The organism is Stappia sp. G46H5W (assembly GCF_058448995.1).
The window spans coordinates 397,782-453,222 of sequence record NZ_JBZFLL010000004.1; the positions used below are offsets into that span (position 1 = coordinate 397,782).

Here is a 55,441-nt window from a genome sequence, read left to right on the forward strand (position 1 = left end):
CCGTTCTTCTGGTTGACCTCGAAATAGCCGGCACCCTCGTTGTCGCCGGCATTGAAGTCGGTGCTGCGGGGAATGCCCATTTCCGCCGCCGCCGTCTGCACGTCCTCCAGCAGCTGCCATTTCAGCCGCTGGCGCGCGACCTTCCACTCGCCGCCCTCGCGGTGCAGCCGGCCGTCGCCGCCCGGCCGGTCTTCCGAGCGCAGGAAATGCGGCAGCACATCCTGCCAGCTCCAGCCTGTGTTGCCGAGCGCGGCCCAGCCGTCATAGTCGGCGGCCTGTCCGCGCATGGAGATCATGCCGTTGATCGAGCTGCAGCCGCCCAGCACCTTGCCGCGCGGATAGGCGAGCGAGCGGCCGTTCAGCCCGTCCTCGGGCTGGGTGCGCAGCATCCAGTCCGTGCGCGGATTGCCCATGCAGTAGAGATAGCCGACCGGGATGTGGATCCAGGGATAGGTGTCCCGGCCGCCGGCCTCCAGCAGCAGGACGCGGGTGCGCGGGTCTTCGCTCAGGCGGTTGGCGAGCACGCATCCGGCGGTTCCCGCGCCAATGATGATGTAGTCGTAGTCGCCGTCGAGAGTGGACGTCATGAAGGTATCCGAAGGGGCTGTGTTGCAGGCGGTGCGAGGCGGCTCAGTAGAGGGCAATGCCCGGGAAGAGGATCAGGATCGCCACCGCCAGGACCTGCAGGCAGATGAAGGGCACCAGCGAGCGGAAGATCTCGCCGAGCGATATCTCCGGCGGCGTCACGCTCTTGAGATAGAAGGCGGCCGGACCGAAGGGCGGCGTCAGGAACGACACCTGCATGTTCATGGCGAAGAGCACGCCGAACCAGACCGGGTCGTAGCCGAGGCCGATCACGATCGGCACGAAGATCGGCATGGTCAGCAGCGCGATGCCGACCCAGTCCAGGAACATGCCCAGCACGAAGAGGATGCCCATCATCAGCAGGATGATGACGGTGGGCGAGTCCGAGACGCCGGTGATCAGCGAGGAGATGAAGCGGATGCCGCCCATCAGATTGTAGACGCCGACCAGCGCGCTGGCGCCGATGCCGATCCACATGATCATGCCGACGGTCGCCAGCGTGTGCATGGCCGCGTCGAGCAGCATGGAGAAGGAGAACTCGCGCCGCAGGATCGTCGAGACGATGACGCCGGCAACGCCGATGGCCGAGGCCTCCGTCACCGAGGCGATGCCGCCGTAGATCGAGCCGAGCACCACCGAGACGACGAGCACAGGCAGGACGAGGCCGCGCAGCAGCGGCAGCATTTCCGAAAGCGACGGGCGCTCGTCGGGGGGCGGGGGCGCGACCGTGGGATCGGTGTAGGAGCGGAACAGGATGTAGCCGATATAGAGGCCGGCCAGCATGAAGCCCGGCACGAAGGCGGCGGTGAACAGCTCGCCGACCGAGACGTTGGCGGTCAGGCCGTAGATGATCAGCACGATGGAGGGCGGCACCATGGTGCCGAGCGAGCCGCCGGCACAGACGACGCCGATGGCCAGGCGCCGGTCGTAGCCCAGGCGCAGCATCTGCGGCAGCGCGACGAGGCCGAGCAGCACGATCTCGCCGCCGATGATGCCACTCATCGCCGCCAGGATCACCGCGACGAAGACGGTCTGCACCGCCACGCCGCCGCGCAGGCGCCCGCCGACGAGCTTCATGGCGTCGAACAGGTCGCGGGCGATGCCGGAGCGGTCGAGGATCGCCGCCATCAGCACGAACATCGGCACGGAGACGAAGACGAAGGAGGAGACGAAGGAATAGACGCGGCTGGTGATCAGCGGCACGGAGTTGGGGCCGAACCAGCCGATGGCGAAGACCAGCGCCACCAGCAGGGTGACCAGCGCCAGCGGCATGCCGGTCAGCAGCAGCACCACCAGCAGGGCGAACAGCACCACCGTGCCGTATTCGATGCCGAGCGCCTTCAGGTTCAGGCCGAGGTCGAGAAGGTCAAGCATCGGTCTGCCTCTCAGGCCTTGCAAGGCCGCGCAGGTAATTGAAGGTAAGGACCAGGAACTGGAGGCTCATCGTCACGAGGACGACGAACAGGAACACTTTCAGCACCGCCGGGGCGGGCGAGTTCCAGGCGCTGCCGCTGGTTTCCAGCGCGAAGCTGCCGTCGGGGCGGTAGACCGCCTTCCTCGCCATCAGCCAGGCGGCCCAGGCGAAGAACAGGCTGGCCCCGAGACAGGCGAGGGAGATCAGCACGTCGAGCAGGTTGCGCAGGCGCGGGCCTACCAGGTCGTAGATCAGCACCACGCGGATATGGCTGTTGCGGGCCACGCAGTAGAGGCCGCCGAAGATGAAGGTGAGGGCGCTGAGGAAGGTCGTCGTCTCGTGCGCCCAGGTGGTCGGCGAGTTGAAGACGTAGCGCAGGAAGATCTCCAGCACGAGCACCGCCATGGCAATGATGATGCCGACGGCGAAAAGGCGCGCGATCCGGGTGATCGCCCAGCCGAGCCGTCCGGCTTCCGGCAGGTGTTCGAGCCGCCTGGCGGGAGGGCTGGCGATGCCGGCGATGTCGGGACGCGGGTCCGGGGCTTCGGACATGGGGTGCCACTCCGCTCTGGTGCACGGTGCTGTCGGGACGTTGTCTTGCGCATCGCCCGGGCGCGCGGTCGGCGCGCCCGGGTCATGCGGGCCTTGCCTCAGTTCAGCAGGCCCTGGCTCTTCAGGTAGGTCGTCAGCGTATCGTAGACCTTGCGGGCATTGTCCGAGCGGTCGGCGATCTTGGCCCACTGGTCCATGGCGATGGTGCGGAAGCGCGCGCGCTCCTCGGCCGGCCAGTTATGGACGGTGATGTTCGGATCGGCGGAGGCTTCGGCGAAGGTCTTCAGGTCGTTCATCGACAGGATGGCGACGGAGTCCTGCGCGAAGTCGCGGACCGACACGGTGAGGATCGCCTGCAGGTCGGCCGGCAGGGCGTTCCACTTGTCGAGGTTCATCGACACCTCGACCAGCGGCATGGAGTGGAAGCCGGGATAGACCGGGTGCGGGGCGACCTTGTGCAGGCCCTGCTGGTGGTTGGTCGAGAACACGGTGGAGTCCGCGGCATCGATCACGCCCTTGTCGAGCGCGGTGTAGACCTCCGAATAGGGAAGGTTCACCGGCACGGCGCCGGCCGCGGCGAAGACTTCCTGGATCAGGCCTTCGGGCGCGCGGACCTTCAGGCCCTTGAGGTCGTCGACACCGTCGAGCGGACGGGCGGAGACGAAGCCCTCAAGGCCCGTCGTGGTGGCGCCGATGAAGCGCAGGCCATAGGGGTTTTCCAGCTCGTTCATCAGCTCGTGGCCGCCGCCATAGTTGATGAAGCGGAACATCTCGTCGGGCGACGACCAGGCGCCGGTCGGGTTGGCGATCAGGCCGAAGGCCGGGTCCTTGCCGGAGAAGTAGCTGACGTCGGTGATGTGGCCGTCGAGAATGCCGGCGCCGACAGCGTCCTGCGTCTCGTTGTATTCGACGACCGCGCCGACCGGCAGCAGCTCGATCACGAGACGGCCGCCGGACATTTCCTTCACCCGCTCGGTCCAGGCCTGCTGGATGGCGAAGTTCGGGTTGCCGGCCGGGTCGACCGACTGGAACTTGAACTCGAACTCCTGTGCCAGGGCGCCGGTGCCGGCCAGAAGGCCGGTCGCCAGGATGGCGGTTGCAAGCGTCTTTCTCATGGTTTTCCTCCCAGGGCGGACATGTTTGTCATGATCCCATGTCCTTGGATCGTGTCGCGGGTGTTTCCCGCGCAGTCTGCCACGTCAGGCGACGCCGCTCAGCGGTGTCGCGACAGGCGAATTCACCAGGTTGCGCAGCCGTCCCTCGCGCAGGAACTGCATGGCCGTCTCCACCGACAGGCGGCGGGCATCGGCGACGCTTTCCGGGCTGGACCAGGCGGCATGCGGGGTGACGAACAGGCGCTCCCCGACGATGGGGTCGGCACCGTTCGCATAGGCAAGGGCGATGGCGTCCGCGGGCGAGGGCGGCTCGACCGGCAGCACGTCGATGCCGGCGCCGGCGATGGTGCCCTTGCGCAGGGCCTCGAGCAACGCGTCCATGTCGATGATGGCGCCGCGGGCGGTGTTGATCAGCACCGCGTGCGGCTGCATCTGCGCCAGGCGCTCCGCATTGATCATCTTCAGCGTCTGCGGGGTCAGCGGGCAGTGCAGGCTGACCACGTCCGCCTGCGCCAGCAGCTCCTCCAGCCGGTCGCAGCGGTCGACGCCGGCTGCGATCTCCGTGCCGCGCGAGACCAGCGGGTCATAGGCGAGCACGCGCATGCCGAAGGCCTTGGCCCGCAGCGCCGCGGCGATGCCGATGCGGCCCAGTCCGACGACGCCGAAGGTCTTGCCCCTCAGGCGGGCGAGCAGCGGGGCGCGGGCATGGTCGAAGCCCTCCTGCGGCGAGGCCATCAGGTTGCGGTGATAGGAGCCGATGCCGCGGCGCAGGGTCAGCATCAGGGCGATGGCGTGGTCGGCCACCTCGCTGGTGCCGTAGTCGGGGGTGTTGCAGACCGGGATGCCGGCAGCCGCCGCCGCGTCCAGGTCGATATGGTCGAAGCCGACGCCGGCCCGCACGATGATGCGGCAACGCTCCAGCCGGGCGATCATTTCGCGCGTCACCGGCATCTCGTGCCACACCACCATCGCATCGCAGCCGCGCAGCACCGCATCCGGCAGCCGGTCGAAGCTGCGCTCCCGGTGGATGTCCCAGTCGACCTCGTCGCCCGCCGTCGCCCTCTCGATCAGGGCGTCGTCCGGGTATTGGGCGTCGGGGGTCAGCAGGCGAAGGCGGGACATGGGGAACCTCTTGGAGTTCTCGAGACGCGATTGGTTGTTGACGTTTCTATTCTAGAATTCTAGAATTTCATGGAATGTCAAACGGTTTTTATCGCGCTTGAAAAAGTCCGGAAATCAGGTGATCTCAGGCTTGTTCATCCGCGATGGGACTGCGACCGGACCGGGAAGGAGAGAGCTTTGTCACTCACTCAGGAGGCCTGCGAGCGGCTGCGCGATGCCATCGTGTCGGGCAAGTTCGAGTTCGGCGAGCGGCTGTCGGAAGAACAGATCGCCCGGGCCCTGGGCATGAGCAAGGCGCCGGTGCGCGCGGCCTTCATGGATCTGCGCGACATGGGGCTCGTCACCATCGTGCCGCAGGCGGGCACCTATGTGGTCACGCCCTCGCGGCAGGATGTTGCGGAGATGAGCCGCTTTCGCGCGATGCTGGAGCGCGAGGCGCTGCAGGACGCGCTGGCGCGCGACCCGGACGCGCTGGTGCACCGGCTGAACGGGGCTATCGCGCAGATGCAGCACGCCATCGAGGTGGGCGAATGGTGGCTCTACAGCCGGGCCGACAGCGCCTATCACCGGGTCATCCTGCAGATGGCCGGCAACCGCTTCCTGGAAAAGGCCTATGACCTCACCGCCACGGCGCTGGAGGCGCTGCGCGCGCGGCTGCAATCGGGCGAGGGCAATTTCTGGAGCCGGTCCTTCGCCGAACATGTGGAGATGCGCGATCTCATCGTGCGCCGCGAGTTCGATGCGGCCCATGCCCTGCTGCGCGAGCATATCCTGGTGATCAACCGCTCGCTCGCCCTGCCCGAGAACGGGCTGCAGGCGGGGCCGTCCGCGCGGCAGAAGGGCAAGCGGCGTTCGGACGAGGAGTGCCTGGCGGCGCTGTCCGCCCCCGTACTTCCTTAGGTCGGCGCTGCCGCAAGGCAGCTTCGCCGCCGCCCTAGCGCGAGGCAGGCGGCTCCGCGATCGCGTATTTCTCGATCATCGCTTCCAGATAGGCGATCGCCTCGGCGCCCTTGAGGGCGTCGCCCCACAGGCGTTCGGCGATGTCCTCGTGCAGGCTCATCGCCTCGGCGGCGGAGGTGATCAAGGCCACGCCAAGGCGCACATTCGGCTGCTCGCCGAGCCGGAACGGGCTGATCGCCAGCACCGAGCGGTTGGTCTGGCGGAAGATCTGGAAGCTGGTTGCCGGCACCGGGCCGCGCACGATGCCGATCTGGATGCCGATGGGCTGGTCGCGCAGCATCGACAGCAGATACTCGGCCTCGCGCCGCGCCATCAGCCGGCGATGGTCGGTCGTCTCCGGCGACAGGTCGTGCCGGCCGATCAGCCCGTGCAGCAGGAACCGCTCCAGGTCGGCCGAGGAGATCAGGCTGACGATCAGCGGCCGGCGCAGGCGGAAGGCGTCCTTTCGCGCATGCAGGATCTCCAGCAGGCGTTCCACCGCCTCCGCCGCCTCGCCCGAAGGATCCGTGCCTTCGGGAATCGATTCGAGCAGCACCTCCTTGAGGATGTCGTCGTAGCCGTCGGAGGTCAGCAGGTAGGACATCGGGCTGAACAGGCCGATGATCTGCTGGCAGTCGTCCTCCAACTGGCGCATGCGCTCGAAGAAGCCGATGGAGGTGCTGACATATTCCACCCCGACGCCCAGCAGGCTGGGCAGCGACACGCCCAGTTCGTCGGCGATGGAGGTGAGCATCTCGATCTTGCGGATCTCGCCCTTCTCGGCCCGGTAGAGGGCGGCGCGGGAGATGCCGAGCTTTTCCGCCAGGACCTCCGGCGTCAGGCCCTTGCCGAGGCGATGAGCCCTCAGCCTTGCGCCTATGTCGCTGAACCGGATGGGGTCTTCGTCCTGGGTCAAATCGGGGTCCCGTGGGCTTGGGCGCGGGCTGTGCCGGCGCGGTGGCCGGTCGACCGGAGCGGGCCGTTCAATTCCTGGTATGATAATCAGTTCTTGGATGAATTGTCCAATTGTCTCATTTTTGAGATGAGTCGTTGACAGCATCCGGATCGCTCAATACGCTATTCCCTTCCGCGCCTGTATCGCGCCAAGAAACAAAAGCGTATCCAGTGCCTGTTAGCCTTAGAGGTGGAGCCCTATGACACATACTGTTCGTAATCTGGCCGCGACGGCCGTGCTCGCCGTCGCTGGCGTCGCCTTCTCGGCCGGTGCCTTCGCGGCGGATTTCGTCGCCAAGATCGGCCATCTGGAGTCGACCCAGCAGTCCCGCCACGTGCACCTGGAAAAGGTCGCGGCACTGGTCGCCGAGCGCACCAACGGCGCCGTCGAGTTCCAGATCTTCCCGCAGGGCCAGCTCGGCCAGCAGCGCGAGATGACCGAGGGCGTGCAGCTCGGTTCGCTTGAGGCGACCGTCGCTCCGGCTGCCTTCCTCGGCGGCTTCAACCCGGTCGTGTCGATCCTCGACATTCCCTTCCTGCTGCCGGAAGACGATGCCAAGGCCCAGGAGCTGCGCACCGGCCCGTTCGGCAAGGCGCTCTGCGAGTCCTTCCAGAGCCGCGGCGTCGAGTGCCTGATGCTCTGGCCGAACGGCCGTAAGAACTTCTCCTCCAGCAAGCCGCTGGCGAGCATGGAAGACTTCTCCGGCCAGAAGTTCCGCGTGATGGATTCCAGCATCCTGATCGAGCAGTTCAAGGCGGTCGGCGCTTCGGCCATCGCGCTGCCCTTCGGCGAGCTCTACACCTCGCTGCAGACCGGCGTCGTCGATGCCCAGGAGAACCCGCTCGACACCATCCGCGCGATGAAGTTCTACGAGGTGCAGAAGTACCTGGTGCTCTCCAACCACGGCGCGATGGAGGACGTGATCCTCTTCAACCCGACCTTCTGGGCCGGTCTGCCGGAAGAGTACCGCACCATCATCACCGACGCTTTCGCCGAGGTCATCCCGGACCTGATCGCCCACAAGAAGGCCTCCGTCGCCTCCTCGCTGGAAGAGATCAAGGCAGCCGGCGTCGAGGTGCGCGAGCTTTCGGCCGAGGAGAAGGCCGCGTTCCGCGATGCCATGTATCCGGCAGCCCGTAACGCCTACATCCAGGGCGCCGGCGAGGAAGGCCTCGAGCTGGTGAACCTGTACGAGCAGGAATACGCTACGGTTACCAAGTAACCGTTGGCGTTGCCCGCGGGCGCGGCCCGGACCGCGCCCGCAGGCAGGCTCGTTGCCTGCCGATCTTGGGGGGACATCTTTCTGCCTGCCGCAACCGGTGCCCTGAGGCTCCATGGCGGCGCGGGCAGGGCAAGCCCCCTAGCTTTTTTCTGCCGCTGTCCGCGGCGGACACGCGGCCCAGGATGCCGCCCGTTCCTGCCTTCCCGTTCTCCGCTCGCGGCGGGCGAAGGCGATCCGGGCCGTATCGGCCGGCGTCAGTACCGACCTGGTTGTCCGCGCGGTTCGGACCGCGCCCGCAGGTATCGTCCTGATCACCGTCCGGCGGAGGACGGGATGGCCCTTGCGGCGGATGTCTGGAGCAAATCTATGCGCAGTGCTCTTTCGGTCCTGCGCACCGTCGAACGGTGCGCACTCGTCTCGATTTTTCTGACGATGGCGGGGCTCTACTTCGTCAACGTCCTGGTTCGCGCCTCGGGCAGTCCCCTTGCCTCCAGCCTCGGCTGGATCGAGGAGGCGGTCCGCCTGATGAACCTCTATCTGGTCTTCCTCGCGCTCGGCTATGCGCTCGAGATCGGCCGGCACGTCGCCGTCGATACCTGGCGCACGCGCATCGCCGAGGCGACCCACCTGCCGGTCCAGCGCATCATCGATGCCGTCGGCTTCCTCTTCTCGCTCTATCTCGTCTGGCTCGCCTGGAAGATGACGCTGTTCGTCTTCGGGTCCGGCCAGAAAAGCCCGACCCTGGGCCTCAAGATGGGCTGGATCTATGTCGCGCCCCTGGTCGGCTTCGGGCTGCTTGCCCTGCGCTACCTGCTGAGCTTCCTCGGGCTGATCGATCGCACGCCGGCACGGGAGGCCGACGAGGCATGATTCTTCTCTTCCTCATCGTTGCGCTTGCCGTGGTGCTGCTGATCGCGGGCTTCGAGATGTTTCTCGTGCTCGGCGTGCCGGCGCTTCTGGTCAAGCAGTTCTTCTACGGCACCCTGCCGGATCCGGTCGTGGTGCAGAAGATCGTCGGCGGCATCAATCATTCGACGCTGCTCGCCATTCCCTTCTTCATCCTGGCGGCGGAGCTGATGGGCGAGGGCCAGATCGCCCGCCGTCTCACCAGCCTCGTCCAGTCGCTGCTCGGCCATCGCAAGGGCGGCATCGGCTACACCATCGTCGGCGGCTCGATGGCCTTCGGCTCCGTGTCCGGCTCGGCGCCGGCGACGGTGGCGGCGATGGGCCGGCTGGTCTATCCGGAAATGCGCAAGGCCGGCTTCAGCGACAAGTTCTCGCTCGGCCTCATCGCCTCCAGCGCCGAGACGGCGCTGCTGATCCCGCCGTCGATCACCTTCATCATCTACGGCTGGATGACCGGCACCTCGGTCGCGCGCCTGTTCGTCGCCGGCATGGCGGTCGGCCTGGTGCTCGGCCTCGTCTTCGCCATCATGGTCGCCATCGAGGCGCGGCGCGCCGGCGTTGCGGCCGGCGAGCGCACCTCCTGGGGCGAGCGTATGCGCGCCGTGGCGCATTCCGGCTGGGCGCTCGGCATGCCGGCGATCATCCTCGGCGGCATCTATTCGGGCGTCTTCACCCCGACCGAGGCCGCTGCCGTCAGCGTCGTCTACGCCATCTTCGTCGAGATGGTGGTGTTCCGCGAGCTGACCTTGAAGAAGCTGTTCAAGGTGACCGAGCGGGCGGCGGTGTCCACCGCCATCATCTTCATCCTGCTGGCGCTCGGCGGCCTGCTCTCCTACTTCATCACGCTGGCGCAGATCCCCGGGCAGATCCTGGAGTTCCTGGCTGCCGTCGATGCGGGACCGATCGTCTTCCTGCTGGTGGTCAACGTCGTCTTCCTGATCGCGGGCATGTTCATCGATCCGAATTCGGCGCTGCTGATCCTCGTGCCGCCGCTCTACCCGGTGGCGATGGCGATGGGCATCGACCCGGTGCATTTCGGCATGATCGTCACGCTGAACATCTCCGCCGGCATGATCACGCCACCCTTCGGGCTCGATCTGTTCGTGGCGTCCTCGACGCTCGGCAAGCCGGTGATGACGATCATTTCCGGCATCTGGCCCTTCGTGATCGCCAATCTCGTGGCCCTCGGGATCATCACCTACATCCCGTCGATCTCCACCTTCCTGCCCAATCTGGTGTTCGGATGACCAGCGTTCTGACAAGACCCGCGTCCGCCCTCGGCGGACGGCCGCAACCCGTTGTCTTCGAGCGGGACCTCGACGTGCTCTCCAACGATCCGGTCAACGGCGAGTACATGCGCCTTGTCCTGGCCGCCCCGCGCGAGATGCTCGACCTGTGCCGTGCCGGCCAGTTCTTCAACCTGCTGTGCCCGGTGCTCGGCGGCGAGACGCCCTATCTGCGCCGGCCGATGAGCATCTACGGCTTCTATCCCGAGCGCGGCGAGCTGCATTTCCTCTACAAGGTGGCAGGCGCCGGCACCCGGGCGCTGGCCCAGCTGCGCGAGGGCGATGCGCTCAACGTCATGGGTCCGCTCGGCCAGGGCTTCCGCATCGACGACGACTGGCAGCGGCTGGTGCTCGTCGCTCGCGGCGTCGGCCTTGCAACGCTCGCGCCGCTGGCGCTGGAGGCCAACCGCCTCGGCCGCCATCTGACCGCGATCTGCAGCGCCCGCCATCCGGACCTGTTGATGTCCATCGACTATTTCCGCGAGCTGGGGGCCGAGATCGTTCCGGTCACCGACGCGGAAGGCACCTCGTCGCTCGAGCATCTGGAGACGGTGATCGAGGAGCGGATCGCGGATCCCGGCATCGATGCCTTCTACACCTGCGGCTCCAACCGCCTGCTGACCCTGTTGCAGCGCATCGGCAAGCGCCACGGCATTCCGGGCGAGATCGCGCTGGAGCAGCAGATGGCCTGCGGTCTGGGCATGTGCCACTGCTGCGTGCGCCCGTTCCGCAAGGGCGACAAGACCGTGCAGCTGCGCGTGTGCCGCGAAGGTCCCGTCTTCGATATCCAGGAGGCCATGCCATGGTAGACCTGTCCGTCGACATCGCCGGCTTGACGCTGAAGAACCCGATCATGCCGGCTTCGGGCACCTTCTCGGAGGAGCTGGCCGAAGTCTTCGACATCGAGTGCCTCGGCGCCCATGTCACCAAGACGATCACCCGGGGCCTGCGCGACGGCAATCCGACGCCGCGCGTGTGCGAGGTCGGCTCGTCGATGCTCAATTCCATCGGCATCCCGAGCAAGGGCGTCGGCGCGTTCCTCGACAAGGTGGTGCCGTTCTACCAGGCCTACGAGACGCCGCTGGTCGTCTCGATCTCCGGGAACACGGCGGACGAGTTCGCTCGCCTGTGCTCGGAAGTGACGGTGGAGGGCGTTGCCGCCATCGAGGTCAACATCTCCTGTCCGAACATCGAGGAAGACGGCAAGGCCTTCGCCATCCGTCCCTCCTCGACTTACGACGTGATGCAGAAGCTGCGCGCGGCGACGCATCTGCCGCTGTGGGCGAAGCTGACGCCGAACACCGGCGAGACGCCGGAAGTGGCGCGCGCGGCGCAGGAAGGCGGCGCCGACGCGCTGGTCGTCGCCAACACGCTGCTGGCCATGGCCATCGACATCCGCACCCGGCGCCCGAAGCTCGGCAACCTGATGGGCGGCCTGTCGGGCCCCTCGCTGAAGCCCATCGCCCTGCGCATGGCCTATCAGTGCGCCAAGTCGACGACCATTCCGGTGATCGGCTGCGGCGGCATCTCCACCGCCGAGGACGTGATCGAGTTCCTCATCGCCGGTGCCACCGCCGTGCAGGTGGGCACCGCCACCTTCATCAATCCGACCGCGATGGTGACCGTCATCGCCGAGCTGGAGCGCTATCTGGAGCGCGAGAAGCTCTCGTCCGTCCGCGACCTGATCGGCACGCTGATCGACGAGGAGCAGAAGGAGGGCGTCGTGTTCATGGAGGCAGCACCGTGACCGCGCTGAGGAAGTCCGGGGCCTACGACCGCGCCGAGGAGCTGCGCCTTGCCGGCTTCCTCTTCGACGAGATCGCACGCATGTCGCCGGATGTGGAAGGCGTCAGCCGTCCGGCCTTTTCCGACATCGAGACCAGGGCGCTGTCCTTCCTGGAGGACTTCGCCCGCCGCGAGGGGCTGGAGGTCTGGTACGACGCCGGGCTCAACGCCAATTTCTGCCTGCCGGGCGACCGCGATGCGGAGCGCTACACGGTCATCGGTTCGCATGTCGACAGCGTTCCCTTCGGCGGCAATTTCGATGGTCTTGCCGGTGTCGTCGCCGGTCTGCTGTGCCTTGTGCGGGCGCGGCGCGAGGGGGCCAAGTTCGCCTTCCCGGTGCATGTGCTTGCCATGCGCGGCGAGGAAAGCGCCTGGTTCGGCCCGTGCTACATCGGCTCCAAGGCGCTGACCGGCACGCTGTCCGCCTCCGACCTTGCCGCCCGCCACAAGGGCGACGGCCGCACGCTCGATGCCCATATGGAAGCCATCGGCATCGACATGGAGCCGGTGCGCGCCGGAAAGCCGCTGATCGACCTGTCGCGGATCGAGGCTTATCTCGAGGTGCATATCGAGCAGGGGCCGCTGCTGATCGGCAAGGCGGTTCCGGCCGCCGTGGTGTCGGGCATTCGCGGCAACATCCGCTATCGCTCCCTGCGCTGCATCGGCGAGGCCGGCCATTCGGGCGCCGTGCCGCGCGCCTTCCGCCGCGATCCGGTGCTGGCCATGGCCGACCTCCTGGTGCGGCTCGACGAAAGCTGGGCAACGATTCTCGCCAAGGGCGACGATCTGGTGCTGACCAGCGGCATCGTCGGCACCGACCCGGAAAAGCACGCGATGACGCGCATTCCCGACCAGGTGTCCTTCAGTCTCGACATCCGCAGCCAGAGCGCCCGGGTGCTGGACGAGATGCGCGACCTGCTGAAGACGGAGATGGCGCAGATCGAGCGGGACCGGAAAGTGCGGTTCGAGCTCGACGAGGAGTTGCGCGTTGCCCCCGCCCTGTGCGATGCCGGTCTCGTCGCGCGCCTGAGCAAGGCCATGGAGACAGTCGGCCAGGAGCCGTTCGTGATGGCGAGCGGCGGCGGACACGATGCGGCGGTCTTCTCGGCCGCCGGCGTGCCGGCCGGCATGGTCTTCGTGCGCAATCGCAACGGCTCGCACAATCCGCAGGAGGCGATGGAGCTGCCCGATCTCCTTTCCGCCACCGATATCGTCCATCAATATCTTATGGTTGCGCCATGACACAGCTGACGATCCGGACGCCCGACGACTGGCATCTCCACCTGCGCGACGGGGCGATGCTCGCCGGCGTCCTGCCGCACAGCTCCGCCGATTTCGCGCGTGCGATCATCATGCCGAACCTCGTGCCGCCGGTGGTCACCACCGCCCAGGCGGAAGGCTATCGCCAGCGCATTCTCGCCGCCCTGCCCGAGGGGCACGACTTCACGCCCTTGATGGTGCTCTACCTGACCGAGGGCACCGAGGCCGACGATGTCGAGGCGGGCTTTCGCAGCGGTCTCGTCAAGGCGGTGAAGCTCTATCCGGCCGGCGCCACCACCAATTCGCATGGCGGCGTGCGCGACTTCTCCAAGGTCACCGCGGTGCTGGAGCGCATGGCCGAGATCGGCCTGCCGCTTTGCGTGCACGGCGAGGTGACCGATCCCGGCGTCGACATCTTCGACCGCGAGGCGGTGTTCCTGGAAAAGGTGCTCGATCCGCTGCGCCGGCGCATTCCGGGCCTGCGCGTCGTGCTGGAGCATGTGACGACGCGCAACGGCGTCGAGTATGTGCGTTCGCAGGAGAAGGATCTCGCGGCGACGATCACGGTTCACCACCTGATGATCAACCGCAACGCCATCTTCGCCGGCGGCATCCGCCCGCACTACTACTGCCTGCCTGTCGCCAAGCGCGAGGAGCACCGGCTGGCGCTGCGCGAGGCCGCGACCTCGGGCGACGCGCGCTTCTTCCTCGGCACCGATTCGGCTCCGCATGTGGATCCGGCGAAGGAATGCGGCTGCGGCTGCGCCGGCATCTACACCGCGCCGAACGCGATGGCCTGCCTTGCCCATGTCTTCGAGGAGGAGGGCGCGCTCGACAAGCTCGAGGCCTTCGCCTCGCTCAACGGGCCGGCCTTCTACCGCCTGCCGCCGAACGAGGGCCAGCTGGTGCTGGAAAAGCGCGAGGAGCCGGTCCCGGTGCCGGACAAGGTGGTGACGGGCGATGGCACGGTCACGGTTTTCGATCCCATGGTGCCGGTCCGCTGGACGGTCGCGGCCCGCAGGTCGTAAAGGCCGGCAGGAAGCCGGCCACAGTCCTCTTCAAGGGAGAGCGTAATGTTCATTGAGGTTGCCAATGGTCTGAACGAGCACAGCGCGAGCGTGCGGAGCTTCGAGGCGTGCGCGCGCGAGGCTCGTGAGCGTATCGCCGGCGAGCCGGAGCATGCCGTCGCCTGGCTGCTGGTGTCGCGCGCGGCCCAGGCTTTCGTCGATGCCTATGACGACCAGCCGCTGACGCTCGACGTCGCCGGCCAGGCGCTGGAGCAGTTCCGCGATCTGCTGCAAACGCTCGAGACCGCCTATGCGGGCGGCTCCGCCGAGGCCAAGGTCGAGGCGCTGAACAAGATCGCGCTGCGTCTCAACGCCATGTGATCCTGACGGGCCGGCCGCTCGCGCCGGCCCGATCCCTTCCGTTTTTCGGCACTGCGGATCAGGAGCGGCCGTCGGCGGCGGTCGTCGCCCCGGCAGGGACATCCGCATCCTTTGCCGGGTTGCGCTTGCCCTGCTTGCGTTTCTCCGCTGAGCGCAGGACATACTCGCTCGCCAGCAGCGTCGGCAGGCCGAGCGCCAGCGGCACCAGAAAATACACCAGGCGAAACACCAGCAATGCCCCGACGGCTTCCGCGCCGGGCTGCAGATAGAGCACGGTTGCCTCCAGCACGCCCAGCCCGCCCGGCACGTGGCTGATCAGCGAGGCGAGAATGCCGATCACGTAGATCGCCGCCACCTCCAGATAGTTCACTTCCGACGTTGCGGCGAGCAGCTGGTGCAGGCAGGCGGCGACGCAGGCATAGTTGGCGGTGCCCGCCACCACCTGGCCGATGGCCAGCGGCAGCGGCGGCAGCGTCAGCGACCATTTGCGGACCGACAGTTCGCCGCGCACGAAGGCGGAGAGGACGATCCAGGCCAGGGGCAGCGACAGGCAGACGACCGCCATGCCTTTCAGTTCGGGTCCGTTGACGCCCATCAACCCTTCCGCCGTCGAGGGATAGAGCAACAGGGCCAGCCCGCCCATCGTCGCAAGTCCGAGGCCGACGGTGATGCCGCAGAACAGGATCACCTTGGCGACGTCCCCGACGCTGAGACCCCAGCGCGCATAGAAGCGATAGCGGATCGCGCCGCTGGACAGGGCCGCGACCCCGACATTGTGGCCGATCGACAGGGCGGTGAAGGAGGTAAGCGCGGTGCGGTGCCAGGCGAGCGGCTTGCCGGCATAGCGCACGGCCAGCCAGTCGAAAAAGCTGAGGCAGAGATAGGAGGCGGCGGCAAAGGCGAAGGCGCGGGCAAGATGCGCGGCCGGAATGGCGCGCACCGACTCGATGATCTCGTCGAGCGAATATTGGCTGAGCGTGCGGTAGAGCAGATAGGCCGCGATGCCGATCGCCACCACGATCACCAGGCGAAGCAACAATCGGGAGATCGGCATGGGGGCCCTTTCTGACAGGTCTTCTCGGGCGGATCCCTTGCGGCATCCCCGCTTTTCTCTTTCCCTGCGTCGGCAGGGCGCAAACGGGTCCGCCCCGGGCCGGTACAGGGTGTTGAGCTGCGGCCCGGGGCGGTTCGGCATGAGTTGCCGGCCATCCGTCCCGCCGGGCCTGCCGGCGGTGCGGATGGTCCTTCTGGCGCTGCGGGCGGCGCGCGCAAGGCTTGCCGCTCGCGGGCAAGGAGCCGGCAGGCCCATGCCGAAAGTCAGGCGCCGGGGCGCGTTCGCCGGCGGGGGAACACCTCCTCCTGCCGTGTGTCGGGGATCAGGTTCCCGACGGGTCGTTCCCGGCTTGCCGTTGTCCTTGTCACGCCCGTCACCGCCGGGCCGTGCGAAATGCGAACGCCTCTCGGCGGCGTTTGTTCCCTCGATATGTCGCCTCTCGTCCGCTTTTGCCGCGGGCAGGGGAAAAGGTCCGTCCGCTGCCGGGTGCGAGGGGCCGGCGTCATGAGGGCGGAGGGGCCTGCCGCGCGCGGGGCGCACCGGCGGTCCCGCCACCCAGCGCGGCGAGAAAAGCCTCCAGCCAGGCGCGGGAATCCTGCCGCATGACATGGTCGAGCAAGGCCGCGTGCCGGCGGCGGCGTTCCGCCAGCGGCATGGTCAGCGCCTCGTAGAGCTTCCGCGCCATCTCGTCGATGTCGTAGGGGTTGACGATCAGCGCCTCGCGCATCTCCTCCGCCGCGCCGGCAAAGCGCGACAGGACGAGGACGCCGGGGTCTTCCGGGTCTTGCGCGGCCACGTATTCCTTGGCGACCAGGTTCATGCCGTCGCGCAAGGGCGTGACGAAGCCGACCTGGCTGCCGCGCATCAGGGGGGCCAGCTTGGCGCGGTCGACGCTGCGGTGGATGTAGCGGATCGGCGTCCAGTTGAAGTCGGCGAGCCGGCCGTTGATCGAGCCGACCAGCGCCTCCAGTTCGGCACGGATGTCGCCATAGGCGCCCACTTCCTCGCGGGTCGGCGGGGCGACCTGCAGATAGGTCACCGATTTTTCCAGCTCCGGATGCTGGCTCATCAACCGGTCGAACGCCTTCAGCCGCTCCGGCAGGCCCTTGGAATAGTCGAGCCGGTCGACGCCGATGATCTGGCGCCGGCCGAGCACCTTCCGGCGCATCAGGTCGATCTGCACCTCCTCGTCCGCCTGGCGGGTCATGGCGGCGAAGCCCTTGGCATCGATGCCGATGGGGAAGCGGTCGATCACCACCGTGCGGGTGCCGACGCGAAACCGGGTGTCGTCCAGCTGCACGGCGGAGCTGTGCTCGGCGAGATAGGCCTTCAGATTGCCGGCATCCGTATGGGTCTGGAAGCCGATCACGTCGTAGTCGAGCAGCGCCTCGACCAGCTCGCCATGGTGGGGCGCGGCAAAGAGGATGTCGGGCGAGGGGAAGGGGATGTGCAGGAAGAAGCCGATCCGCTGGCGGCAGCCTTCCTTGCGCAGGCACCGGGCGAGCGGGATCAGGTGATAGTCGTGCACCCAGATAAGGTCGTCGTCCTTGAGCAGGGGCGCGAGCTGGCGCGCGAAGGTCTCGTTGACCCGCTGGTAGCCCTCGTAAAAGGCCGGCCGGTAGTCGACGAGGTCCAGCCGGTAGTGGAAGAGCGGCCACAGCACGCTGTTGGCATAGCCGAGATAGTAGTCGGCGACGTCTTCCGGCGACAGCGGCACGGTCACCTGTTCGGCCGGGCCCACCCGCTCCACATGCACCTCGCCGCCGGTCACCCCGTCCGGCGCGCCGTTCCAGCCGAACCAGATGCCTTCGCGCTCCTTCAGCGTCTCGGCGAGCCCGACGGCGAGGCCGCCGGCCTGTCCGGTGTTGCGCAGGTTCGCGACCCGGTTGGAGACGATGACCAGCCGGCCGGCCGGCGCGTCCCTGCCGATGCTCTCCAGCTGCGCGGACGCATCCGGCATGGCGGCCGCGCCTGTTGGCGGCAGCGGGCTATGGCTCCGCAAAGGGGAGGCTGGAGAGTGCGTCAGTGGGGTCATGGAGCGAAGCTTCCTGCTGGAGCTGGCGGATATCCCGTCGCACGACCAACGCCGCCGGAAGCCGTTTTGTTCCGCCCCGACGGCGCAGGGCGGAGGAACCTTGTGCGTCCCCGGCGGGTTGGTAAGGCAGACGGGGCGGCGCGCGCTGCGGATCGGCCCGGTCTTTCGCAATCAGCCTTGAGGAGACGCACCATGGATCCGCTGAAGAAACCCGCCCGTCCGGCAGACGAGGCGCTGCGGGACGAAGCCCCGCAGCTGGAGCAGCAGGACTGGGAAGAGCTGGAAGGCGCAGCGCCCTTCACCGATCGGGTACCGGCGGATGCGAACGGGCGCCCGCTTCCCGAGCTGCCCCCGTCAGAGCCGGATGGCGAACTGCCCGGCGAGGAGGCCGACAACCCCTATCAGCGCAGCGACGAGGCCCTGCCGGACGATGAGGCCGAAGCGGTGATCCGCCGCAATCCCTCGCGGGAAGGCGGGCGTTTCGACGAGGTTTGAGGACGCGAACCGCGGCCGAGATGGAACAACCCGGCCGGTCGCGGCGTTGAGTGGACAGTTCAGCAACGAGGAGACATTCCGTGCATAGCATCATCTATCTCGTCGGCCTCATCGTGGTCGTGCTCGCCATCCTGTCGTTCCTCGGCCTGGGCTGAGGCTCGCCGGCACGTTCCAACCCTTTCGGCGCCCGCTCGCGGCCTGCCGGAAGGGGCGTGGTCGCCGGCAACGGACAACCGTCAAGGAAAGGACACACGATGGAAGAGGACCAGAACAGACGAAACGAGCCGCTCGAAGTGGCACCGGGCGAGGCGCGTCAGGGAACGGGCTCGCCCCGCATCCTGATCCTGCTGGTCGTCTCGCTCGTCCTGGCGCTGATCGCCTGGTGGGGCGTCGACATTTACCGGGAAGCGGCGCTCGCTCCCGATGAGCCCGCCGTCGAAACGACTGGCAGCACGCAATCCCAGCCTTCGTCGCCGGTTCTGCCGGATGAATCACTGAAGCGCGAGCCGGAGGGCGCGACCGAATAGGTCGGGTCCTCGCGGCTTGCGGGATCGGGCCGGTTCGCAAAAGGTCCGTCCCCGTTTCACGTTCGAAACCTAGATCTTCGATCCCCATACGCCGATGATATTGCGAACGTGGCGCACGCCGGCGATCTCCAGTGCGATCTGCGAGCACCGGGCGATCTCCTGCGTGCTGGCCACCGTTCCGGCCAGGGTGACGCCGCCGTGATCGGCGGTCACCACCACATCCGAGGCATCGACCTTGCCGTCGCTCGCCAGTGCCGAGGCGACCTGAACCTCCAGGTTCGCGGCGGCCGTGCGTTCGGAAAGAAACTCGGCAGGTTTTCCGAAGAAGCGTCTGTCCTTGTGAGCCATGTCCGTCTCCTTTGATGCGGGTCTTGCGACCGGGATTGCGTGACGTGGGTCTTGTCGCGGCCGTGGCCTATGACCTGGGGCCTATGAGTTGGGGCCTATGACTTGGACACGTGTTCCGGCTTGCCCTTGCGGGGGGTGGAGGCCAGGTCTTCCAGCTCCTTTTCGCTCATGGACTCCAGCATTTCCCGGGAGGCGCCTTTCAGGTCGCTCTTGTCGGTTTCGCCGCGTTTGGCCGAAAGGGCGGCGCCGGCGGCCTTCTGCTGGGACTTGGATTTCGCGGGCATCGGTTCTCTCCCATTCGGTTCGTCACACCTTCCTCAACGGCCCGCGCGCGCGAATGTTCCCTCTTGCCGCCGGTTTCCGCCCGCCGGCAGGCAAGGTCGCGTTGCATTTTTGCGAAAAGATCCGCGCGAAACGGGAACAAGCCGGGCCTGGTCAGGTTATGCAAGAGGAGGCATTGCCATGACCGACGAACATCCCGATCCCGGCACTCCCCGGCCCGAGCCCGGTGCGCCGTCTTTCCCGCCGCCGCCTTTTCCGCCGCAGCCGGTGCGCGAGCCGGATCCCGACCGGTTGCCGGACGAGGATCCGTTGCCGAACCCGGACGAAGCCGACCAACCGCCCCAGCATGTTCGTCCGGGAAGCTTATCCGGCGCATTGCGCCGAATCGCCGGCGGCTGCATGCTCCATGGCGCGCGTCCGCAAGTGGCGGAGGTGTGGTGTGGTACCTTGAGTGATGCCCGCAGGCAGGAGCGCAGGAGAAACATGACCCTTCCTGACGACGACGAGGACCCCGACGAGATCCCCCGCCCGAGAGCACCGAGCCTCCTTGGCGGCCGCTATTTTGCCGACCTGCTGAAGAACATCGGAAGCGAGCCGGTGCCGGACCGGCTTCTCGATCTCGCGCGTCAGCTGGACGCCGCGCTCGCCCGCCAGCGGGACGAGAAAAAGGATGAGGACACGGGCGGCACCGGCACCGATTGACGGTCGGGCAGGGGAACGATTCACCGCGGCGAGGCGTTTCGGTTTCGATCGCGAGGTGAAACCGATATGCCTGACGTCTATTGCGGACCGGCTCCAGCGCCGCAAACCCTGCTCTTTGCGTGGAATTTCGATTTCATCGCGCTTGCGCTTTGCGCCGCCCTGCTGGGGCTTCATCGCTATGCCGGTTCGCGCGAGGGCCGCCCGGCCCTGATCGCCGGCACCTTTCTTCTGGCGCTGCTGTTCCTGTCGCCGCTCTGCGCGCTCACCGTTTCGCTGTTTTCCGCCCGCGTTGCCCATCACGCCCTGCTGATCGCCGTCGCGGCGCCGCTGCTGGCGCTCGCCTTTCGCATGGTGCGGTTTCCCGCGCCCGCCCTGCCGCTCAGCGCTCTCGTTGCCGTCAACGCGCTGCTTCTGTGGTTCTGGCATGTGCCGCAGGTCTACGAGGTCGCAATCGTCGGGACGTTGCCCTACTGGACCATGCAGCTCAGCCTGCTTGGCGCGGCCTTCGCCCTGTGGCGCGCGGTGCTCGCGCCCGCTGCCCATCCCGGCTCGGCGATCTTCGCCCTGCTCGCGACCATGGTGCAGATGGGCATGCTCGGCGCGCTGCTCACCTTCGCCCGCGCCCCGCTCTATGCGGCGCATTTCGGCACCACGCAGCCTTTCGGCCTGTCGCCGCTTGCCGACCAGCAGCTGGCCGGCCTGATCATGTGGGTGCCCGCCTCGCTCCCCTATCTCGTGGCGGCGCTGCTGCTGCTCTCGGTGCAGCTGGCGCCCGCATCGCGGCGTGTGCGCTGATGCTCTGGGTCAAGGGGCTGCACATCGCCGCCATCGCCATCTGGGTTGCCGGGCTGGTCTGCCTGCCGGGGCTCTATCTGCGGCGCGAGAGGGTCGGGCACGACGAGGCGTTCCACTCCCTGCATGCGACGGTGCGCTACCTGTATGTGGGGATCATCTCGCCGGCCGCCTTCATTGCCGTGGGCAGCGGCACGGCGCTGATCTTCCTGCAGCAGGCGTTCGACGCCTGGTTCCAGCTCAAGCTCGCCTTCGTCGGCGTCCTGGTGGTGCTGCACATTCTCACCGGGGCGGTCGTCGTCGGCCTGTTCCGCGATGGCGGCGAGTATTCGCTGTTTCGCGGGCTGGTCGCCATCGCCGCCGTCACGGCGACGGCCGCCGCCATCCTGGTGGTGGTGCTGGCAAAGCCCGACCTGGAGGGCCTGCTGCCGCAGGCCCTGTCGGAGCCCGGCGCCCTGAAGCGCCTTGTGGGCGAGCTCAATCCTTTTCGGAGATGATGAGGCCGATGCCGTGATCGAACACGAGTTTGCCGCCATGCCAGCCTGCCAGGCCGGTGAAGACGCTGGCCAGCACCGACAGCATCAGGCCGTGCGGCAGCACCGCGTCCGGATCGGTCAGCCGCAGGCCCCAGTTGGTGCCGGCGGTGGCGATCAGCATCATCGCGGCAACGGCGTGGGTCCAGCTGGCCGCGCGGATGCGGATGCCGGGAACGAGCAGCAGCTCGGCCGTGCCGACCAGCCCCGCGCCGAGGCCGGCCAGGAAGGCGAAGCCCGAGGACCACAGGCCGGCGCGCAGCCAGAACGGATCGCCCGACCACCAGTAGAAGACGTCGCAGCCGAGCGTGGCGATCACCAGCGCGATGGGAAAATGCACGCTCATGGCATGCAGCGGATGTCCGGCGACGGCAACGGCGGAGGCGACCGGCTCGCTGGCGACCTCCTCGATGACGGGGCTGTCGGTGTCGTACATTTCATTCATCGTGGTCCTTCCTTTGGCAGGGAAAGCGCTCGCGGGGGCGTTTTGTTCCGCATGGGCGCGCTTGTCGGCGCCGGCCTTGCCCTTGCCGCCTGCACCGGACCGCTGTCGGCGCTGCAGCCCGAAGGGCCGGCGGCGCGCGGCATCGGGACCTTGTGGTGGGTCATGCTGTTTGCCGGAACGGCGATTTTTCTCGCCGTCGCCGCGGTTCTGACGCTGGCCTTCGTCCGCCCCGCCTGGCTGCGCCGTTTCGGCGAGACGCGGCTGATCCTGTGGGGCGGGCTGGTCGTTCCCCTCGTCATCCTGGCCGGCCTGGTGACGGCGGCCTTCGCGCTGGGCGAACAGGTGCTGGTGGTTCGCCAGGGCGAGGCGCTGCGCATCGAGGCGACGGCCCGCCAGTGGAGCTGGCGCTTTCGCTATCCCGGCGGGCACGAGACCCACGATCTTCTGCACCTGCCGGCGGGGCGGGATGTCGACGTGGCCTTGACCAGCGAGGATGTCATCCACTCGTTCTGGGTGCCGCGTCTGGGCGGCAAGCTCGATGCCATTCCTGGCCATGTCAACGTCATCCGCCTGAGGGCGGACCGGCCCGGCACCTATGGCGGGGTCTGCGCCGAATATTGCGGCATCGGCCATGCACCGATGCGCTTTTCCGTCGAGGCGCATGAGGAAGACGCCTTCGCGCGTCTCGTCGGCCTTCGGGAGGGCGCGGCGACAGGCGCCGTACCAGACGGGGAGGGCGCACGATGAGCGGGAACGCACCGCCGCAGGAGCAGGCCCCCAACCCGATCCGCCTGCACCGGGAGCTCGCCGCCCTGTGGGACACGCCGGCCGGCTGGCAGCAGCTCGGGGCGGTCAATCATTCCATCCTCGGCAAGCGCTTCATCCTTGCCGCCTTCTTCTTCTTCGCGGTCGGCGGGCTGCTGGCCATGCTGATCCGGGTGCAGCTCGCCACCTCGAGCACGGCCTTCGTCGGGCCGGAGGTCTACGGCCAGCTCTTCACCATGCACGGCACGGTGATGATGTTCCTGTTCGCGATCCCGATGTTCGAGGGTTTTGCGATCTACCTGTTGCCAAAGCTCCTGGGCGCGCGCGATCTCGCCTTCCCGCGGCTCACCGCCTACGGCTTCTGGTGCTACATCTTCGGCGCCTCGATCCTGCTTTGCGCCATGGTGGCCGGCGTTGCACCGGACAGCGGCTGGTTCATGTACACGCCGCTGTCCTCCTCCACCTACACGCCCGGCATCAATGCCGATGTCTGGCTGCTCGGCATCACCTTCGTGGAGATCTCGGCCCTGTCGGCGGCCATCGAGATCACCGTCTCGGTGCTGAAGCTGCGCGCGCCGGGCATGAGCCTTGCCCGCATGCCGATCATGGCCTGGTATCTGCTGATCACCGCCCTGATGATGCTGTTCGGCTTCCCGCCGCTGATCCTCGGCTCGGTCCTGCTGGAGCTGGAGCGCGCCGCCGACCTGCCATTCTTCGATCCCACCAGGGGCGGGGACTCGCTGCTGTGGCAGCACCTGTTCTGGCTGTTCGGCCATCCGGAGGTCTACATCATCTTCCTGCCGGCAGCCGGGGCGATCTCGATGATGATCCCGACCTTCGCCCGGCACGAGCTGGTCGGCTACCGGGCGGTCATCGTCGCAGTGATCGCGATGGCCTTCCTGTCCTTCGGCCTGTGGGTCCACCACATGTTCACCGTCGGCATTCCGCATCTGGCGCTGGCGTTCTTCTCCGCCGCCAGCGGGCTGGTGGCGATCCCCACGGCGGTGCAGATCTTCGCCTGGATCGCGACGCTCGCGGCCGGGCGGCCACGCTTCGACGTGCCGATGCTCTATCTCGGCGGCTTCTTCTTCGTCTTCGTCATCGGCGGGCTGACCGGGGTCATGCTGGCGATGGTGCCGTTCAACTGGCAGGCGCACGACACGCATTTCGTCGTCGCGCATCTGCACTACGTTCTGGTCGGAGGCTTCGTCTTCCCGATGATGGCGGCCGCCTATTACTGGCTGCCGCATTTCACCGGGCGCCTTGCCGAGCACCGGCTGTCGAAGCCGGCCTTCTGGGCGATCTTCATCGGCTTCAACCTCACCTTCTTCCACATGCACCTGACGGGGCTGCGCGGCATGCCGCGCCGGGTCGACACCTACCCGGTCGAGGCGCGGCTCGACTGGCTCAACCTTCTGTCCTCTGTCGGCTCCTTCGTGATGACCATCGGCTTTGCGCTCTTCGTCATCGACCTCGTCGTGCATCTGCGCTTCGGGCGCAGGTTCCGGCGCAATCCCTGGGGCGCGCGGACGATGGAATGGGCGATCCCGACGCCGCCGACCTCCTATGGCTTCGCCTCGCTGCCGCACATCACCGAGCGCGGCGACCGGCTGGCGCCCGAGCAGGAGGGGGCACGGCTTGCCGGCGGGCGCGGCTATCTCGGCTTCACCCGCAACGGCTGGATGGAGACGCTCGGCGTCGATATGGTCACCGGCCGGCCGGAGCAGCTCATCATCCTGCCGCGCCAGACCTTCCTGCCGCTGTGGAGCGGGCTCCTCACCGCCGCCGTCGTCCTGTGCCTGCTCGCCAAGGTCTACTGGCTGGCGCTCTTCGCCTTCCTTGCGGTCGTCGTCTCGCTGCTGGCCTGGACCTCCGCCACCGGCGCGCGGCAGGACACGGGGCCGCTTCCCATCGGCAACGGCACCTCCGCCCGCCCGCATTGGGAGAGCGAGGGCGCGCCGTCCTGGTGGGCGATGGTGCTCGCCTGCGCCGCCGAGGCGACGCTGTTTTCCTCGCTGCTGTTCGGCGGGCTTTTCCTGTGGCTGGTCGCCCCGCAATGGCCGCCGGCCCGCCCGGCGCTGCCCGATCCCGCGCTTGCCGCCGCCTGCCTCGCCCTCCTGGCGCTCGCCGCCTTCGCTGGCCGAGGCAGTCTTGCCGCGCTGCTCGGCGAGCGCTCGCCCGCCCCGCGGCTTGCCCTGTGCTTGGCGGCTCATGGCGGGGCGGCGCTTTTGTTCGCGCTGATGGCAGCAAGCGTGCCGACACCGACGGCCCATGCGCACAACGCCACCGCGCTGGTGCTGCTGGCCCTGTGCGGCCTTCGCGCGGGCTTCGGCGCGCTGCTCGCCGCTTATGGCCTCTGGCGTTGGCGGGCCGGCTTCCTGTCGGCGGCGCGCAGCCTCGATCTTCGCATCGGCCGGGTCTGGCACGACTATGCGGCCGCGACCGGCATCCTCGGCCTTGGCGCTGCCTTCGCCTTCGCCTGGCTGGCGGCAACCGGAGGGGCGGGCTGATGAAACGCACCTCGCCGCTTCTTCTGGGCGCCGGCTTCACGGTATGGGCGCTCGCCTTCGTGGCGCTCTATGCCATGCTGTCGGTCGGCTGCCGCTTCGGCTGGGACACGGTCGTGCTCGACATGGCCGGCGGAATGTCGCTGCAGCGCCTGCAGCTGATCGCGATCTTCCTGGTGCACCTTGCGGCGGGAGCTGCGGTGATCGCGGCGCTGCGGCGGCGGAGGGGGAGCGGGTTCCTCTACCCCATCGCCTATTTCGCGGCGATCGCCGCGCTCGGTGCCAGCGTCTTTTCCTTCGCCGGCGTCTTCTTCCTGACCACCTGCCTGTAGGGCGCCGGGCGGACCCGCGCATGGAACATGTCGGGCGCTCGGCCGTTGTGTGATGATGGGCGGCGCGCGCCTCTTGCGGGCTGCGCTGCCGTCATCGCCAAATGCAGGAGATCCAGGGATGAAAACTGTCATGATCGCCGCCGGCCTCGTCGCCATCGCCGCCTTGCCGGCGGCTGCGCAGGGCCAGGAGCGGCAGGAGGCGACCGCCACCTTCATCGGCCAGGACGGCAAGGAGGCGGGCCGCGCGACCCTCACCGGCACCTCGGCCGGCGTGCTCATCGATGTCGAGGTGAGCGGCTTGCCCGCCGGCCAGTGGGTCGCTTTCCATGTGCACGAGACCGGCACATGCGATGCTGCTGGCGGCCACAAGTCGGCCGGCGGCCATTTCAATCCGGGCGGTGCCGAGCACGGCTATCTTTCGGAAAACGGACCCCATGCCGGCGACATGCCCAACCAGTGGGTGGATGCGGACGGCACGCTGCGGGCGCAGGTGTTCAACGCCATGGTGACGCTCGACGGCGACCAGGCCATTCGCGGCAAGGCGCTGATGATCCATGGCGGCAAGGACGACTATTCCAGCCAGCCCACCGGCGATGCCGGCGACCGCCGCGCCTGCGCGGTCATCGAGTAAGCCGCCTGAGCTTTCGCGCATGCGTTCCGGCGGCGGTTTTCCGCCGCCGAGAGCGCTCCTCCCGTCCTGCGGGCGGGGCCGGGAGGGAACGATTTTCCCTCTGACGACTTATCCAGCCAGGGACAAGGCCGAGCGGGCGATCGCGTGATCGCCGCACAGACGGCCGCAGCACGCGGGGGCGCATGCGCGCTCCTGCTCGAATTGGCGGACGGACGCGGCGCATCCTGCGCCCCCTCTTCGCCGAAGACCCACGGCAGGCAGCAGCAACTGGATGACCAGCACAGACACCTTTTCCGACGCTTCTTCCATCATCGACACCGACCGCAACGCCTGGCGGGTGGCGCGGGCGGATCGTCTCGCCTTTCTCGTCGACGCGGATGCCTACTACCGCCAGGTCGAGACGGCCTTGCGGCAGGCGCGCCGGTCCATCTGGATCGTCGGCTGGGATTTCGATCCCGACATCCTCCTGCAGCCGCAGAACGAAGATGCGATGACCCTCGGCGATCTGCTGCGCTCGCGGGTCGAGGAAACGCCGGATCTCGACGTGCGCATCCTCGTGTGGGGCGAGGGGCCGGTCTATTCCAGCGGCCGCATTCCGGTCCTGCAGGACACGGACTGGTGCGAGCACCCGCGCATCGCGCTGCATTACGATTTCGAGCATCCCTTGCGCGCCTCCCATCACCAGAAGCTGGTGGTGATCGACGAGGAGCTCGCCTTCGTCGGCGGCATCGACCTCACCTCGCAGCGCTGGGACACGCCCGACCATCTGGCGGAAAACCCGCTGCGCCGGCGTCCGAACGGCGACCCCTACGGCCCGGTGCACGACATCCAGGTGGCGCTGTCGGGCGAGGGCGCGCGCGTGATTGCGGATGTGGTGCGGCGGCGCTGGGGGCGGGTGGTCTCTGGCGAGCTTCCCGCCGCCGAGGCGCCGGGCGAGTTCTGGCCGAACGAGCTGGAGCCGCACATCACCGGTTGCGACGTGGCCGTCGCCCTTGCCGAGGCGGGCGGCCGCGATCACAAGCGGCGCACCGACCCGATCCAGCTCACGTGCGATGCCATCGATGCGGCGCGCGACAACATCTATATCGAGACCCAGTATCTCGCCTCCACGCGGGTGGTGCGCCATCTGACGGCGCGCCTGCGCGAGGAAGGCGGGCCGGAAGTGGTGATCCTCGTCACCCGCGACACGCGCGGCCTGCTGGAGCAGTGGACGATGGGCTATGGCCGCACGCTGGCGATCCGCCGGCTGATGCGGGCCGACACCTTCAGCCGCCTGCGCATTGCCTATGCGGTCGTTCCCGACGGCAAGGGCGGCGAGCAGGAAGTGCTGATCCACGCCAAGCTGGTGATCGTCGACGACCGCTTCGTGCGGGTCGGCTCGGCCAATCTCAACAACCGCTCGGAAGGCTTCGACAGCGAGTGCGACCTTGCGATCGAGGCACAGGGCGAGGCCTGCCAGCAGGCCATCACGCGGCTGCGCAACACGCTCATGGCCGAACATCTCGACGCGGATCCGGCTGCGGTCGCGCAGGTGGTGGAGCGCACCGGCTCGCTGGCCGCCGTGATCGACGAATTCAACGTCAATGCGCGCGGCCTGCGCTCCTACCGGGTCAACCCGCGCAAGCGCGCCGGCCTGCTGCATCTCGGTTCGGGCATCGTCGATCCAAAGCGCCGCTACTGGCCGCTGCAGCGCTTTCGCGAGGTCGGCAGCTTCGCCGCCTCGCGCCTGACCGGCATGCTGAAGGCGTGGTTCTAGGACCGGGCCCTTGAGACTGCTGTCCTACAACGTCCATGGCTGCGTCGGCGGCGACCGGCGGCTCGACCTTTCGCGCATCGTCGAGGTGATCGCCGAGGCGCGGCCGGACGTGGTCGCCCTGCAGGAGCTCGATGTCGGCCGCTCGCGCAGCGGCGGCGTCGACCAGGCCGAGCAGATCGCGGCCGCGCTGGAGATGACGTCCGTCTTCCACCCCGCCATGCATGTGGCGGAGGAGAAATACGGCGATGCCATCCTCACCGCTCTGCCGATGCAGGTGGTCAAGACCGGGCCGCTGCCGTCGCGGGGCGAGCCGCGCGGCGCGATCTGGTGCCGGATCGAGCACGCGGGCCGTCCGATCAACGTCCTCAACACGCATCTGGGCCTGTGGCGGGGCGAGCGGCTGGCACAGGCGCGCGCGCTGCTGGGGCCCGGCTGGCTCGGCCATCCGGGGTGCCGGGGTGAGGACACGGTGCTGATGGGGGATTTCAACTCGCTGCCGTCCTCGCGCAGCTTCGCGCAGATCGCCGGCGCGCTTCAGCTTGCCCGGCCGAGAACCGACCGGCTTGCCGGGCCGACCTTTCCCGCGCGCTTTCCCTTGCTGCGGCTCGACCACATCTTCCTGTCGAAAGGTCTTCGGTGCCTCGACTGCACGGCCCTGCGCACGCCGCTGGCACGTCTTGCCTCCGACCACCTGCCGCTGCTTGCGACCATCGAGCGAAGCTGAGGGCGGGGCCGGCCGCCGCAAGACGGCAGGCCCCCGCCGCTCACGCCAGATCGCTTTGCGGGGGCACCGGATGCGGGCGGGCGCGCAGGTTGTTGCGCACGCCGACAACGCCGCGAACGGAGCCGGCGCACTCTTCGGCCCGCTGCTTGTCATGGGGGTGGTCGACGAGGCCGCTGAGTGTGACTTCGCCGTCCTTCACGTCGATATCGATGGCGCCGTCCTCCAGATGGGGATCCTCGTCCAGCCGCTCGCGAACGTGCTCGCTGATGCGTGCATCCGGGATCGCGCCTGCCGGCGTCTCCGGTCCGCTCCCGTGCTCGGGTCCTGCCATGTCGTGCTCCTCTCGTGTTCGATCCTTCGATATCTCTCGAACGGCGGGCACGCGCTTTTGTTCCTTTCTGCACAGCTTCGCAAAAATGGCGTTATGGCCAAGTCTGTATTTTGATAGTACGTTTTGCAGCGGATCGGGGGGTAAACGTCTAGCCGGAAAGGGGTGCTGGCTGGAAGGCTGCGCATGGGGGCATGTGTGGATACGAGCGGCACCGGACACGTTTGCGCAAGCTGTCATCGAGACTGCCATTCAGGCCGCCCACGGCGTCCATCACGTCATATTTGACGTTTCTCGCGGCTGCCATCGCCGTGCCTCTGATCGCGGTCGCGACCTTTCTCTTCATTGAGATCGAGGCCAACGAACGCAAGGAGCTGCGCGAGCGGGCGACCACCGATGCGCGCACGCTCGGACGCATCGTCGAGCGCCATCTTACCGACATGACGTCGACGCTCCGGCTGCTTTCCGTGTTTCCGGAGCTGGAGGACGGAGACCTCCAGGGCTTCCAGAACCGGACGCAGCACATCCTGTCGTCGCACGCCATGTATCTCATCCTGATGGACGAGAACGGCCAGCAACTGCTCAACACCCGGGTTCCCTACGGCACGCCGCTCGGCATCACCTCCAATCTGGCCGCGCTGGAGGCGGCCCTCGCCAGCGACAAGATCAGCGTTTCCGACATCTTCTTCGGCAAGACGAGCGGCGAGTGGGTGTTCAACGTCACCATGCCGCTGCCCGAGACCCTGCGCGGTGTCGGTGCCGCGCTGATCCTGACCCAGGGCACCGACCAGGTGCAGGCGGTGCTGTCCCGCGAGGTGATCCCGCCGGGCTGGAGCGCGGCCGTCATCGACCAGAACGACATGGTCATCGCATCCAGCGGCGCCAACGGCCTGCCGATCGCCACTCCGTTTCCCGGCACCCCGCATCGCGGGTTCGGCAGTTTCAGCGGGTCCATGGAGTTCGAGCAGGCCGGCGAGGCGATGGTGAGCGGTTACGCCCGGCTGCCGAACTTCCCCTGGGTGGTGGTCGTGTCGGGGCCTGTCGCCTCGGTTCAGTCGCAGGTCGTGACGTGGAAGCTGCTGCTCTTCGGCAGCATCGCCTTCATCGCCATGAGCATGCTGCTCGCCTATCTCGTTGCCCGCCAGCTCAGCCGCTCCGTGCGGCAGCTCTCGCGGATGGCGGAGCGGATGGGGCGGGGCGAGATCGTCGCGCCGCTGGAAACAAGGGTGAGCGAGGTCAACCAGATCGCGGTTGCCCTGTGCAACGCGTCCTTCGACCGCAGCGAGGCCGAAAACCGCGTGCATCTGCTGCTGCGCGAGCTGGTCCACCGCACCAAGAACGTCCTGACCCTGGTGCAGGCGATCCTGCGCCAGATCGCGCGCCAGTCCGCCACCAAGGAGGAGCTCCAGGAGGCGGCCGACACCAGGCTGCAGGGCCTTGCCCAGTCCGTCGAACTGCTGGCCCAGGAAAACTGGTACGGCGTGTCGATACACAGCCTGATCGACCAGCACCTGTCGACCGTCGGCGTGTCGCCCGACCAGCGGGCGATCGAGGGCGAGGATTTCGTGCTCGGCGTCAGCGCAGTGCAGAATCTCGGCCTGGTGCTGCACGAGCTTGCCACCAACTCGATCAAGTACGGCGCGCTGCAAAGCCCGCTCGGCTGCATCCGCATTTCCTGGGTCAGTGCCGGCGAGCGGCGGGACGAGCCCGGCGTGCTGCTGGAATGGCGCGAGGAAGGCGGCCCGGCCGTCACGCCGCCCGAGCGGAGCGGCTTCGGCTCGGTCATCATCGAGCGCCACGCGGCCGCGGCGTTTTCGGCCAGCGTGACGCTGGAGTATCGTCCGGACGGTCTCTACTGGTCGATGCACGCGCCCTGGTCGGAGCTGCGCAAGGAGGGAAGCTCCAACCCGCTCGACGCGGTTTCCGAGAACCTCACCTACAAGGCAGCGGAATAGCGGGCAACTGACGGCGCGCCCGGTCGGCGGCACAGCCGCGGGCCGGGGCATCGGCGTTTCGGCGGTTTGTCCCCGGCCTCGTGCGCACTTGTCCCCGTGCGGGCGGCGTGCCCGGCTGCTTGTCGGCCTGCGTGCTTTTCTTGCGTTTGTCGCGGCGAACCGAGCGATCCGGCACGCGAGCGGGAGTTGCGACGCGTTTCTCGAATTTCGGCGATTTCGGCGCGGAATTTTGCAAAATCCGTCTCGAAATTTCTCAAGCTTCGGCAAGGGGGACAAGCATCGCCGCGGGTGCGGACGCAAAGGCGCAAGTCCTTGCATCCGCTTTTGTTTTTGGTCTCGATGCCTAGCGGATCAGGGTGACGTTCTTCGCGCCCGCCAGCCAGAGGATCGCCCGCACGATCAACAGGCACCCGATCACGATCGCCATGATGCAGACCGAAAAGGCGGCCGCCTGGTTGACCGCGCCCCGGTCGGACAGCTGCAGGACCGAGACGGCGGCGAGCTGCGTCGATGGCGTCACCAGGAAGATAACTGCCGACAGCGAGACCATCGTCCGCATGAAATAGAACACCCCGACGCCGAGCAGCGTCGGCCACAGAAGCGGCAGCGTCACCTTGCGCAAGGTGGTCAGCGTGCTGCCGCCGAGCGTTGTCGAGGCCTCGTCGAAGACCGGGCCTATCTGCTTGAGACTGGTCGAAGAGATCAGGAAAGCGTGGGCGTGGTTGTAGTAGACGCTGAGGATAACGATCAGCGCGAAGCTGCCATAGAGCACGTTGAGCGGGTTGGCCGGCTCGTTGAAGGTCAGCACGTAGCCGAGGCCCAGCACCATGCCGGGAACGGCCGCCGGCAGGATCGCCAGCAGCGACAGCGGCCCGGTGAGAGGGTTCCGGAACTTCTGCACCACGATGGCGGTCAGGCCGGTGATCGCGACGCCGGCGATGGCGGTGGCGAGCGAGACGCCGACGCTGTTCCACAGCGGCGCCGTGCCGTTCTGGACGTCGAACTCGTAGTGCTTGAGCGTGAAGCTCATGTTGTAGGGCCACAGCCGCACGAAGCTCGCCACCACGACGATGACAAGCACGCTTAGGATCAGCGACACGATCACGTAGGCATAGAGCGAGAAGGCGAGGTCGCGGCCGCGAGAGGGCTTTACTTCCAGGGGCTTGGACTGGGCGGTTACCAGCGCGTGCTGGCGGCTGGAGATGCGCTTCTCGATCAGCTTGGCGAGGATAGCGGGCACCAGGAGGACGATGCCGATCACCGCGCCGAGGCCGAATTGCGCCTGCCCGATCACCTGGTTGTAGACCTCGGTGGCCAGGACGCTGAAGTCGCCGCCGATCACCATCGGGTTGCCGAAATCGGTCATCACCAGGGTGAAGACGACGAAGATCGCCGCCGCGAGGCCAAAGCGCGTCGCCGGCAGCGTTACGTCCCGGAAGATCCGCGCCGGCCCCGCGCCGAGCGTTTCGGCGCTCTCGTAGATGCGGGCATCGGCCACCGCAAGCGCTGCGGACAGGATCAGGTAGGCATAGGGAAAGGCATAGAGCGCGTTGGCGATTGCCGTTCCCCAAAAGCCATAGATATCAATGTCGAAGCCGAGGAAGCGGTTGAATACGCCGTTGCGGCCGAGCAGGAGGATAAGTCCCTGCGCCTGCACCAGCGAGGGGGCGAACAGCGGTGTCAGTACCGCGATCCGCAGGAACGGCTTGAAGGGAATGGCCGCGCGCTGCAGGGCATAAGCGTAGAAATAGGCAAGGCCGACGGCGGCCAGCGTCGCGGTCAGCGACATGGAAATGCTGTTGAGGACCAGCCGCCAGAAGCGTTCGGCCCCGAAGGTCTCGGTGAAATTGCCGATGCCGAAGCCGGTAGGCGTCTCGAAGCCGCGCAGCAGGATGCCGGTCAGCGGCAGCAGCAGGAACAGCAGGATCGGGATCGCCGCGAGAACCGACAGGCCCATGGTGATCGAGCGGTCGCTGGCCCAGCCGGCGGTCCTGCCGACCGACTGCGCGCCGCGTGCGGCCGTCGTGCTCATGACAGCACCCGCAGCGCGTCGGCGGGGAGAGACACGGCCAGTCGGGCTCCTGCTTCCGGGATGGCGGCGGTGCCGTGCAGCTCGGCGACAATGCCGGTTTCCGGCCGATTTTCCGGCTCCAGCTCGACGCGGGTGATGTTTCCTAGGAAGGAGACCGAGCGCACGCTGGCGGGGAGGATATTTGCCCCGCTGGTGCCCGCGTCGGTCAGTGCGACGGCTTCCGGGCGAATGCCGAGGGCGGCGGGCGTTGCGGGACCTTTGCCGCCGTTGGCATGCGTTGCCACTTCCAGCGGGACGCCGCCGAAGCTGAATCCGCCGGCCGTTCCCGGGTCGAGCGGCAGCACGTTCATGCGACCGATGAAGTCGGCGACGAAGGCGGTGGCGGGCTCGCGATAGAGCTGTTGCGGCGTGCCGATCTGCTCGATGTGGCCCTTGCTCATGACGACGATCAGGTCGGCCATGGCCAGCGCCTCTTCCTGGTCGTGGGTGACCATGATGGTGGTGATGCCGAGGCGCTTCTGGACCGCGCGGATCTCGATGCGCAGCTCCTCGCGAACCTTGGCGTCGAGCGCGGACAACGGCTCGTCGAGCAGCAGGGCGGACGGGTCGGGAGCCAGCGCCCGCGCCAGCGCGATGCGCTGCTGCTGGCCGCCGGACATCTGCGAGGGCAATTTCTCGGCCTGGTCGGCAAGATGGACGAGGTCGAGCATTTCCCGGATGCGGGCCTGCATCCGCGCCTTGTCCCAGCCCCGGCATTCCAGCCCGTAGCCGACATTGCGGGCGGCCGTCATGTTGGGAAACAGCGAGTAGGACTGGAAGACCACGCCAAAATTGCGGTTCCTGGCGGGGATTGCGGACAGGTCGGAACCGCCGAGACGGATGCTGCCGCCGTCGGCCTCCTCCAGCCCGGCGATGACGCGCAGCAAGGTGGTCTTGCCGCAGCCCGAGGGGCCGAGGAAACAGACGAAGGAGCCCTGGGCCACCTCCAGCGAGACATGGTCGAGCGCGGTAAGCTTGCCGAAGCGCTTGACGAGATCGTGGATAGAAAGGTCCATGAGGCTTTCCTGCGGGCGTGTGTTCGAAAGGATGACGGCCGGGCAAGGCGCGCGCGGGCCAGGGGCCCGAACCGCCCGAAGGTCGCGGCCGGCACCGTCCCGCAAGGGTCGGCGCCGGCGGCAGCGTGTTACGAGGCCGGGCTCAACCGGCGGTCCAGCGTTTGCGCAAGACCGCCGGAAAGCCGGTCGCAGAGCCGGCCGGGAGCCGGCTCAAGCCGTTCTCAACGCTCGTATTTTTCCTGCCAGGTCTGGACAATCCGGGCGCGCTCCTCGGCTGCGGCCTTGAAGTCGACCGGGAACAGCACCTTCGACACGTCTTCCGGCAGGCCGGCAGAGGTGAAGCGCTCGGGCATCTTGCCGCCCGGCACGGTGACGATGGCCTTCCAGTCGTAATAGACGTTGGCGGCCTGTTCGCTGAGGGTCCAGTCGAGGAAGCGCTTGGCGGCGTCCTTGTTCTTAGAGGCGGCGACAAGGGCGTTGGCTTCCATCTCGTTGCCGGCGCCCTCGGACGGAACGACGAGCGTGATCGGATAGCCTTCCTCGATGTTCTTGACGGCGCGCAGGCCGAACGAGGCGCCGACCGTGTACTCGCCGGCCGACGCGGCGTTGCAGGGCCGCGAGCCCGACTTGATGTACTGGGCGACGTTCTTGTCGAGCTTGTCGAGGAATTCCCAGCCCTTCTCTTCGCCCATCAGCTGCAGCAGCGAGTTGATCTGGATGTAGCCGGTGCCGGAGCTGGCCGGATTGGGCATGACCACCTCGTCCTTGAAGGACGGGTCCGTCAGATCGGCCCAGGAGGTGGGCATCTTCAGGCCCTTGTCCTTCAGCCGCTCGTTGTTGACGCAGAGCGCGGCCATGTAGCCGGTGACGGCGAACCACTTGCCGTCCGCATCGCGGAACCGCTCGGGAACCTGGTCGATGCCGGCCGGCTTGTAGGCTTCCAGACCCTCGAGGATTTCCGGATTGACCATCGAGGTGACGGCAAAGCCCCACAGCACGTCGTGCTGGGGATTGGCCTTCTCGGCGATGATGCGCGCAGCCAGGTCGCCGGTCGACAGGCGCAGCATGTTCACCTCGAGATCGGGAAGCGCCTTCTTCGCCTCCTCGAGGAAGGCCGCGGCCTCGTCCTCCTCATAGGACGTGTAGACCGTGATCGTGTCGGCCATTGCCGTGCCCGACAGCATCATCGCTGCAAGGGCGGCCAGTGCGGACCTCTTTGTCAGGTGCATCTCCGTTCTCCTCTGTTCGAAAGGCAACATTTTTCTTTTTGCGACATTTAACGCTCAAATGGCGCGGCTTCACAACAGTCTAAATACAAGTTTCGAGATTTTTTAGCCGCCGAACGGATTTCCGGCGAGCTTGCGATCACGCAATGTGCAGCCTGACCTCAGATGAGGCAAGGATCTGCTGCAGTGCACCTTGCGGCGCCGCATCGGTCACGAGGTCGGAAACCTCCGTCACCGGTCCCAGATGCACCAGTGCAGTGCGGTAGAACTTGCTGGAATCGCTCGCAAGCAGTGTCGAGCGTGCCTGGCCGATGGCCGCACGCACGATCGACACCTCGTTCTGGTCATCGTCTCCCATGCCGCCATCCTCGGCAATGCCGCTGACGGCGATGATCGCCACGTCGAAGCGGAAGCGGCGAATGAACTCCGCGATGTCCTCGCCCATCACGCTGCCGGCGACGTTCTGGACGAAGCCGCCGGGAACCGCGACGGTGAAGTCCGTCCGGTCGATCAGGGTGACTGCGGCGCGAAGGCCGTAGGTGACGACGCGCAGAGCGGTGCGCTCGCACAGGGCCTCGGCCACCGCCTCGCAGGTCGAGCCCGTGTCGAGGAAAACCGAGGCTCCGTCAGGGACCAGTTCCGCGACCCGGCGGGCAATGCGGCGCTTGGCGCTGGCCCGGTCGACACGGCGCTGCCGGTAGGTGTGGGCGTCGATGGGGCTCGCCAGCGCGACGCCGCCATGATGGCGCCGCACGCGGCCGGTCTGCGCCAGTTCGCCGATGTCGCGGCGGATCGTCTGGGACGTCACGGCGAAGCGCTGGGTCAGTTCCTCGACCGAGGCATAGCCGGATTTCTCCAGGAAGCTCATGACTTCCTGCTGGCGCAGGGTCTTCTTCTTGGGGTTTTCGTCCGTCCGCATCCGCTGTTTCTCTTGCCGCCCCCGGGTCCCTCGGCGATCCCTCGATCGTCCCTCGGTTTCGCTATTTTGTTCGAAATCGAACATTTGTCTCATTGGGAATAGGGGCACGGTCCGGCCGTCAAGGCAAGCCTGGTCAGAACTTCCCATGGTGGAAGAGCCGGGTTGTGTGCCTTGAAGAGCCGGCGTCCTTGTGGCCAAATGCCGCAATCGTGATCACCGTGACCGGTATCGCGGGCGCTGCGGAGGAGCAGCGCGCCGGACCGGGCACAGGAAAGACAATGACACTCTCACGTCTTGCAGTCCGGTCCGCCCCGGGAGGAGGGGGCGGCCGCCCGTGGAAGATCGTTGCCGGATTGGTAGCGCTCGCCCTTGCCCTGCTGCCCCGCCCTCTGGTCGCGCAGGATGCCGGCCCGCCCGCTGCTCTTGCCGGCGGCCCGCCGACCATCGTGCTGACGTCCTATCCCGAGCCGTTCGCGCAGGCGGTGGCAGTCGCCTATTCGCGCGCTCATCCGGGCGAGGAACTGCGCTTCCTGCACAAGTCGACCCACGCGCTCATCGAGCATGTCACGAGCGAGCGCCTGCCGCGCGCCGACGTGGTGTGGACCAGTTCGCCGATCGCCATTGCGGAGCTTGCACGGGCGCGGCTGCTGGCGCGGCCGGAGCGGGCGGGCGAGGCGGCGGCGAGCGAGCCGGAGCCTTCTGCCCCGCGGCTTCATGCCTTCGCCTATTCGCAACTCGGCATCATGTGGCGGCCCGACCTGATGCGCGCCAGGGGGCTGCCTGCGCCCGCCGACCTCGCATCGCTGCTCTCACCGGACTATGCGGGCATGGTCGCCATGTCCGCGCCGGCGCGCTCGGGCACGACGCTGCTCTTCGTCGAACTGGTGCTGCAATCGCTCGGCTGGGACGAAGGCTGGGCCTATCTGCAGCAGCTGGCCGGCAATCTGGCGACGGTGACGGCGCGCTCCTTCGGCGTGCCGGAGGGGCTGGCGCATGGCCGTTTTCCGGTCGGCATCGGCGTCGGGTTCCTTGCCCGCACCCAGCAGACGAACGGCGAGCAACTCGCCTTTCTCGCCGCGCCCGGCGACGTGATGCTGCCGGCCGGCGTTGCCGCGCTCAGCACCGCCCGTCACGCGCAAGGCGCCCGCCGCTTCGTCGCCTTCCTGCAAGGGGAGGCGGGCCAGGCGCTGCTGGCCGATCCGCAGGTGGCGCGCATTCCGCTGGCTGCTGCCCGGCAGGCAACGCCCTTCGAGGACCGGTTCGACTATCTGCTCGCCTCCACCCGGCGCGACGTGGTGGTGGCGCTGTTCGACCAGCTGGTGACCTACCAGCTCGACGAGCACCGGCGGTTCTGGCGACGCTGGCGGGAAGTCGACGCGACGGTTTCGGGAGACGGCGATGCCGCGCGCGAGGCGCGTGCCCTGCTGGGTCAGGCCTATCGCCGGGCGACCGGCGTGCCGGTGCGCGCCTTCATGGCGCATGATCCGGCATTGGTGCGGGTGTTCTCGCCCGGCGGTCCCGAGCGGCTGGAAAACCGCGCCTTTCGCGAGCGGCTGATGGAAAGCTGGCACCGGGAGACGCGCGAGCGGCTGGCCGAGGCCGGGGCATTGGTCGAGCAGGCGCAGCGCCGTATGGCGGCCGCTGTCGCCGTTTCGCCGGCGTCACGGTGACCGCGCTCATGAATGGCGGTGGGCAGGACGGCGGTTCATCGCGGCCGGAGCGGCTGCATTCCTTCATCGGCTTCCGCCTGATCGCGGCGCTGGCGATCATCGCGACGGTCGGCATCGGCACGGCGGCGCTCTCCGTCTACGTCTTTTCCAGCTACGGCGAGACGGTGAGCGATCTCGTCGCCATCGAGAGCGGGCGGCAGGCGGACATCTCGCGCTTCGCCGAGGTGGCGACGGGCATTCGCGCCGACATGCCGCGCCTCGTCTTCGCCCGCAGCACCGAGACCCGGCAGGAAAGCCGCGCGCGGCTCGAGACGGCGGTGGCCAGCCTTGCCGACCTGCTGGAGCGCATCGGCCGCACGCTGACCGACGAGCTGCCGGGCAGTGCGGACCTTGCCGCCGACCTGCCGCAGTCGCTCGCCGCCGACATCGCCCGGATAGATGCGAATGTCGCCCGGCATCTGGAGATCCGCCAGCAGGTGGATGCGCTGGTGGTGCGGCTCAACCGCCTGCACGACGAGGCCCTGCGCGAGATCGAGCCGCTGATCGTCGACACCGACTTCAACATCCGCGTTGCGCTCGACGCGCTGGAGGGCGCGGCACCGGCCGCCGAAGGCGCGGCCCCGCAGACCGAGCTGCTGGAGGGCGAGCTGAGCTTTGCCGAGACGCTGTGGAGCGCGCATGCCCATGTGAACCTGCTGATCGGCAAGCTGTTGCGCGTTGCCCAGGCGCAGGACCGCGACGTGATCGAGCTGCTGCGCCAGGACGTCGGCGAGGCGGTGGCCGGCACCGGCGACATGGTCTCGCTGCTGGCGCAGGCGGCGAGCACGGTGACCCTGCGCCAGGCGCTGGCGGATATCGCAAGGCTCGGCGCGCCGGGGGGCGAGCTGTTCGACCTGAAGCTGAGCGAGGCGGCGCTGGCGGGCGAGAGCGCGGTGATCGTCGACGAGGCGGGCGACAAGCTCGACCGGCTGTCGCGCCTGGTCAGCGGGGCCGTCGCCTCCGCCGGCCGGCGTTCGGTCGAGGCGGCGGCGTCTGCGCGCGATGCGCTGGCGCGGGGCACGGTGCTGCTGCTCGGGCTCGGCGGCTTGCTGGCGGTGGTGGCGCTGGTGGTCGGCTGGCTGACGGTCGGCCGGCAGTTCATTCCGCGCCTGTCCAGCCTGCTGAAATCCATGCGGGCCATCGCGGAAGGCGAGCTCGACGCGCCGGTCAACGTCACCGGGCGGGACGAGATGGGCCAGCTCGCCGATGCGCTGCGCACGCTGCAGGGGCGCAGCCAGCTCGCCCGCCGGCGGCGGCTGGAACTGGTGGAGATCAACGAGCGGCTCACTCACGAGATCGGCGAGCGCCGGCAGGTGGAAGCCAAGCTGCTGGAAACCCAGGAGGAGCTGGTGCAGGCGGGCAAGATGGCGGCGCTCGGCCAGCTGTCGGCGGGCATCGCCCACGAGTTCAACCAGCCGCTCGCCGCCATGCGCTCCTACCTGCACAATGCGCGGCGCTATCTCGACCAGGCCAACACGGGCAAGGTGCAGGAGAAGCTGGAGCAGGTCTCGGGCCTGGTGCTGCGGCTGGCCGACACGTCGAACCACCTCAAGACGCTGGCGCGCCGCCGCACCCGCGAGGCGGCGAGCTGCGATCCGGTGCCCATCGTGCTGCGGGCAGCGGAGCTGTTCCGGATGCAGCCGGGCGCCGCGCGCATTTCCTTCGACCTGCCGCAGGAGGCGGGCGGGCCGATGGTGCGGGCCGATGCCAACCGGCTGGAACAGGTGCTGATCAACCTCATCGGCAATGCGGTCGACGCGGTGGAGGCAACCGAGGCGCCGCGGGTCGCGGTCTGCGTGCGGGCGGCCGGAGAGCGGGTGGAAATCGAGGTCGCGGACAATGGCTGCGGCATTCCCGAAGACGTGCTCGCCAAGGTCTTCGACCCGTTCTTCACCACCAAGGGGCCGGGCCGGGGGCTTGGTCTCGGCCTGTCGATCTCCTACAACATCGTCCGCGATTTCGACGGCAGCCTGCGCTTTGCTCCCGCCGAGGGCGGGGGAACGCGCGCGATCCTGGAATTGCACCGGGCGGACGAAGGGCAGGAGGCAAGGGGCACGGCGGATGGCGGGATCTAGGGACACTGGCGGCACGATCGTGCTGGTCGACGACGATCCGGCGGTGCTCGAGGCCATGCGCGAGACGCTTGTTCTGGAGGGCTACACCGTGCGCGCCCATGGCGAGCCGCTGTCGGCGCTTGCCGGGCTCGACAGCCGCTTTGCCGGCGTCGTGATCTCGGATCTGCGCATGCCCGAAATGGACGGGCTGGAGCTGATGGCGCGGGTGCATGCCATCGATCCGGCGATCCCCTTCATCCTGGTGACCGGCCATGGCGACGTGCCGCGCGCCGTCGAGGCGATGCGCTCCGGCGCCTTCGACTTCCTGGAAAAACCGGCCGACCCCGACTACCTGATCGCGCTCGCCGCCAATGCCCTGCGGCTGCGGGCGCTGGAGCTCGACAACCGGCGCCTGCGCGGCGAACGGGCGGCGGATCGCGAGATCTCCGGCGTCCTGATCGGCATCTCGCGGGCGATGGCGCTGCTGCGCGACGAGGTGCTGGCGGTGGCGGCGGCCGATGTCGACACGCTGATCCACGGCGAGACCGGCACCGGCAAGGAGTTGGTGGCGCGGTGCCTGCACCGCTTCAGCCCGCGCGGCCAGGGTCAGTTCGTCGCGATCAACTGTGGCGCGCTCCCGGAGAACTTGATCGCCAGCGAGCTGTTCGGCCACGAGGCCGGCGCCTTCACCGGCGCCTTGAAGCGGCGGATCGGCCGGTTCGAGCATGCCTCGGGCGGAACGCTGTTTCTCGACGAGATCGAGAGCATGCCGTTGCACCTGCAGACCCAGCTGCTGCGCGCGTTGCAGGAGCGGGCCATCGAGCGGGTCGGCAGCAACGAGCCGGTGCCCATCGACGTCAAGGTGGTGGCGGCGACCAAGGTCGACCTGCGCGAGGCGGCCGATGCGGGCACGTTCCGCGAGGACCTGTTCTATCGCCTCAACATGGCGGAGATCCGCATCCCGCCCTTGCGCGAGCGGGCGGAGGACATTCCCGTTCTCTTCCGCCATTTCGCGGGCGAGGCGGCGGCCGCGCGCCAGCGCGAATGCCCGGCGATCGCGCCGGCGGTGATGGCCGGGCTGATCGGCGAGCGCTGGCGGGGCAATGTGCGCGAGCTGCGCAACCGGGCCGAACGGCTGGCGCTGGGCCTCGGCTCCCGCCAGCCGGCAGGTGGAAGCGGGGCGGCGGCGAGCCTGCCGGAGCGGCTCGACAGGTTCGAGGAAGCGGCGATCCGCGAGGCCATCGAGGCTTCGTCCGGCAACCTGTCGGCGGTCGCCCGCCAGCTCGGCATCCCGCGCAAGAAGCTCTATCTCAGGATGGAAAAGCTCGGCATCGAACTGCCCGAGCGCGGCATCAGCAGGTGAGTCGATTTCGACTCACCTGCTGACACCCAGCTGAGTCATTTCCGGAACAGTCCTGACTGAGGTCCTCGGCGGGCTGATTTTCTATTCGATTGAAATCATTGAATTATCTAATTTCTCGGCCGGATTTCCGGTTCTGGCACGGCATTTGAGAGGGGAAAGGGCACCGGCCGGCAAAGGTCGGATCCATTGGGAGGAATACAAGTGAGCTCTTTTGCCCTGAAAGCAGCCGCGGGGGCGGCCGCTCTGTTCGCGAGCGTGTCCATGACGACGCTCGCGCTCGCCAGCGACAAGCTGACCATCGTCACGTCCTATCCGGCCGACGTCACCGACGTCTACAAGAACGCCTTCGAGCAGGCCAACCCGGGCGTCACCGTCGAGGTGGTCAACAAGAGCACCAGCTCGGGCGTGAAGTTCCTGAAGGAAACCACGTCGAACAATTCCGCCGACATCTTCTGGGCCTCGGCTCCCGACGCGTTCGAGGTGCTGAAGGCCGACGGCCTCCTGGTCAAGTACACCTCGTCGGTCGAGGGCCTGCCGGAGAAGATCGGCGCCTATCCGATCAACGATCCGGACGGCTTCTACACGGGCTTCGCCCTGTCGGGCTACGGCATCATGTGGAACACCCGCTACGCCCAGTCCTACGGCATCGAGCCGGCGAAGCAGTGGTCCGACCTGACCAAGGCCGAGTATTTCGGCCATGTCGGCATTTCCTCGCCTTCGCGCTCCGGCACCACGCACCTGACGATCGAGACGATCCTGCAGGGCGAGGGCTGGGAGAAGGGCTGGGAGCAGATCAAGTGGATCGGCGGCAACTCCTACACCATCACCGAGCGCTCCTTCGGCGTGCCGGACGGCGTCAACACCGGCTCCTTCGGCTTCGGCGTGGTGATCGACTTCTTCGGCTTCTCCTCGCGTTCCTCGGGCTTCCCGGTCGATTTCGTCTATCCGGACGTGACCGCCCTGGTGCCGGCCAATGTCGGCGTCGTCAGCAACGCGCCGAACGAGGACAATGCCAAGAAGTTCGTCGACTTCCTGCTGTCGGCGAAGGGCCAGGAGCTGCTGCTCGACCCGAAGATCATGCGTCTGCCGGTCAATCCGGAAGCCTATGCCAACGCGCCTGAAGGCTTCCCGAACCCGTTCGTCGGCGACACGATCAAGGCCAGCGTGAGCTTCGACAGCGAAGCCTCCAAGGCGCATTACAACGCGGTCAACGCGCTGTTCGACAGCATGATCACCTATCGCCACAAGGAGCTGGCCGCGGCCGTGAAGGCCATCCACGAGGCCGAGGCGGCCGTGGGCGAGGGCGGCTCGCAGGCAGCCAAGGACCTGATTGCCGAGGCGCGTGCCCTGGTGGCCTGGACCCCGGTCGACCTGGAGACGGCGAACGACCCGGCTTTCGGCGCCATCTTCACGACCAAGCGCAAGAGCGAGGACGACAAGTCCAGCGGCCGCCAGGCCGAGGTCGAGCAGGAGTGGGACGCCCGCATCGTCGAGAACTATGCGAAGGCGGTGGACCTCGCCGAAAAGGCGAAATCCGCGAACTGACGCAAGACCAGCGTCTGCGGGCGGTCCCGGCACGGGATCGCCCGCCCCGGTTCCTTCAGTCCCACACAATCCGCCCGTTGATGAGGAGGACCGCGCATGGCTGCGCTGTCGACCGTCCCTTCGCGTGCAAGTTTCGGGCAGCGCATATCCTGGGGGCCGCTGACGGCCGCGCTCGGTATCCTGCTCTTCCTTGTCGCTTTCCTGATCCTGCCCGTGGCGATGGTGATCTATGTCGCCTTCACCGATCCCGGCAGCGGCCAGCTGACGCTGGCCAACTTCATGGACTTCTTCCGGAGCGCGCTGTTCCGCGAGTCCTTCTATAATTCCTTCTACGTGGCCGCGATGTCGGTGGTGCTCGCCACCATCTTCGCCCTGCCGCTCGCCTACATCACCTCGCGCTTCAACTTCCGCGGCGCGGTGCTGATCCAGACGCTCGGCTTCGTTCCGCTGATCATGCCGCCCTTCATCGGCGCGGTGGCGATGCAGCTTCTGTTCGGCTCCAACGGCAGCGTCAACCTGCTGCTGCGCGACTGGTTCGGCATCACGTTGCCCTTCATGGAGGGGCTGAACGGGGTGATCCTCGTCCAGTCGATCCACTACTTCCCCTTCATCCTGATCAACCTGTCGGCAAGCCTTCGCAACATCGACCGGTCGATGGAGGAATCTGCGCAGATGCTGGGTTCGCACGGCATGCGGCTGTTCCGCCGCATCGTGCTGCCGCTGGCCATGCCCGGCTACATCGCCGGCGCCTCGCTGGTCTTCGTCAAGGTGTTCGACGACCTCGGCACGCCCTTGCTGCTGAACGTCAACAACATGCTGGCGCCGCAGGCCTACCTGCGCATCTCCTCGGTCGGCATCTCCGACCCGATGGGCTACGTGATCTCGGTCATCCTCATCGTCTGCTCGATCTTCGCCATGTGGGTGTCGATCAGCGCGATGCGCGGCAAGGACTATTCCACCACCCAGAAGGGCGGCGGGGGCCTGTCCAAGCGGGATCTCGGCGCACTGGAAACGGCCGGTTGCTATCTCGTGGTACTGGCGCTGCTGGCCATCGTGCTGGCGCCGCATATCGGCCTTCTGCTGCTGTCGCTCGGCACGGTGTGGTCCTTCTCGGTCCTGCCGGACGGCTTCACCACCGAGCACTATGCGGTGGCGGTCAACAAGGCCTGGCCGTTCATCAAGAACACGCTGCTTTATGCCGGCATCGCCGCGCTGATCGACGTGCTGCTGGGCACGGCCATCGCCTATCTGGCGGCACGCACGACGCTGATCGGGCGCAAGTGGCTGGACTATATCGCCATGGCCGCGCTCGCGGTTCCTGGCGTCGTGCTCGGTATCGGCTATCTGCGCCTGTTCTACAGCGTGGACATGCCGTTCACCGGTGCACCTCTCGCCACATGGTGGGGCATCATCGTCATCGCGCTGGCGACACGGCGACTGCCTTACGCGCTGCGCTCGTGCTCGGCGGCGCTGCAACAGGTGAGCCCGTCGCTGGAGGAGGCCTCGGAAAACCTCGGTGCTCCGAAGGTGCGCACGGTGCGCAGGATCGTGCTGCCGCTGATGGCCGCCGGTCTCGTCGCCGGCTTCGTCACCAGCTTCGCGACGGCCGCCGTCGAACTGTCGGCGACGATCATGCTGGTGGCGCAGGAAAGCGACGCGCCGCTCGCCTACGGCCTCTACCTGTTCATGCAGTCGGCGGCGGGGCGCGGTCCGGGTGCTGCCCTCGGCGTGATCACGGTCGTGATCGTCGGCCTTGCCACCTACTTCGCCCAACATCTCGTGGAGAAGGCGCGACGGGAGCAATCCGCGTCCGCCGGCTCGCACTGACAACGGAGCACGATCATGCTTCAAGCGATTGAGACCACCGGTCAGTCCGGGACCTCCGGCGGCGCGACGCCGATCCGGATCCGCAACCTGACCCTGTCCTTCGGCACCACCAAGGTGCTCAAGGGCATCGACCTCGATATCGGGGCCGGCGAGTTCTTCGCCTTCCTCGGCCCGTCCGGCTCCGGCAAGTCGACCCTGTTGCGGGCGATCGCCGGCTTCGGACCGCGGCCGAGCGGCGAGATCCTGCTGGGCGAGCGCAACGTCATCGGCTTGCAGCCCTGGAAGCGCGATGTCGGCATGGTATTCCAGAGCTACGCGCTGTGGCCGCACATGACCGTCCGTCAGAACGTCGCCTACGGGCTGGAGGAACGGCGCCGGCCGGCGGAGGAGATTCGCCGCCGGGTGCGCGAGGCGCTGGAGCTCGTCGGGCTCGACGCCTATGCCGACCGCTATCCCTCGCAGCTGTCGGGGGGCCAGCAGCAGCGCGTGGCGCTGGCCCGCACCGTGGTGATCGAGCCCAAGGTGCTGCTGCTCGACGAGCCGCTGTCCAATCTCGACGCCAACCTGCGCGTCCAGATGCGGCAGGACCTTCTGGCTCTGCAGCGGCGGCTCGGCATCACGACGATCTTCGTGACCCACGACCAGGAAGAGGCGAACACGATCTGCGACCGGATCGCGGTGCTGTCGGACGGGGTGGTGCAGCAGGTCGGCGAGCCCGACCATGTCTACGACCAGCCGGCCAACAGCTTCGTGGCGCGGTTCCTGGGCACCGCCAACATCCTCGACGGCCGCGTGATCGTACGCGACGGCGCCTGCCGCTTCGTGCTCGACGAGCGCTCGTCGATCCCGCTGCAGGGGACGCATGGCGAAGGCGAGGCGAGCTTCGTGCTGCGGCCGCGCGGGCTGGAATTCGCCGATGGTGGCGCTGGAGAGATCGCCGGCACCATCTCGGGCAGCGAGTTCCTCGGCGACACGATTCGCTACTTCGTCGAGATCGGCGACCGCTCAGTGCTGGTGGACGAAGTGCACCGGCGCGGCGGCGACCGGCGTGCAGCCGGCACCAAGGTGATGCTGCGCGTGGTGCCCGGACAGGGCGTGATCCTCGCCCGCTGAGGGAGAGCACTTCGCGCAAGATCATGGCGCCGTCTGCGGACGGCGCCATTTTTTGTTTCGAGATTTTTTCGCCAGGGCGGGCCCGTACGCGCTCCGCACCGACCCTCCAGAAATCTGCCAAGACCTTGATACGACAGGCGAGGCTGCCGTTTCGGCAGCTTCAGTGGGCGGGCCTGCCTGTCTGTTGGGCAGGCGCTTGCTTTCATCAAACTGACATTTGCGCGCTGTATGTGTAATGGAAACGTTTCCATTTTCCGATTTCGGCGGTATTGTACCGATCCGTAGCCGGCTTGGGAGGGACTGGTGAAAATTCGACCACCTACGATCAAGGATGTGGCAGAGCGCGCCGCTTGCGGTATCGCGACGGCCAGCCGCGTCCTGAACGGACGGGGGTCGACGAGCGAGAAGACGCGCGAGAAGGTGCTCGCCGCCGCCGCCGAACTCGGCTTCGAGTTCAGCGATCTCGGACGCTCCCTGCAAAGCAGCACGACCCGCACGATCGGCTGCGTGGTGCCCTCGCTCGCCAATCCGGTGTTCGCCGATGTGGTGCAGGCCGCCCAGGCCGAGGCCAACCGCGCCGGCTATCAGCTCATCCTTGCCTGTTCCGACTACGACGCCGAGCTGGAAAGCCGGGCGATCCGCACCCTGCTCGCCAAGCAGGTCGACGGGCTGATCGTCACGGTCGGCAATGCCGACGAGAGCGAGGGGCTGCAGCAGGTGGTGGCGCGCGGGGTGCCTTGCGCGCTGGTCTACAACCGCTCTTGCGAGGGCTTTCCGGCCTGGACGGTCGACAACAGGGCGGCCGCGGCCGCCGTTGCGCGGGAGTTCTCCCGGCTCGGCCATCGGCACACCGGTTTCCTGGCGCTGGAATTCGGCCGCTCGGACCGCTCGCGCGAGCGCTTCGAGGGGTTTGCCGAGGCCTGCGCTGCGCTCGGCATGGCGCCGCCCGTGCTGCTGGAGATCGCCGAGCAGGAGGGCCAGCTGCTGGAGCTGCTGCGCGCGCTGCTGTCCGCCCACAGGGACGTCACCGGCATCTTCGCATCGAACGATTATCTGGCGCTCGCGGCCATGAAGGCGGCGCGAGGCCTTGGCATGCGCATTCCCCAGGACCTGTCGATCGTCGGTTTCGACGGCATCTCGACGGGCCTGATGGTGGAGCCGAACCTTGCCACCGTGGTGACCGATCCGCGGGCGATGGGCGAGGGGGCGGCAAGAACCGTCCTGGCACGGCTAGCCGGCAAGACGCCGCCGGCGCGGCCGGATCCGGCCAGGACTTTCAGTTTCCGGCAGGGCGGCAGTCTCGGACCGCCAGCGCCGGGAAGCACAGACGGCGGAGAAGCGGCAACTTCCCCGCCGTCGAGACAGTAACCCGAGCTACCGAACCGCAGGAGTCACCGCCGTGAAACATATGCTTCTTGCAACTGCAATGACAATGGTCGCCGTTTTGCCGGCTCAGGCCGAAGACGCTGTTTGCTACAACTGTCCGCCGCAATGGGCAGACTGGGCCTCGATGCTGAAGGCCGTCGAGGAAAAGCTCGGCGTCAAGATGCCGCATGACAACAAGAACTCGGGCCAGGCGCTCAGCCAGCTGCTGGCCGAGAAGGCGAGCCCGGTTGCGGACGTTGCCTATTACGGCGTGACCACGGGCATCAAGGCCGCCAACGAGGGCGTCGCGACTGCCTACAAGCCGGCCGGCTTCGACGAGATCCCCGCGGGCCTCAAAGATGCCGACGGCCGCTGGTTCGCCGTTCATTACGGTACGCTCGGCTTCTTCGTGAATGTCGACGCGCTGGGCGGGGCTCCGGTGCCGCAGTGCTTCGCCGACCTGAAGAAGCCCGAGTATCGCGGCATGGTCGGTTATCTCGATCCGTCCTCGGCCTTTGTCGGCTATGCCGGCGCGGTGGCCGCGAACATCGCCTTCGGCGGCGACCTGAAGAATTTCGATCCGGCCATCAAGTTCTTCAAGGAGCTGGCGCAGAACGATCCGATGGTCCCCAAGCAGACCTCGTTCGCCCGCGTCGTATCCGGCGAGATCCCGATCCTGTTCGACTACGACTTCAACGCCTATCGCGGCAAGTACGAGGAGGACGGCAATTTCGAGTTCGTCCTGCCGTGCGAGGGCTCGATCCGCGTTCCCTACGTCATGAGCCTTGTGGCCGGCGCGCCGCATGAGGAGACGGGCAAGAAGGTGCTCGACTTCATCCTCTCCGACGAAGGCCAGGCGATCTGGACCAACGCCTACCTGCAGCCGGCCCGTCCGGTCGAGCTGCCGGCCGATGTTGCCGCCAAGTTCCTGCCGGCCTCGGACTACGAGCGGGCCGTCGCGGTCGACTATGCCGAGATGGAAAAGGCCCAGGCGACCTTCGGCGAGCGCTACCTGAACGAAGTCAAGTAACGCTGCCATCCTCCCATGGGGGCCGGGCGTGCGGCAACGCGCGCCCGGCATCCGTGGTTCTCGCCCGCGTGCCGGTTTCGGCGCGGGCTTTCCGACATGAACATGACGACGGACCGCCATGGCCAATCGCACTTTCATTGCGCTCTGCCTGCTGCCGCTCGCCGTCTTCTCGCTCGCCTTTCTTGCCCTGCCCCTGGTGCGGCTGGTGATGGCGTCTGGCGAGGGGGCCGAGGGCTGGGGCATCTACCTGCAGATCCTGCAGACACCGCGCTATCTCCAGACGCTGCTGCAGACGGTGCTCGTCTCGCTGGCGGTGAGCGTCGTGGCACTCGCGATCTCCACCACTGCGGGGCTGTTCCTGGCCCGCAACCGCTTTCCCGGACGCGGCGCGCTGCTGTCGATCCTGACCCTGCCGCTTGCCTTTCCCGGCGTGGTGGTCGGCTTCCTGATCATCCTGCTGGGCGGCCGCCAGGGCCTGTTCAACATGATGCTGCCGGGCCATGTGGTCTTCGCCTATTCGCTGCTCGGCCTGTTCCTGGGCTATCTCTACTTCTCGATCCCGCGCGTGCTGCTGACGGTGATGGCAGCGACGGAGAAGCTGGATCCCTCGCTGGAGGAAGCCGCGCGCACGCTCGGCGCCTCGCCCTACCGGATCATCTTCGACGTGATCCTGCCCGGACTGGCGCCCTCGCTGGTCGCAGCTGGCGCGATTGCCTTCGCCACCGCCATGGGCGCCTTCGGGACGGCCTTCACGCTGGCGACCGACATCGACGTGCTGCCGATGGTGATCTACACCGAGTTCACCCTGTCGGCGAACATCGCGATGGCCTCGGCCCTGTCGGTGCTGCTCGGCATTGCCACCTGGGTTCTGCTGCTGGTCGCGCGCAGTTTCGCCGGTGCCACCGTCGCGGCGGGAGGCTGATGCGATGCGCCTGACCCTCCCCCGTTTCCTGCAGCTTGCCGTCACCCTTCTGACGGCCGCCTTCCTCATCGTCCCGGCGATCCAGTCGATCCTTGCCGGTCTCACCGTCAACTATTTCCGCGGCCTGTCGTCGGGCATGACCCTGCGCTGGGTCGACGAGGTCTGGCGGCTCTATGCGGACAGCATCCTGCTGTCGATGGGCCTTGCCATCGCCTGTCTTGCCGTGACCCTGGTGATCGGCGTGCCGGCGGCCTATGCGCTGGCCAAGAATCCCGGCCGCATGTCGCGGGTTCTCGAGGAGTTCATCTCGCTGCCGCTGGCGGTGCCGGGCCTTGCGTTGGCGCTTGCCCTGCTGCAGCTCTATGGCTCGATGACGGGCTTCCGCACGTCGTGGACCTTCATCCTGGTCGGCCATGTGCTCTACACGCTGCCCTTCATGGTGCGGTCGGTGCTGGCCGTGCTGATGGCGATGGACCTGAAGTCGCTGGAAGAGAGCGCGGCAACGCTCGGCGCTTCGGCTCCCACGCGCTTCCGCACCATCGTCGTGCCCAATGCCATGCCGGGCATTCTCGCCGGCGCGCTGACCGTGGTCACGCTGTCGATCGGCGAGTTCAACCTGACCTGGATGCTGCACACCCCCTATCTGAAGACGCTGCCCGTGGGCCTGGCCGACAGCTACGCCTCGATGCGCCTGGAGATCGCCTCGGCCTACACGCTCGTCTTCTTCGTGATGATCGTGCCGCTGCTGATGGCGATGCAGTGGGCCACCGACAGGGCACAGAGGATTTCCCGATGACGCTGACCATTCGCAACGCCAGCAAGACCTATCCCGACGGCACCCGTGCCCTGCTGCCGACCGACCTGACGGTCGGCGAGGGCGAGATCCTGTCGCTGCTCGGCCCCTCGGGCTGCGGCAAGACCACGCTGCTGCGCATCATCGCCGGGCTGGAGACGCCGGATGCCGGTACCGAGGTGCGTTTCGACGACGAGGACGTGACCCGTCTTGCTGTCGAGCACCGCAATGTCGGCATGGTGTTCCAGTCCTACGCCCTGTTCCCCAACATGTCGGTCAGGGCGAATATCGGCTATGGCCTCAAGGTGCGGAAGGTCCCGAAGGCTGAGCGCGAGCAGCGCGTCGACGAGGTGCTGGCCTTGTGCCGGCTCGGCGACTATGCCGAGCGTGCGGTGACCGCGCTGTCCGGCGGCCAGCGGCAGCGCGTGGCGCTGGCCCGTGCCATGGCGCCGCGCCCGCGCATCCTGCTGCTCGACGAGCCGCTGTCGGCGCTGGATGCGGCGCTGCGCGACAGCCTGCGCGACGAGCTCGCCGCCATGCTGCGCCAGTTCCGCATCACCGCCGTCTTCGTCACCCACGACCAGGCCGAGGCGCTTGCCATCGCCGACCGCATCGCGGTCATGTCGCATGGGCAGATGCAGCAGGTCGGACCGCCGGAGGAGCTCTACCGCACGCCGGTTTCCGCCTTTGTCGCCCGCTTCATCGGCAATGCCATGCCGCTTCCCGGCTCCATCGTCGACGGGCGTCTGGTGCTGCCCGGCGGCCACCTGCCGCTGCCGGCCGGATCGGCCGGCGTCGAGGTGTTCGTGCGTGCCGAGGACGTGCATCTGGACGAGACCGGCCCGCTGTCGGGCACGGTCGAGACGGTCGCCTTTTCCGGCGGGCACTACCGGATCGGCATTGCCGGCGTTACGAACGAGACGCTGTTCGCCACGCATCCCGGCCGGCAGGCGCCGCGTCCGGGCGAGGCGGTTCGCCTGCGTATCGATGCCGGCGATCTTCTCGTTCTTCCCCAGGACCGTTCGTAAATCCCAGCTCAGGGAGCTGTTCTTCGCATGACCAAGATCATCCAGATTTCAGACATCCATATCGTTCCCGAGGGCCAGCTGGCCTACGAGAAGGTCGATACCGCCGCAGCGCTTGCCGATACGGTCGCCACCATCAACCGCTGGCTGCCGGCCATCGGCCCGGTGGCGATGGTCATCGTCACCGGCGACGTGACCGAGCACGGTACCGAAGAGGAATACCGCCGGTTCCAGGACATCATGGCGCCGCTGCAGCTGCCCTGGCGCGCCGTGCCGGGCAACCACGACGCCCGCGAGCCGATGCGCTCCAGCCTGGCCTCCAGCGGCTGGATGCCGGCGAGCGGTCCCATCGACTGGGTGGCGGAGTTCGACGACCTGGCGGTGATCTGCCTCGACACGCTGGTCGAGGGTCGCCCGCATGGCGAGCTCGCGCCGCAGAGCCTGGAGAGCCTGTCGGCGCGCCTTGCCGTCCTTGGCGACAAGCCGGTGCTGCTCGGCCTGCATCATCCGCCGATCACTTCCGGCATCGCCGCGATGGACGCCAACAACCTCCACAATGCGAGCGCGCTTCGGGACGTGATCGCCGGCTACAAGGGCGAGGTGCGGATCGTCTGCGGTCACCTGCACCGCTCCATCGCCGGTCTTGTCGACGGGCGCATCTGTCAGGTCTGCCCCGGCACCTCGCATGCGGTGACGCTCGACCAGCGCGCCAATGCCGGCAACAGCCTGACGGTGGAGCCGGGCGCGATGATGCTGCACGAGCTGCGCGACGGCGTGCTGCTCAGCCACTGGATCCCGGTCGGCCGCTTCGACGGGCCGCATCCGTTCCTCGGCGTCTGAGATCGCGCCGCGCCCTCCAAGGCGTACCGGACGAAAGATCGATCTGAAGACCTGCATCGGCCCGAAAACCTCTTCCGGTTTTCGGGCCGATTGCATGAGGCGGGTGGGCCGGAGCCCGGCGTCTTGGCTGAAGCCCCGTTTCAGGCGCGGGCGCTGCGCCGCGCCTCGCGCGGGGAGATGCCGAATGCACGCTTGAAGGCAGTGGCGAAGTTGGCCGGGCTGCTGTAGCCGGCCGCATGGGCGGCCTCGGCGACGGTGATGCCCTCGCGCTCCAGCAGCTGGCGGGCCCGCACCAGGCGGGTGCTGCGGACATATTCCGACACCGTGCCGCCATGGGCGAGGCGGAACAGGCGCTGCATCTTGCTGAGGCTGACCCCGCATTGCCGTGCGAGCTGATCCAGCGACAGGCCGTCGGCCTCCGGGTCGGCCAGCACGTCCTTGATCGCCTGCAGGCGCCGCTGCTCGACCGGCGACAGTTCGGTGCGCAGCGCCTCCCGCCCTTCGCTTGCCAGCGCGGCGAAGGCCTCGGCGACAAGGTCGAGCGCCCGGCTTTCCAGATACAGGCTCTCGGAAAAGCTGCCGTCATGCGGGGGATGCAGCATCTGCTCGGCAATGGCGATCATCGCCGGGCTGGCCACCCAGTCGAAGCGGGCAAGATGGGTGTTGCAGAACGTGCGCACCGTCTCGCGCCCGGCAATGTCGTCGATGCCGCTTTCGGCCAGCCATTGCGGAGACATGGTGACGATCACCTTGCGCAGCCGGTCGCCCTTGCGGGCATGTCGGACGAACCGGTCGGGCCGGGTGCGCGAGATCATCACGCCGCGCACCGGCTCGTTCTCGTGCCGGCCGACATTGAGCGGCACTCCGCCGATGGTTGCGTCGACGCCGCCGTCCAGGAACAGCATCAGCGTCAGGCCGGGCGGTTGCTCGATGGTGGTGGCGATGTCCTGCAGCGTCACCGTGTCGGAGGTGTGGACGTTCAGCCCCGTGCGCAGGCGCGTCATGCGGTGGTCGCCGTGCAGCACCGCCGAGCGCGAGGAGGTCAGCGGCCTCAGCAGCTGGAACCCGGGGCCCGTGACGGCCGCGCAGTCCTGCAGGTCGTTCGCCAGAACGTCGTTGTCCCTGATATTGCAGCCGGTCGCCATCTTCGGTCGTGGACTCACAATTGTGCCGGTAACGGCCTCCGGTCCTGCTTCGGTCTGCGGCGGCGGACCGCTCGGCCGCCTGTCCTGCGGGCACCGCGTGCAGCGCAAACATCTTTGACGCCTGCGCAAAGGTCCGGCGGTGGCATTGGTCAGGTGCTTCCTCTAACAAACATGAGTGTTTTTATCAAGTTTCTGCTCGGCACCGGCTGCCGGGCAGTGTATGGGGGTGTACATGGTTACGAAGATTGGCCACCAGGCGGTACCGGGCGAGGCTTCGCCCCGGATTGGCCGGCTTCTGCTCGCGACGACCGCTCTCGGTCTCGTCCTTCCCGCTACGGCGCTCGCGCAGGACGTGGCACCGACGGTGCTCGATCGCATCGTCGTGCAGGGCGCCAGCTACGAGACGGACGAGAGCGACAGCTACACCACCAATCTCGTCAGCGTCGGCGAGAAGGACGTCGTGCCCGTCCGCCAGATCCCGCAGTCGACCACCGTCCTGACCCGGGAGCGGCTGGAGGACGGCGGCTACACCTCGCTCGACACGGCCCTGCGGGAGACCCCGGGCATCGTCGTGCTCAACAACGACAACGGCCGGTCCAGCCTGTTCTCGCGCGGTTTCGAGTTCGACAATCTCTACTTCAACGGCCTGCCTGCGCCGCTGTCGAGCGTCTACGGCACCCAGCCCGACATGGCAATCATCGACCATGTGGAAATCCTGCGCGGTCCGGCCGGCCTGTTCGGCGGGGCGGGCGAGCCGGCGGGCGCCATCAACATGCGCCTGAAGCAGGCCAAGAGCGATTTCGAGGCCCGCTTCGAGGGCGCTTTCGGCTCCTGGGAGCACAAGCGCGGCGAGGTCGACGTGACCGGCCGTCTCAACGAATCGGGCTCGGTGCGCGGCCGCTTCGTCGGCGTCCTGCAGCACGACAAGGGCTTCGTCGACACGACCGAGAACGGCGTCGGCGTCGCCTACGGCACGATCCAGGCCGATATCGGCGAGAGCACCACGGCCACCTTCTCGGTCAGCCACCAGGTCCGCGACATCACACCGTTCAACGGCCTGCCGACGACGCAGACCGGCGGCTTGCTCGATCTCGACCGCTCCACCTATACCGGCGCCGACTGGAACCGCTTCGACAATTCCGTCACCGACTACATCGCCGAGCTGGAGCACAAGTTTGACGACGGCGGCCATGCCAAGGTCTCGGCCCGCTACCAGGATACGGATGTCGACTTCCTCTATGCCTGGGCCAACGGCTATGTCGGCGCGGGCGGCGACATCATCTCCGGCGGCGGCGACACGGCCGACACCCGCTGGCTGGCGCGCGACTACAAGGCCGGCTCGCTCGCTCTCGATGCGCATGTCAGCAAGCCGTTCGAGCTGTTCGGCCAGGAACACAACATCATCGTCGGCGTCGACTACCAGAACACCGACGCCACGCTGCTGCAGGGCGCCGGCACCATCGCCGGCAACCAAAACATCTACAACTGGAACTCCGCGCTGCCCGAGCCGGTGGTCAATTACAACGTCCAGACGGGCACCGATTCCGACCGCTTCGGCGTCTACGGCCAGCTGCGGGTGAAGCCGATCGAGCGGCTGACCCTGATCGGCGGCGGCCGGTTGAGCTGGTACAGCGCCTCGACGACCAACCTCGTCACCGGCGCGGTCACGAGCAAGCAGGACGTCGATGCCAAGTTCACGCCCTATGCCGGCGTCGTCTTCGACCTGACCGACTGGCTCTCCGCCTATTCCAGCTACACGGAGATCTTCCAGCCGCAGACCGCGACCGACGTGGCCGGCAACATGATCGATCCGCGCGAGGGCCGGCAGTACGAGGCGGGTCTGAAGGCGGAGCTGTTCGACAGCGGCGTCAACGCCTCGCTCGCCTATTTCAACCTGCGCGACACGAACCGCGCGGTCGCCGACCCGACGACGCCGGGCGCCTCCATCGCCCAGGGCGAGGTCGAGGTGCAGGGCATCGAGTTCGAGGCGTCGGGCTCGCCGCTGCCGGGCTGGGAGATCGCCGGCGGTTACACCTATACCGACAGCACCTATCTCAACACGGCCCAGGCCGGACAGACTTTCAGCACCTACACCCCGCAGCACATGTTCCAGCTGTGGACCAAGTACTCGTTCGACGAGCGCTTCGGGGCCTTCGAGGGCGTGTTCGTGGGCGGCGGCGTCACCGCGTTCAGCTCGTTCTCGAGCGTGTCGGGCGGCGTCACCATCAAGGCGCCGGGCTATGTCACCGCCGACCTGATGGCCGGCTACCGGATCAACGACAACTTCACCGCGACGCTGAACGTGAACAACATCTTCGACGAGAAGTACTATTCGCGCGTCGGCGGAAATTCGGTGTTCAACTTCTACGGGGAGCCGCGCAGCGCGACCTTCCGGCTCTCGGCGAAGTTCTGATCGCTTCCCCGGGGAAGCACCAAACGACACGGACGGGACGGAGACTTCTCTTCGCCCCGTCCCGCGCAACCTGATAGCGGACAGCCATTCATGCCGGGCATTCAGACAACGGTGACCACCGCCAACGCATCGCGCTACCTGCAGCAGCTGTGCAAGCACTTCGCCCACAAGGTGGAGGCCCGTTTCGATGCGACCCGCGGCGAGGTCGACTTTCCTTTCGGCGACTGCCGTCTGTGGGCGGATGCGGAGCAGCTGAAGATCGAATGCGTCTCCGAGACCGAGGAGACGCTGGCGCGCACCAAGTTCGTCGTCCACGACCATCTCG

At 67.5% G+C, this 55,441-nt stretch carries 52 protein-coding genes (2 of these 52 only partly in view); 35 read left to right on the plus strand and 17 right to left on the minus strand.

Features of this window, described 5'->3' with window-relative positions; genetic code table 11:
• The 5 genes from ACVJ6E_RS14665 to ACVJ6E_RS14685 all read right to left on the minus strand — a co-directional run.
• Positions 1–587: the 5' end (the start) of a GMC family oxidoreductase N-terminal domain-containing protein gene (locus tag ACVJ6E_RS14665; RefSeq protein ID WP_120269442.1), read on the minus strand. Its footprint begins 1,021 nt before the window's first position; the window shows 587 of its 1,608 coding nt (coding positions 1–587); its start codon is at positions 585–587; its stop codon lies off the left edge, out of view.
• A 43-nt stretch (positions 588–630) separates the two neighbouring features.
• Positions 631–1,959: a TRAP transporter large permease subunit gene (locus ACVJ6E_RS14670; RefSeq protein WP_120269441.1), complete on the minus strand. Its 1,329-nt coding sequence runs from the start codon at positions 1,957–1,959 to the stop codon at positions 631–633.
• Entirely contained in the window at positions 1,952–2,551 is a 600-nt protein-coding gene (locus ACVJ6E_RS14675) for a TRAP transporter small permease subunit (protein ID WP_120269440.1), read from the minus strand. The genes ACVJ6E_RS14670 and ACVJ6E_RS14675 overlap by 8 nt, the downstream gene beginning before the upstream one ends.
• 98 nt (positions 2,552–2,649) lie before the next feature.
• Complete coding sequence (locus ACVJ6E_RS14680; protein WP_067219392.1) at positions 2,650–3,666, minus strand: TRAP transporter substrate-binding protein; 1,017 nt, start codon at positions 3,664–3,666, stop codon at positions 2,650–2,652.
• 84 nt (positions 3,667–3,750) lie between these two features.
• Positions 3,751–4,788, minus strand: a complete 1,038-nt coding sequence (locus tag ACVJ6E_RS14685; protein WP_120269439.1) for a C-terminal binding protein — start codon at positions 4,786–4,788, stop codon at positions 3,751–3,753.
• 177 nt (positions 4,789–4,965) lie between these two features.
• On the opposite strand from ACVJ6E_RS14685, the gene ACVJ6E_RS14690 reads away from it, so the two are divergent.
• Positions 4,966–5,688 (plus strand): GntR family transcriptional regulator, encoded by a 723-nt coding sequence (locus tag ACVJ6E_RS14690; RefSeq protein WP_158592706.1) that lies wholly within the window; start codon positions 4,966–4,968, stop codon positions 5,686–5,688.
• Positions 5,689–5,722: 34 nt separating this feature from the next.
• Here the strand turns inward: ACVJ6E_RS14690 and ACVJ6E_RS14695 are convergent, their stop codons facing one another.
• The gene (locus tag ACVJ6E_RS14695; RefSeq protein WP_199681260.1) at positions 5,723–6,643 is read right to left on the minus strand and encodes a helix-turn-helix transcriptional regulator; all 921 of its coding nucleotides are present in this window, start codon (positions 6,641–6,643) and stop codon (positions 5,723–5,725) included.
• A 238-nt stretch (positions 6,644–6,881) separates the two neighbouring features.
• On the opposite strand from ACVJ6E_RS14695, the gene ACVJ6E_RS14700 reads away from it, so the two are divergent.
• From ACVJ6E_RS14700 to ACVJ6E_RS14735, 8 genes are all read left to right on the plus strand, one after another.
• Positions 6,882–7,904: a TRAP transporter substrate-binding protein gene (locus ACVJ6E_RS14700; RefSeq protein ID WP_120269436.1), complete on the plus strand. Its 1,023-nt coding sequence runs from the start codon at positions 6,882–6,884 to the stop codon at positions 7,902–7,904.
• 366 nt (positions 7,905–8,270) lie between these two features.
• Positions 8,271–8,774, plus strand: a complete 504-nt coding sequence (locus tag ACVJ6E_RS14705; RefSeq protein ID WP_120269435.1) for a TRAP transporter small permease — start codon at positions 8,271–8,273, stop codon at positions 8,772–8,774.
• The gene (locus ACVJ6E_RS14710; protein ID WP_120269434.1) at positions 8,771–10,057 is read left to right on the plus strand and encodes a TRAP transporter large permease; all 1,287 of its coding nucleotides are present in this window, start codon (positions 8,771–8,773) and stop codon (positions 10,055–10,057) included. Before ACVJ6E_RS14705 ends, ACVJ6E_RS14710 begins: the two co-directional genes overlap by 4 nt.
• Positions 10,054–10,905 carry a dihydroorotate dehydrogenase electron transfer subunit gene (locus ACVJ6E_RS14715; RefSeq protein ID WP_120269433.1) on the plus strand — a complete coding sequence of 284 codons (852 nt, stop codon included), beginning with the start codon at positions 10,054–10,056 and terminating at the stop codon, positions 10,903–10,905. The genes ACVJ6E_RS14710 and ACVJ6E_RS14715 overlap by 4 nt, the downstream gene beginning before the upstream one ends.
• The gene (locus tag ACVJ6E_RS14720) at positions 10,899–11,843 is read left to right on the plus strand and encodes a dihydroorotate dehydrogenase (RefSeq protein WP_067336119.1); all 945 of its coding nucleotides are present in this window, start codon (positions 10,899–10,901) and stop codon (positions 11,841–11,843) included. The genes ACVJ6E_RS14715 and ACVJ6E_RS14720 overlap by 7 nt, the downstream gene beginning before the upstream one ends.
• A complete protein-coding gene (locus ACVJ6E_RS14725) occupies positions 11,840–13,123 on the plus strand; it encodes a Zn-dependent hydrolase (protein WP_199681258.1) in 1,284 nt (427 codons plus the stop codon). Before ACVJ6E_RS14720 ends, ACVJ6E_RS14725 begins: the two co-directional genes overlap by 4 nt.
• Positions 13,120–14,169, plus strand: a complete 1,050-nt coding sequence (pyrC, locus tag ACVJ6E_RS14730; RefSeq protein WP_120269432.1) for a dihydroorotase — start codon at positions 13,120–13,122, stop codon at positions 14,167–14,169. The genes ACVJ6E_RS14725 and pyrC overlap by 4 nt, the downstream gene beginning before the upstream one ends.
• Positions 14,170–14,214: 45 nt before the next feature.
• Positions 14,215–14,529 (plus strand): hypothetical protein, encoded by a 315-nt coding sequence (locus ACVJ6E_RS14735; RefSeq protein WP_120269431.1) that lies wholly within the window; start codon positions 14,215–14,217, stop codon positions 14,527–14,529.
• Positions 14,530–14,587: 58 nt separating this feature from the next.
• Here ACVJ6E_RS14735 and ACVJ6E_RS14740 read toward each other — a convergent pair whose 3' ends face one another.
• Positions 14,588–15,583 (minus strand): lysylphosphatidylglycerol synthase domain-containing protein, encoded by a 996-nt coding sequence (locus ACVJ6E_RS14740; RefSeq protein ID WP_120269430.1) that lies wholly within the window; start codon positions 15,581–15,583, stop codon positions 14,588–14,590.
• 502 nt (positions 15,584–16,085) lie between these two features.
• The gene (locus tag ACVJ6E_RS14745) at positions 16,086–17,543 is read right to left on the minus strand and encodes a trehalose-6-phosphate synthase (protein WP_120269429.1); all 1,458 of its coding nucleotides are present in this window, start codon (positions 17,541–17,543) and stop codon (positions 16,086–16,088) included.
• Positions 17,544–17,810: 267 nt separating this feature from the next.
• On the opposite strand from ACVJ6E_RS14745, the gene ACVJ6E_RS14750 reads away from it, so the two are divergent.
• A complete protein-coding gene (locus ACVJ6E_RS14750) occupies positions 17,811–18,113 on the plus strand; it encodes a hypothetical protein (RefSeq protein ID WP_120269428.1) in 303 nt (100 codons plus the stop codon).
• Positions 18,114–18,367: 254 nt separating this feature from the next.
• Positions 18,368–18,640, plus strand: a complete 273-nt coding sequence (locus ACVJ6E_RS14755; protein WP_120269427.1) for a hypothetical protein — start codon at positions 18,368–18,370, stop codon at positions 18,638–18,640.
• Between the two features lie 69 nt (positions 18,641–18,709).
• Here the strand turns inward: ACVJ6E_RS14755 and ACVJ6E_RS14760 are convergent, their stop codons facing one another.
• The gene (locus ACVJ6E_RS14760) at positions 18,710–18,988 is read right to left on the minus strand and encodes a BON domain-containing protein (RefSeq protein ID WP_120269426.1); all 279 of its coding nucleotides are present in this window, start codon (positions 18,986–18,988) and stop codon (positions 18,710–18,712) included.
• Positions 18,989–19,083: 95 nt separating this feature from the next.
• Entirely contained in the window at positions 19,084–19,272 is a 189-nt protein-coding gene (locus ACVJ6E_RS14765; RefSeq protein ID WP_120269425.1) for a DUF3008 family protein, read from the minus strand.
• A gap of 178 nt (positions 19,273–19,450) precedes the next feature.
• Between ACVJ6E_RS14765 and ACVJ6E_RS14770 the strand changes: the two genes are divergently transcribed.
• The 3 genes from ACVJ6E_RS14770 to ACVJ6E_RS14780 all read left to right on the plus strand — a co-directional run bounded on the left by ACVJ6E_RS14770 (position 19,451) and on the right by ACVJ6E_RS14780 (position 21,261).
• Complete coding sequence (locus ACVJ6E_RS14770) at positions 19,451–19,972, plus strand: hypothetical protein (RefSeq protein WP_120269424.1); 522 nt, start codon at positions 19,451–19,453, stop codon at positions 19,970–19,972.
• Between the two features lie 66 nt (positions 19,973–20,038).
• Positions 20,039–20,767, plus strand: a complete 729-nt coding sequence (locus ACVJ6E_RS14775; RefSeq protein ID WP_120269423.1) for a cytochrome c oxidase assembly protein — start codon at positions 20,039–20,041, stop codon at positions 20,765–20,767.
• Positions 20,767–21,261: a HemJ family protein gene (locus tag ACVJ6E_RS14780; protein WP_199681256.1), complete on the plus strand. Its 495-nt coding sequence runs from the start codon at positions 20,767–20,769 to the stop codon at positions 21,259–21,261. The genes ACVJ6E_RS14775 and ACVJ6E_RS14780 overlap by 1 nt, the downstream gene beginning before the upstream one ends.
• Here ACVJ6E_RS14780 and ACVJ6E_RS14785 read toward each other — a convergent pair.
• Complete coding sequence (locus ACVJ6E_RS14785) at positions 21,242–21,742, minus strand: DUF2231 domain-containing protein (protein WP_120269422.1); 501 nt, start codon at positions 21,740–21,742, stop codon at positions 21,242–21,244. The genes ACVJ6E_RS14780 and ACVJ6E_RS14785 overlap by 20 nt on opposite strands.
• Positions 21,743–21,793: 51 nt before the next feature.
• Here ACVJ6E_RS14785 and coxB point away from each other — a divergent pair, with 51 nt between their 5' ends.
• The 6 genes from coxB to ACVJ6E_RS14815 all read left to right on the plus strand — a co-directional run bounded on the left by coxB (position 21,794) and on the right by ACVJ6E_RS14815 (position 28,457).
• Positions 21,794–22,489 carry a cytochrome c oxidase subunit II gene (coxB, locus tag ACVJ6E_RS14790; protein WP_120269421.1) on the plus strand — a complete coding sequence of 232 codons (696 nt, stop codon included), beginning with the start codon at positions 21,794–21,796 and terminating at the stop codon, positions 22,487–22,489.
• Positions 22,486–25,017 carry a cytochrome c oxidase subunit I gene (gene ctaD / locus ACVJ6E_RS14795; RefSeq protein WP_120269420.1) on the plus strand — a complete coding sequence of 844 codons (2,532 nt, stop codon included), beginning with the start codon at positions 22,486–22,488 and terminating at the stop codon, positions 25,015–25,017. The genes coxB and ctaD overlap by 4 nt, the downstream gene beginning before the upstream one ends.
• Positions 25,017–25,346, plus strand: coding sequence for a hypothetical protein (locus ACVJ6E_RS14800; RefSeq protein ID WP_120269419.1), 330 nt, complete (start codon positions 25,017–25,019; stop codon positions 25,344–25,346). The genes ctaD and ACVJ6E_RS14800 overlap by 1 nt, the downstream gene beginning before the upstream one ends.
• 118 nt (positions 25,347–25,464) lie before the next feature.
• A complete protein-coding gene (locus ACVJ6E_RS14805) occupies positions 25,465–25,977 on the plus strand; it encodes a superoxide dismutase family protein (RefSeq protein ID WP_120269418.1) in 513 nt (170 codons plus the stop codon).
• Between the two features lie 271 nt (positions 25,978–26,248).
• Positions 26,249–27,733: a phospholipase D-like domain-containing protein gene (locus tag ACVJ6E_RS14810; protein ID WP_120269417.1), complete on the plus strand. Its 1,485-nt coding sequence runs from the start codon at positions 26,249–26,251 to the stop codon at positions 27,731–27,733.
• 10 nt (positions 27,734–27,743) lie between these two features.
• On the plus strand, positions 27,744–28,457 hold the full coding sequence (locus ACVJ6E_RS14815) for an endonuclease/exonuclease/phosphatase family protein (RefSeq protein WP_120269416.1): 714 nt from the start codon (positions 27,744–27,746) through the stop codon (positions 28,455–28,457).
• Between the two features lie 40 nt (positions 28,458–28,497).
• On the opposite strand, the gene ACVJ6E_RS14820 is transcribed toward ACVJ6E_RS14815, so the two are convergent.
• Positions 28,498–28,788 carry a BON domain-containing protein gene (locus ACVJ6E_RS14820; protein ID WP_158592705.1) on the minus strand — a complete coding sequence of 97 codons (291 nt, stop codon included), beginning with the start codon at positions 28,786–28,788 and terminating at the stop codon, positions 28,498–28,500.
• A 308-nt stretch (positions 28,789–29,096) separates the two neighbouring features.
• Here ACVJ6E_RS14820 and ACVJ6E_RS14825 point away from each other — a divergent pair, with 308 nt between their 5' ends.
• Positions 29,097–30,740 (plus strand): HWE histidine kinase domain-containing protein, encoded by a 1,644-nt coding sequence (locus tag ACVJ6E_RS14825; protein ID WP_208996732.1) that lies wholly within the window; start codon positions 29,097–29,099, stop codon positions 30,738–30,740.
• Between the two features lie 343 nt (positions 30,741–31,083).
• Here ACVJ6E_RS14825 and ACVJ6E_RS14830 read toward each other — a convergent pair whose 3' ends face one another.
• The 4 genes from ACVJ6E_RS14830 to ACVJ6E_RS14845 form a co-directional block, all read right to left on the minus strand.
• Positions 31,084–32,772, minus strand: a complete 1,689-nt coding sequence (locus tag ACVJ6E_RS14830) for an ABC transporter permease subunit (RefSeq protein WP_120269414.1) — start codon at positions 32,770–32,772, stop codon at positions 31,084–31,086.
• Entirely contained in the window at positions 32,769–33,827 is a 1,059-nt protein-coding gene (locus tag ACVJ6E_RS14835; RefSeq protein ID WP_120269413.1) for a putative 2-aminoethylphosphonate ABC transporter ATP-binding protein, read from the minus strand. The genes ACVJ6E_RS14830 and ACVJ6E_RS14835 overlap by 4 nt, the downstream gene beginning before the upstream one ends.
• A 221-nt stretch (positions 33,828–34,048) precedes the next feature.
• Positions 34,049–35,056, minus strand: coding sequence for an ABC transporter substrate-binding protein (locus ACVJ6E_RS14840; RefSeq protein ID WP_120269412.1), 1,008 nt, complete (start codon positions 35,054–35,056; stop codon positions 34,049–34,051).
• A gap of 136 nt (positions 35,057–35,192) precedes the next feature.
• Entirely contained in the window at positions 35,193–35,972 is a 780-nt protein-coding gene (locus ACVJ6E_RS14845; protein WP_120269411.1) for a DeoR/GlpR family DNA-binding transcription regulator, read from the minus strand.
• 278 nt (positions 35,973–36,250) lie between these two features.
• Here ACVJ6E_RS14845 and ACVJ6E_RS14850 point away from each other — a divergent pair, with 278 nt between their 5' ends.
• The 12 genes from ACVJ6E_RS14850 (at position 36,251) to ACVJ6E_RS14905 (ending at position 51,558) form a co-directional block, all read left to right on the plus strand.
• Positions 36,251–37,642 carry an extracellular solute-binding protein gene (locus ACVJ6E_RS14850; RefSeq protein ID WP_120269410.1) on the plus strand — a complete coding sequence of 464 codons (1,392 nt, stop codon included), beginning with the start codon at positions 36,251–36,253 and terminating at the stop codon, positions 37,640–37,642.
• Entirely contained in the window at positions 37,639–39,756 is a 2,118-nt protein-coding gene (locus ACVJ6E_RS14855; RefSeq protein WP_120269409.1) for an ATP-binding protein, read from the plus strand. The genes ACVJ6E_RS14850 and ACVJ6E_RS14855 overlap by 4 nt, the downstream gene beginning before the upstream one ends.
• Positions 39,743–41,098 carry a sigma-54-dependent transcriptional regulator gene (locus ACVJ6E_RS14860; RefSeq protein WP_120269408.1) on the plus strand — a complete coding sequence of 452 codons (1,356 nt, stop codon included), beginning with the start codon at positions 39,743–39,745 and terminating at the stop codon, positions 41,096–41,098. The genes ACVJ6E_RS14855 and ACVJ6E_RS14860 overlap by 14 nt, the downstream gene beginning before the upstream one ends.
• A 261-nt stretch (positions 41,099–41,359) precedes the next feature.
• A complete protein-coding gene (locus ACVJ6E_RS14865) occupies positions 41,360–42,643 on the plus strand; it encodes an extracellular solute-binding protein (protein ID WP_120269737.1) in 1,284 nt (427 codons plus the stop codon).
• A 96-nt stretch (positions 42,644–42,739) separates the two neighbouring features.
• Positions 42,740–44,470 carry an ABC transporter permease gene (locus ACVJ6E_RS14870; RefSeq protein WP_083206194.1) on the plus strand — a complete coding sequence of 577 codons (1,731 nt, stop codon included), beginning with the start codon at positions 42,740–42,742 and terminating at the stop codon, positions 44,468–44,470.
• Between the two features lie 15 nt (positions 44,471–44,485).
• Entirely contained in the window at positions 44,486–45,583 is a 1,098-nt protein-coding gene (locus ACVJ6E_RS14875) for an ABC transporter ATP-binding protein (protein ID WP_120269407.1), read from the plus strand.
• 303 nt (positions 45,584–45,886) lie between these two features.
• Positions 45,887–46,951 (plus strand): LacI family DNA-binding transcriptional regulator, encoded by a 1,065-nt coding sequence (locus ACVJ6E_RS14880; RefSeq protein ID WP_120269406.1) that lies wholly within the window; start codon positions 45,887–45,889, stop codon positions 46,949–46,951.
• A gap of 64 nt (positions 46,952–47,015) precedes the next feature.
• Positions 47,016–47,978 (plus strand): ABC transporter substrate-binding protein, encoded by a 963-nt coding sequence (locus ACVJ6E_RS14885; protein WP_120269736.1) that lies wholly within the window; start codon positions 47,016–47,018, stop codon positions 47,976–47,978.
• Between the two features lie 118 nt (positions 47,979–48,096).
• On the plus strand, positions 48,097–48,900 hold the full coding sequence (locus tag ACVJ6E_RS14890) for an ABC transporter permease (RefSeq protein ID WP_120269405.1): 804 nt from the start codon (positions 48,097–48,099) through the stop codon (positions 48,898–48,900).
• Positions 48,901–48,904: 4 nt separating this feature from the next.
• Positions 48,905–49,696, plus strand: a complete 792-nt coding sequence (locus ACVJ6E_RS14895) for an ABC transporter permease (RefSeq protein WP_120269404.1) — start codon at positions 48,905–48,907, stop codon at positions 49,694–49,696.
• A complete protein-coding gene (locus ACVJ6E_RS14900; protein WP_120269403.1) occupies positions 49,693–50,721 on the plus strand; it encodes an ABC transporter ATP-binding protein in 1,029 nt (342 codons plus the stop codon). Before ACVJ6E_RS14895 ends, ACVJ6E_RS14900 begins: the two co-directional genes overlap by 4 nt.
• A gap of 27 nt (positions 50,722–50,748) precedes the next feature.
• Positions 50,749–51,558 carry a phosphodiesterase gene (locus ACVJ6E_RS14905; RefSeq protein ID WP_120269402.1) on the plus strand — a complete coding sequence of 270 codons (810 nt, stop codon included), beginning with the start codon at positions 50,749–50,751 and terminating at the stop codon, positions 51,556–51,558.
• Between the two features lie 140 nt (positions 51,559–51,698).
• Here ACVJ6E_RS14905 and ACVJ6E_RS14910 read toward each other — a convergent pair whose 3' ends face one another.
• On the minus strand, positions 51,699–52,703 hold the full coding sequence (locus tag ACVJ6E_RS14910; RefSeq protein ID WP_120269401.1) for a helix-turn-helix domain-containing protein: 1,005 nt from the start codon (positions 52,701–52,703) through the stop codon (positions 51,699–51,701).
• Positions 52,704–52,935: 232 nt separating this feature from the next.
• Here ACVJ6E_RS14910 and ACVJ6E_RS14915 point away from each other — a divergent pair, with 232 nt between their 5' ends.
• Both ACVJ6E_RS14915 and ACVJ6E_RS14920 read left to right on the plus strand, forming a co-directional pair.
• A complete protein-coding gene (locus tag ACVJ6E_RS14915) occupies positions 52,936–55,116 on the plus strand; it encodes a TonB-dependent siderophore receptor (protein WP_158592703.1) in 2,181 nt (726 codons plus the stop codon).
• A gap of 90 nt (positions 55,117–55,206) precedes the next feature.
• Positions 55,207–55,441 carry the 5' portion of a DUF2218 domain-containing protein gene (locus ACVJ6E_RS14920; protein ID WP_067219570.1) on the plus strand. The gene runs 53 nt beyond the window's last position, so only the first 235 of its 288 coding nucleotides appear in the window; it begins with the start codon at positions 55,207–55,209; its stop codon lies beyond the right edge, outside the window.

Excerpts from the sequence above, each read along its gene's own strand:
- ACVJ6E_RS14745 (WP_120269429.1), bottom strand. The coding sequence starts at position 17,543 with ATGCCGGATGCGTCCGCGCAGCTGGAGAGCATCGGCAGGGACGCGCCG.
- ACVJ6E_RS14860 (WP_120269408.1), top strand. The coding sequence starts at position 39,743 with ATGGCGGGATCTAGGGACACTGGCGGCACGATCGTGCTGGTCGACGAC.
- ACVJ6E_RS14835 (WP_120269413.1), bottom strand. The coding sequence starts at position 33,827 with ATGGACCTTTCTATCCACGATCTCGTCAAGCGCTTCGGCAAGCTTACC.
- ACVJ6E_RS14895 (WP_120269404.1), top strand. The coding sequence starts at position 48,905 with ATGCGCCTGACCCTCCCCCGTTTCCTGCAGCTTGCCGTCACCCTTCTG.
- ACVJ6E_RS14875 (WP_120269407.1), top strand. The coding sequence starts at position 44,486 with ATGCTTCAAGCGATTGAGACCACCGGTCAGTCCGGGACCTCCGGCGGC.
- ACVJ6E_RS14760 (WP_120269426.1), bottom strand. The coding sequence starts at position 18,988 with ATGGCTCACAAGGACAGACGCTTCTTCGGAAAACCTGCCGAGTTTCTT.
- ACVJ6E_RS14800 (WP_120269419.1), top strand. The coding sequence starts at position 25,017 with ATGAAACGCACCTCGCCGCTTCTTCTGGGCGCCGGCTTCACGGTATGG.
- ACVJ6E_RS14915 (WP_158592703.1), top strand. The coding sequence starts at position 52,936 with ATGGTTACGAAGATTGGCCACCAGGCGGTACCGGGCGAGGCTTCGCCC.
- ACVJ6E_RS14735 (WP_120269431.1), top strand. The coding sequence starts at position 14,215 with ATGTTCATTGAGGTTGCCAATGGTCTGAACGAGCACAGCGCGAGCGTG.
- ACVJ6E_RS14830 (WP_120269414.1), bottom strand. The coding sequence starts at position 32,772 with ATGAGCACGACGGCCGCACGCGGCGCGCAGTCGGTCGGCAGGACCGCC.
- ACVJ6E_RS14670 (WP_120269441.1), bottom strand. The coding sequence starts at position 1,959 with ATGCTTGACCTTCTCGACCTCGGCCTGAACCTGAAGGCGCTCGGCATC.
- ACVJ6E_RS14710 (WP_120269434.1), top strand. The coding sequence starts at position 8,771 with ATGATTCTTCTCTTCCTCATCGTTGCGCTTGCCGTGGTGCTGCTGATC.
- ACVJ6E_RS14805 (WP_120269418.1), top strand. The coding sequence starts at position 25,465 with ATGAAAACTGTCATGATCGCCGCCGGCCTCGTCGCCATCGCCGCCTTG.
- ACVJ6E_RS14890 (WP_120269405.1), top strand. The coding sequence starts at position 48,097 with ATGGCCAATCGCACTTTCATTGCGCTCTGCCTGCTGCCGCTCGCCGTC.
- ACVJ6E_RS14680 (WP_067219392.1), bottom strand. The coding sequence starts at position 3,666 with ATGAGAAAGACGCTTGCAACCGCCATCCTGGCGACCGGCCTTCTGGCC.
- ACVJ6E_RS14685 (WP_120269439.1), bottom strand. The coding sequence starts at position 4,788 with ATGTCCCGCCTTCGCCTGCTGACCCCCGACGCCCAATACCCGGACGAC.
- coxB (WP_120269421.1), top strand. The coding sequence starts at position 21,794 with ATGGGCGCGCTTGTCGGCGCCGGCCTTGCCCTTGCCGCCTGCACCGGA.
- ACVJ6E_RS14775 (WP_120269423.1), top strand. The coding sequence starts at position 20,039 with ATGCCTGACGTCTATTGCGGACCGGCTCCAGCGCCGCAAACCCTGCTC.
- ACVJ6E_RS14715 (WP_120269433.1), top strand. The coding sequence starts at position 10,054 with ATGACCAGCGTTCTGACAAGACCCGCGTCCGCCCTCGGCGGACGGCCG.
- ctaD (WP_120269420.1), top strand. The coding sequence starts at position 22,486 with ATGAGCGGGAACGCACCGCCGCAGGAGCAGGCCCCCAACCCGATCCGC.
- ACVJ6E_RS14870 (WP_083206194.1), top strand. The coding sequence starts at position 42,740 with ATGGCTGCGCTGTCGACCGTCCCTTCGCGTGCAAGTTTCGGGCAGCGC.
- ACVJ6E_RS14850 (WP_120269410.1), top strand. The coding sequence starts at position 36,251 with ATGACACTCTCACGTCTTGCAGTCCGGTCCGCCCCGGGAGGAGGGGGC.
- ACVJ6E_RS14780 (WP_199681256.1), top strand. The coding sequence starts at position 20,767 with ATGCTCTGGGTCAAGGGGCTGCACATCGCCGCCATCGCCATCTGGGTT.
- ACVJ6E_RS14845 (WP_120269411.1), bottom strand. The coding sequence starts at position 35,972 with ATGCGGACGGACGAAAACCCCAAGAAGAAGACCCTGCGCCAGCAGGAA.
- ACVJ6E_RS14905 (WP_120269402.1), top strand. The coding sequence starts at position 50,749 with ATGACCAAGATCATCCAGATTTCAGACATCCATATCGTTCCCGAGGGC.
- ACVJ6E_RS14840 (WP_120269412.1), bottom strand. The coding sequence starts at position 35,056 with ATGCACCTGACAAAGAGGTCCGCACTGGCCGCCCTTGCAGCGATGATG.
- ACVJ6E_RS14705 (WP_120269435.1), top strand. The coding sequence starts at position 8,271 with ATGCGCAGTGCTCTTTCGGTCCTGCGCACCGTCGAACGGTGCGCACTC.
- ACVJ6E_RS14885 (WP_120269736.1), top strand. The coding sequence starts at position 47,016 with ATGGTCGCCGTTTTGCCGGCTCAGGCCGAAGACGCTGTTTGCTACAAC.
- pyrC (WP_120269432.1), top strand. The coding sequence starts at position 13,120 with ATGACACAGCTGACGATCCGGACGCCCGACGACTGGCATCTCCACCTG.
- ACVJ6E_RS14820 (WP_158592705.1), bottom strand. The coding sequence starts at position 28,788 with ATGGCAGGACCCGAGCACGGGAGCGGACCGGAGACGCCGGCAGGCGCG.
- ACVJ6E_RS14765 (WP_120269425.1), bottom strand. The coding sequence starts at position 19,272 with ATGCCCGCGAAATCCAAGTCCCAGCAGAAGGCCGCCGGCGCCGCCCTT.
- ACVJ6E_RS14910 (WP_120269401.1), bottom strand. The coding sequence starts at position 52,703 with ATGGCGACCGGCTGCAATATCAGGGACAACGACGTTCTGGCGAACGAC.
- ACVJ6E_RS14750 (WP_120269428.1), top strand. The coding sequence starts at position 17,811 with ATGGATCCGCTGAAGAAACCCGCCCGTCCGGCAGACGAGGCGCTGCGG.
- ACVJ6E_RS14720 (WP_067336119.1), top strand. The coding sequence starts at position 10,899 with ATGGTAGACCTGTCCGTCGACATCGCCGGCTTGACGCTGAAGAACCCG.
- ACVJ6E_RS14770 (WP_120269424.1), top strand. The coding sequence starts at position 19,451 with ATGACCGACGAACATCCCGATCCCGGCACTCCCCGGCCCGAGCCCGGT.
- ACVJ6E_RS14900 (WP_120269403.1), top strand. The coding sequence starts at position 49,693 with ATGACGCTGACCATTCGCAACGCCAGCAAGACCTATCCCGACGGCACC.
- ACVJ6E_RS14755 (WP_120269427.1), top strand. The coding sequence starts at position 18,368 with ATGGAAGAGGACCAGAACAGACGAAACGAGCCGCTCGAAGTGGCACCG.
- ACVJ6E_RS14785 (WP_120269422.1), bottom strand. The coding sequence starts at position 21,742 with ATGAATGAAATGTACGACACCGACAGCCCCGTCATCGAGGAGGTCGCC.
- ACVJ6E_RS14740 (WP_120269430.1), bottom strand. The coding sequence starts at position 15,583 with ATGCCGATCTCCCGATTGTTGCTTCGCCTGGTGATCGTGGTGGCGATC.
- ACVJ6E_RS14810 (WP_120269417.1), top strand. The coding sequence starts at position 26,249 with ATGACCAGCACAGACACCTTTTCCGACGCTTCTTCCATCATCGACACC.
- ACVJ6E_RS14865 (WP_120269737.1), top strand. The coding sequence starts at position 41,360 with ATGACGACGCTCGCGCTCGCCAGCGACAAGCTGACCATCGTCACGTCC.
- ACVJ6E_RS14700 (WP_120269436.1), top strand. The coding sequence starts at position 6,882 with ATGACACATACTGTTCGTAATCTGGCCGCGACGGCCGTGCTCGCCGTC.
- ACVJ6E_RS14675 (WP_120269440.1), bottom strand. The coding sequence starts at position 2,551 with ATGTCCGAAGCCCCGGACCCGCGTCCCGACATCGCCGGCATCGCCAGC.